General features: G+C 31.0%; 54 protein-coding genes (2 of these 54 cut by a window edge). 25 read left to right on the top strand and 29 right to left on the bottom strand.

Annotated elements, in window-relative coordinates; all coding sequences use genetic code 11:
- Positions 1 to 277 carry the end of an NAD(P)H-dependent oxidoreductase gene (locus tag E5167_RS13360; RefSeq protein ID WP_136844661.1) on the top strand. Its footprint begins 365 nt before the window's first position, so the window shows 277 of its 642 coding nt (coding positions 366-642); its start codon lies beyond the left edge, outside the window; the stop codon is at positions 275 to 277.
- 39 nt (positions 278 to 316) lie between these two features.
- Here the strand turns inward: E5167_RS13360 and E5167_RS13355 are convergent, their stop codons facing one another.
- Positions 317 to 700, bottom strand: a complete 384-nt coding sequence (locus E5167_RS13355) for a hypothetical protein (RefSeq protein ID WP_136844660.1) — start codon at positions 698 to 700, stop codon at positions 317 to 319.
- Positions 701 to 858: 158 nt separating this feature from the next.
- Between E5167_RS13355 and E5167_RS13350 the strand changes: the two genes are divergently transcribed.
- Complete coding sequence (locus tag E5167_RS13350; RefSeq protein ID WP_136844659.1) at positions 859 to 2,055, top strand: DegT/DnrJ/EryC1/StrS family aminotransferase; 1,197 nt, start codon at positions 859 to 861, stop codon at positions 2,053 to 2,055.
- Positions 2,056 to 2,133: 78 nt separating this feature from the next.
- Positions 2,134 to 3,090: a hypothetical protein gene (locus E5167_RS13345; protein ID WP_136844658.1), complete on the top strand. Its 957-nt coding sequence runs from the start codon at positions 2,134 to 2,136 to the stop codon at positions 3,088 to 3,090.
- Here E5167_RS13345 and ribB read toward each other — a convergent pair.
- The 5 genes from ribB to E5167_RS13320 all read right to left on the bottom strand — a co-directional run bounded on the left by ribB (position 3,087) and on the right by E5167_RS13320 (position 9,791).
- Positions 3,087 to 4,241, bottom strand: coding sequence for a 3,4-dihydroxy-2-butanone-4-phosphate synthase (gene ribB / locus E5167_RS13340; RefSeq protein ID WP_136844657.1), 1,155 nt, complete (start codon positions 4,239 to 4,241; stop codon positions 3,087 to 3,089). The two genes, E5167_RS13345 and ribB, sit on opposite strands and share 4 nt — an antisense overlap.
- A 41-nt stretch (positions 4,242 to 4,282) precedes the next feature.
- Positions 4,283 to 6,280, bottom strand: a complete 1,998-nt coding sequence (locus tag E5167_RS13335) for an LptF/LptG family permease (protein WP_136844656.1) — start codon at positions 6,278 to 6,280, stop codon at positions 4,283 to 4,285.
- A gap of 9 nt (positions 6,281 to 6,289) precedes the next feature.
- Positions 6,290 to 6,931 (bottom strand): LolA family protein, encoded by a 642-nt coding sequence (locus E5167_RS13330; protein ID WP_136844655.1) that lies wholly within the window; start codon positions 6,929 to 6,931, stop codon positions 6,290 to 6,292.
- 15 nt (positions 6,932 to 6,946) lie between these two features.
- Positions 6,947 to 9,370, bottom strand: coding sequence for an FtsK/SpoIIIE family DNA translocase (locus E5167_RS13325; protein WP_136844654.1), 2,424 nt, complete (start codon positions 9,368 to 9,370; stop codon positions 6,947 to 6,949).
- 64 nt (positions 9,371 to 9,434) lie between these two features.
- The gene (locus E5167_RS13320; RefSeq protein WP_136844653.1) at positions 9,435 to 9,791 is read right to left on the bottom strand and encodes a diacylglycerol kinase; all 357 of its coding nucleotides are present in this window, start codon (positions 9,789 to 9,791) and stop codon (positions 9,435 to 9,437) included.
- Positions 9,792 to 9,955: 164 nt separating this feature from the next.
- Here E5167_RS13320 and E5167_RS13315 point away from each other — a divergent pair, with 164 nt between their 5' ends.
- Positions 9,956 to 10,477: a fasciclin domain-containing protein gene (locus tag E5167_RS13315; RefSeq protein WP_136844652.1), complete on the top strand. Its 522-nt coding sequence runs from the start codon at positions 9,956 to 9,958 to the stop codon at positions 10,475 to 10,477.
- A 72-nt stretch (positions 10,478 to 10,549) separates the two neighbouring features.
- Here E5167_RS13315 and tpx read toward each other — a convergent pair whose 3' ends face one another.
- Complete coding sequence (gene tpx / locus E5167_RS13310) at positions 10,550 to 11,056, bottom strand: thiol peroxidase (protein ID WP_136844651.1); 507 nt, start codon at positions 11,054 to 11,056, stop codon at positions 10,550 to 10,552.
- A gap of 209 nt (positions 11,057 to 11,265) precedes the next feature.
- On the opposite strand from tpx, the gene katG reads away from it, so the two are divergent.
- Positions 11,266 to 13,425: a catalase/peroxidase HPI gene (gene katG / locus E5167_RS13305; RefSeq protein WP_136844650.1), complete on the top strand. Its 2,160-nt coding sequence runs from the start codon at positions 11,266 to 11,268 to the stop codon at positions 13,423 to 13,425.
- Between the two features lie 65 nt (positions 13,426 to 13,490).
- On the top strand, positions 13,491 to 13,973 hold the full coding sequence (locus E5167_RS13300) for an ankyrin repeat domain-containing protein (RefSeq protein WP_136844649.1): 483 nt from the start codon (positions 13,491 to 13,493) through the stop codon (positions 13,971 to 13,973).
- A 51-nt stretch (positions 13,974 to 14,024) separates the two neighbouring features.
- Here the strand turns inward: E5167_RS13300 and E5167_RS13295 are convergent, their stop codons facing one another.
- Positions 14,025 to 14,663 (bottom strand): peroxiredoxin, encoded by a 639-nt coding sequence (locus E5167_RS13295; RefSeq protein ID WP_136844648.1) that lies wholly within the window; start codon positions 14,661 to 14,663, stop codon positions 14,025 to 14,027.
- Between the two features lie 106 nt (positions 14,664 to 14,769).
- Positions 14,770 to 16,257: a Na+/H+ antiporter NhaC gene (gene nhaC, locus E5167_RS13290; RefSeq protein WP_136844647.1), complete on the bottom strand. Its 1,488-nt coding sequence runs from the start codon at positions 16,255 to 16,257 to the stop codon at positions 14,770 to 14,772.
- 93 nt (positions 16,258 to 16,350) lie between these two features.
- Here nhaC and E5167_RS13285 point away from each other — a divergent pair, with 93 nt between their 5' ends.
- A complete protein-coding gene (locus E5167_RS13285) occupies positions 16,351 to 17,373 on the top strand; it encodes a metal-dependent hydrolase (RefSeq protein WP_136844646.1) in 1,023 nt (340 codons plus the stop codon).
- A 57-nt stretch (positions 17,374 to 17,430) separates the two neighbouring features.
- Here E5167_RS13285 and E5167_RS13280 read toward each other — a convergent pair whose 3' ends face one another.
- Entirely contained in the window at positions 17,431 to 18,654 is a 1,224-nt protein-coding gene (locus tag E5167_RS13280) for an aminotransferase class I/II-fold pyridoxal phosphate-dependent enzyme (protein ID WP_136844645.1), read from the bottom strand.
- A 163-nt stretch (positions 18,655 to 18,817) separates the two neighbouring features.
- Here E5167_RS13280 and E5167_RS13275 point away from each other — a divergent pair, with 163 nt between their 5' ends.
- The gene (locus E5167_RS13275; RefSeq protein WP_136844644.1) at positions 18,818 to 19,276 is read left to right on the top strand and encodes an Lrp/AsnC family transcriptional regulator; all 459 of its coding nucleotides are present in this window, start codon (positions 18,818 to 18,820) and stop codon (positions 19,274 to 19,276) included.
- A gap of 129 nt (positions 19,277 to 19,405) precedes the next feature.
- On the opposite strand, the gene E5167_RS13270 is transcribed toward E5167_RS13275, so the two are convergent.
- Complete coding sequence (locus E5167_RS13270; RefSeq protein ID WP_136844643.1) at positions 19,406 to 19,609, bottom strand: hypothetical protein; 204 nt, start codon at positions 19,607 to 19,609, stop codon at positions 19,406 to 19,408.
- 275 nt (positions 19,610 to 19,884) lie between these two features.
- Between E5167_RS13270 and E5167_RS13265 the strand changes: the two genes are divergently transcribed.
- The 5 genes from E5167_RS13265 to lpdA all read left to right on the top strand — a co-directional run bounded on the left by E5167_RS13265 (position 19,885) and on the right by lpdA (position 27,815).
- On the top strand, positions 19,885 to 20,598 hold the full coding sequence (locus E5167_RS13265) for a hypothetical protein (protein WP_136844642.1): 714 nt from the start codon (positions 19,885 to 19,887) through the stop codon (positions 20,596 to 20,598).
- A gap of 13 nt (positions 20,599 to 20,611) precedes the next feature.
- The gene (locus E5167_RS13260) at positions 20,612 to 23,374 is read left to right on the top strand and encodes a carboxypeptidase-like regulatory domain-containing protein (RefSeq protein ID WP_136844641.1); all 2,763 of its coding nucleotides are present in this window, start codon (positions 20,612 to 20,614) and stop codon (positions 23,372 to 23,374) included.
- A gap of 11 nt (positions 23,375 to 23,385) precedes the next feature.
- A complete protein-coding gene (locus E5167_RS13255) occupies positions 23,386 to 24,579 on the top strand; it encodes a DUF4249 domain-containing protein (RefSeq protein ID WP_136844640.1) in 1,194 nt (397 codons plus the stop codon).
- A 7-nt stretch (positions 24,580 to 24,586) separates the two neighbouring features.
- Positions 24,587 to 26,314: a hypothetical protein gene (locus E5167_RS13250; RefSeq protein ID WP_136844639.1), complete on the top strand. Its 1,728-nt coding sequence runs from the start codon at positions 24,587 to 24,589 to the stop codon at positions 26,312 to 26,314.
- A gap of 100 nt (positions 26,315 to 26,414) precedes the next feature.
- Positions 26,415 to 27,815, top strand: a complete 1,401-nt coding sequence (gene lpdA, locus E5167_RS13245; RefSeq protein WP_136844638.1) for a dihydrolipoyl dehydrogenase — start codon at positions 26,415 to 26,417, stop codon at positions 27,813 to 27,815.
- Positions 27,816 to 27,892: 77 nt separating this feature from the next.
- Here the strand turns inward: lpdA and E5167_RS13240 are convergent, their stop codons facing one another.
- The 3 genes from E5167_RS13240 to E5167_RS13230 all read right to left on the bottom strand — a co-directional run bounded on the left by E5167_RS13240 (position 27,893) and on the right by E5167_RS13230 (position 30,596).
- Positions 27,893 to 28,672: a S1/P1 nuclease gene (locus E5167_RS13240; RefSeq protein ID WP_136844637.1), complete on the bottom strand. Its 780-nt coding sequence runs from the start codon at positions 28,670 to 28,672 to the stop codon at positions 27,893 to 27,895.
- 155 nt (positions 28,673 to 28,827) lie between these two features.
- Positions 28,828 to 29,544 carry a LytR/AlgR family response regulator transcription factor gene (locus E5167_RS13235; protein ID WP_239022004.1) on the bottom strand — a complete coding sequence of 239 codons (717 nt, stop codon included), beginning with the start codon at positions 29,542 to 29,544 and terminating at the stop codon, positions 28,828 to 28,830.
- Positions 29,544 to 30,596, bottom strand: a complete 1,053-nt coding sequence (locus tag E5167_RS13230; protein WP_136844636.1) for a sensor histidine kinase — start codon at positions 30,594 to 30,596, stop codon at positions 29,544 to 29,546. Before E5167_RS13230 ends, E5167_RS13235 begins: the two co-directional genes overlap by 1 nt.
- A 187-nt stretch (positions 30,597 to 30,783) precedes the next feature.
- Between E5167_RS13230 and E5167_RS13225 the strand changes: the two genes are divergently transcribed.
- From E5167_RS13225 to rsgA, 7 genes are all read left to right on the top strand, one after another.
- The gene (locus tag E5167_RS13225) at positions 30,784 to 32,112 is read left to right on the top strand and encodes a serine hydrolase domain-containing protein (RefSeq protein WP_136844635.1); all 1,329 of its coding nucleotides are present in this window, start codon (positions 30,784 to 30,786) and stop codon (positions 32,110 to 32,112) included.
- A gap of 122 nt (positions 32,113 to 32,234) precedes the next feature.
- Complete coding sequence (locus tag E5167_RS13220; RefSeq protein ID WP_136844634.1) at positions 32,235 to 32,624, top strand: MotA/TolQ/ExbB proton channel family protein; 390 nt, start codon at positions 32,235 to 32,237, stop codon at positions 32,622 to 32,624.
- A 33-nt stretch (positions 32,625 to 32,657) separates the two neighbouring features.
- The gene (locus tag E5167_RS13215; RefSeq protein ID WP_136844633.1) at positions 32,658 to 33,899 is read left to right on the top strand and encodes an alpha/beta hydrolase-fold protein; all 1,242 of its coding nucleotides are present in this window, start codon (positions 32,658 to 32,660) and stop codon (positions 33,897 to 33,899) included.
- A 32-nt stretch (positions 33,900 to 33,931) separates the two neighbouring features.
- The gene (locus E5167_RS13210) at positions 33,932 to 34,927 is read left to right on the top strand and encodes an alpha/beta hydrolase (protein ID WP_169301431.1); all 996 of its coding nucleotides are present in this window, start codon (positions 33,932 to 33,934) and stop codon (positions 34,925 to 34,927) included.
- An 81-nt stretch (positions 34,928 to 35,008) separates the two neighbouring features.
- The gene (locus E5167_RS13205) at positions 35,009 to 35,545 is read left to right on the top strand and encodes a TetR/AcrR family transcriptional regulator (RefSeq protein WP_136844631.1); all 537 of its coding nucleotides are present in this window, start codon (positions 35,009 to 35,011) and stop codon (positions 35,543 to 35,545) included.
- The gene (locus tag E5167_RS13200) at positions 35,538 to 36,329 is read left to right on the top strand and encodes a GNAT family N-acetyltransferase (protein WP_239022003.1); all 792 of its coding nucleotides are present in this window, start codon (positions 35,538 to 35,540) and stop codon (positions 36,327 to 36,329) included. Before E5167_RS13205 ends, E5167_RS13200 begins: the two co-directional genes overlap by 8 nt.
- A gap of 6 nt (positions 36,330 to 36,335) precedes the next feature.
- Positions 36,336 to 37,400 (top strand): ribosome small subunit-dependent GTPase A, encoded by a 1,065-nt coding sequence (rsgA, locus tag E5167_RS13195; protein ID WP_136844630.1) that lies wholly within the window; start codon positions 36,336 to 36,338, stop codon positions 37,398 to 37,400.
- Between the two features lie 19 nt (positions 37,401 to 37,419).
- On the opposite strand, the gene E5167_RS13190 is transcribed toward rsgA, so the two are convergent.
- From E5167_RS13190 to E5167_RS13180, 3 genes are read right to left on the bottom strand one after another with little or no spacing between them, the layout of a single operon-like run.
- Positions 37,420 to 38,220, bottom strand: a complete 801-nt coding sequence (locus E5167_RS13190; protein ID WP_136844629.1) for a TerC family protein — start codon at positions 38,218 to 38,220, stop codon at positions 37,420 to 37,422.
- 4 nt (positions 38,221 to 38,224) lie between these two features.
- Entirely contained in the window at positions 38,225 to 38,593 is a 369-nt protein-coding gene (locus E5167_RS13185; RefSeq protein ID WP_136844628.1) for a DNA topoisomerase IV, read from the bottom strand.
- Between the two features lie 37 nt (positions 38,594 to 38,630).
- A complete protein-coding gene (locus tag E5167_RS13180; RefSeq protein ID WP_136844627.1) occupies positions 38,631 to 38,999 on the bottom strand; it encodes a helix-turn-helix domain-containing protein in 369 nt (122 codons plus the stop codon).
- A gap of 289 nt (positions 39,000 to 39,288) precedes the next feature.
- Between E5167_RS13180 and E5167_RS13175 the strand changes: the two genes are divergently transcribed.
- The 3 genes from E5167_RS13175 to E5167_RS13165 all read left to right on the top strand — a co-directional run bounded on the left by E5167_RS13175 (position 39,289) and on the right by E5167_RS13165 (position 41,500).
- Positions 39,289 to 40,443, top strand: coding sequence for a M14 family zinc carboxypeptidase (locus tag E5167_RS13175; protein WP_136844626.1), 1,155 nt, complete (start codon positions 39,289 to 39,291; stop codon positions 40,441 to 40,443).
- Between the two features lie 65 nt (positions 40,444 to 40,508).
- Positions 40,509 to 40,988, top strand: coding sequence for an Lrp/AsnC family transcriptional regulator (locus E5167_RS13170; RefSeq protein WP_136844625.1), 480 nt, complete (start codon positions 40,509 to 40,511; stop codon positions 40,986 to 40,988).
- Complete coding sequence (locus E5167_RS13165) at positions 40,985 to 41,500, top strand: DinB family protein (RefSeq protein WP_136844624.1); 516 nt, start codon at positions 40,985 to 40,987, stop codon at positions 41,498 to 41,500. The genes E5167_RS13170 and E5167_RS13165 overlap by 4 nt, the downstream gene beginning before the upstream one ends.
- Positions 41,501 to 41,502: 2 nt before the next feature.
- Here E5167_RS13165 and aroB read toward each other — a convergent pair whose 3' ends face one another.
- Positions 41,503 to 42,570: a 3-dehydroquinate synthase gene (gene aroB / locus E5167_RS13160; protein WP_136844623.1), complete on the bottom strand. Its 1,068-nt coding sequence runs from the start codon at positions 42,568 to 42,570 to the stop codon at positions 41,503 to 41,505.
- A 99-nt stretch (positions 42,571 to 42,669) separates the two neighbouring features.
- On the opposite strand from aroB, the gene E5167_RS13155 reads away from it, so the two are divergent.
- The gene (locus tag E5167_RS13155; protein ID WP_136844622.1) at positions 42,670 to 43,842 is read left to right on the top strand and encodes a proline dehydrogenase family protein; all 1,173 of its coding nucleotides are present in this window, start codon (positions 42,670 to 42,672) and stop codon (positions 43,840 to 43,842) included.
- 15 nt (positions 43,843 to 43,857) lie between these two features.
- Positions 43,858 to 44,856 carry a GNAT family N-acetyltransferase gene (locus E5167_RS13150; RefSeq protein ID WP_136844621.1) on the top strand — a complete coding sequence of 333 codons (999 nt, stop codon included), beginning with the start codon at positions 43,858 to 43,860 and terminating at the stop codon, positions 44,854 to 44,856.
- Here the strand turns inward: E5167_RS13150 and E5167_RS13145 are convergent.
- The 11 genes from E5167_RS13145 to E5167_RS13095 form a co-directional block, all read right to left on the bottom strand.
- Positions 44,842 to 47,151 carry a GumC family protein gene (locus E5167_RS13145; protein ID WP_136844620.1) on the bottom strand — a complete coding sequence of 770 codons (2,310 nt, stop codon included), beginning with the start codon at positions 47,149 to 47,151 and terminating at the stop codon, positions 44,842 to 44,844. The two genes, E5167_RS13150 and E5167_RS13145, sit on opposite strands and share 15 nt — an antisense overlap.
- A gap of 15 nt (positions 47,152 to 47,166) precedes the next feature.
- A complete protein-coding gene (locus tag E5167_RS13140; protein WP_136844619.1) occupies positions 47,167 to 47,961 on the bottom strand; it encodes a polysaccharide biosynthesis/export family protein in 795 nt (264 codons plus the stop codon).
- 5 nt (positions 47,962 to 47,966) lie between these two features.
- Positions 47,967 to 49,862 carry a polysaccharide biosynthesis protein gene (locus tag E5167_RS13135; RefSeq protein WP_136844618.1) on the bottom strand — a complete coding sequence of 632 codons (1,896 nt, stop codon included), beginning with the start codon at positions 49,860 to 49,862 and terminating at the stop codon, positions 47,967 to 47,969.
- Between the two features lie 349 nt (positions 49,863 to 50,211).
- Entirely contained in the window at positions 50,212 to 51,339 is a 1,128-nt protein-coding gene (locus E5167_RS13130) for a DegT/DnrJ/EryC1/StrS family aminotransferase (RefSeq protein ID WP_136844617.1), read from the bottom strand.
- A gap of 39 nt (positions 51,340 to 51,378) precedes the next feature.
- The gene (locus E5167_RS13125) at positions 51,379 to 52,437 is read right to left on the bottom strand and encodes a polysaccharide deacetylase family protein (RefSeq protein ID WP_136844616.1); all 1,059 of its coding nucleotides are present in this window, start codon (positions 52,435 to 52,437) and stop codon (positions 51,379 to 51,381) included.
- Positions 52,438 to 52,439: 2 nt separating this feature from the next.
- A complete protein-coding gene (locus tag E5167_RS13120) occupies positions 52,440 to 53,456 on the bottom strand; it encodes a peptidoglycan bridge formation glycyltransferase FemA/FemB family protein (protein ID WP_136844615.1) in 1,017 nt (338 codons plus the stop codon).
- Between the two features lie 21 nt (positions 53,457 to 53,477).
- Entirely contained in the window at positions 53,478 to 54,542 is a 1,065-nt protein-coding gene (locus tag E5167_RS13115) for a hypothetical protein (protein ID WP_136844614.1), read from the bottom strand.
- Positions 54,532 to 55,143 carry a sugar transferase gene (locus E5167_RS13110; protein WP_136844613.1) on the bottom strand — a complete coding sequence of 204 codons (612 nt, stop codon included), beginning with the start codon at positions 55,141 to 55,143 and terminating at the stop codon, positions 54,532 to 54,534. The genes E5167_RS13115 and E5167_RS13110 overlap by 11 nt, the downstream gene beginning before the upstream one ends.
- 1 nt (position 55,144) lies before the next feature.
- Positions 55,145 to 56,290 (bottom strand): glycosyltransferase family 4 protein, encoded by a 1,146-nt coding sequence (locus E5167_RS13105; RefSeq protein ID WP_136844612.1) that lies wholly within the window; start codon positions 56,288 to 56,290, stop codon positions 55,145 to 55,147.
- A 10-nt stretch (positions 56,291 to 56,300) separates the two neighbouring features.
- Positions 56,301 to 57,416 carry a hypothetical protein gene (locus E5167_RS13100; protein WP_136844611.1) on the bottom strand — a complete coding sequence of 372 codons (1,116 nt, stop codon included), beginning with the start codon at positions 57,414 to 57,416 and terminating at the stop codon, positions 56,301 to 56,303.
- On the bottom strand, positions 57,417 to 57,671 hold the end of the coding sequence (locus E5167_RS13095; protein WP_169301430.1) for an oligosaccharide flippase family protein. 978 nt of this gene lie beyond the right edge of the window; only the last 255 of its 1,233 coding nucleotides appear in the window; the start codon falls outside the window, past its right edge; the stop codon is at positions 57,417 to 57,419. It lies immediately after the preceding gene.

Genomic DNA, 57,671 nt, shown 5'->3' with positions numbered 1-57,671 from the left:
CATAGAAGAAATAGAGCATTACTGCAATAAACAAGCGTACTTGGCAATGGGGAATTTATTGACTGTTTGTGCGATTGAAGGCGTTGATGCTTGCCCTATGGAAGGCTTTGATCCAAAAGGTTATGATGAGTTTTTATCTTTAAATGAAAAAGGATTGAAATCGGTATTGGTAATGCCTATTGGTTATAGAGCAAAAGATGATATGTTTGCCGATTTTAAAAAAGTTAGAAAAAAAATAACTGATAGTGTTATAGAAATAAAAAAGGGTAGTATTTAAACTATCCTTTTTTATTTTTTTTACCAAAGAGTAGTATGGTTATTGATCGAGTACTTTTTTGCCATCTGCTTTAAAATCGTATCCCATTCCAGATACAAATCCTTTAAACATCATTTCTTGAAAAGTTCCTGTTAAATCAAAGTCCATATCTTGTGTTATAAACGATGCAGATATTTTACTTTCTATAATTTTCACATCCTTTAAATTGATTAATCCCAAATCAGAATTTAAAGTACCAGAATATTCTCCAGCATCATTTTTTAGAATGGTCATCGTAGCCGAAACATTGCCTTGAGGTGTATCTTCAATTAACATGTTCCAAGCTCCAATATAAGGATCTACTTTTGCTGCTTTTTTACTAGAACCACAACTTGTAATAATAAATAATGCTATAAAGCTTAAAAATAAGGTTGGTTTTTTCATAATGAATTTGTTTATCAATGAAAAGTACAAAACTTTCAATTATAATTTGTTATAAGTAAACAAATAATATTTTTATGTAAAATCTTACAAATTGCTTTTGAAGTGTCTAATTTAATTGTAGTTTTGATAAGCAAATTAATAATTTTTCAAAAAAAAGTATGCCTGGATTTGAGTTATTTGGAGATAAAGAGCGTCAAGAACTGAACGACGTTTTAGATAATGGTGTATTAATGCGTTATGGGTTTGATGGTATGCGTAATGGACACTGGAAAGCAAGAGCTCTAGAAAAAGAACTTGAAAACAAATTACAAGTTACCCATGCACAATTAGTGTCTAGTGGTACTGCCGCAGTTTCAGTTGCACTAGCAGCTGCAGGAATAGGAGCAGGTGATGAAGTGATTGTACCAACATTTACATTTGTAGCGAGTTTTGAAGCTATTATGATGCTTGGAGCGGTTCCAATTTTAGTAGATATAGACGATACTCTAACTTTAGATATTGAGGCTACTAAAAACGCTATTACATCTAAGACAAAAGCTATTATGCCTGTACATATGTGTGGCAGTATGGCGAATATGGATGCTCTGGTTGAAATTTGCAATGCACATAATTTAATTTTAATTGAAGATTCTTCGCAAGCTACAGGAGCGACTTATAAAGGGAAACCATTAGGTAGTATAGGTGATTTAGGATGCTTGTCGTTAGATTTTGTAAAGATTATCACTGCAGGTGAAGGAGGAGCAGTATTGACCAATAATGAAAAATTGTATCGTAATGCTGATTATTTTTCAGACCATGGCCATGACCATATTGGAAATGATCGAGGCACTGAAGCCCATCCTTTTTTAGGTTATAATTTTAGAATCTCTGAATTGCATGCTGCAGTAGGTTTAGCACAATTAAGACGCTTAGATGAGTTTGTAACCATACAAAAGAAGAATTATACTGTCATTAGAGAGGCGCTCTCTAATATTCCAGAAGTAACGTTTAGAACGGTTCCTGAAGGAGGCAAAGAGAGTTACTCATTTTTAAGTTTCTTTTTGCCAGATTTAGATGCAGCCAGAAAAGTATCTACAACATTTAAAGAGCAGGGTGTTGATGCTTGTTTTCATTATTATGATAATAATTGGCACTATATTAGAAAATGGGAGCATCTTAAAGATTTAAAAACATTATATCCTTTACCATCTGAAGCCAAGAAAGGCTTATCATATCTTAAAACTAAAACTTTTGAGCAATCAGACCATTATATTGGTAGAAATATCTCTTGTTTAATAAAACTCTCGTGGACAGAAGAAGATGTTAAAAAAAGAGCTTTGAAAATGACTGATATCATTTCAAAGTATTTAAAGTAGCTGGTCAACTTCATATAAAGTATTAAAAATTTTATTATTTTAGACATAAACAACTGATTACCAATCAATACTAAAATCATGAAATTCAAATTATTTTTACTGGCTCTTACAGCAATATTTTTATTTAACTGCAAAAACGAAAAAAAGGATAAGCCTGTTGAAGAAAACATAACAGAAATTGACGGCATTATAAAAGTGCCTGACAATGTTATTGATATTGTAACTCGTAGTATGGAGTTTCAAAGTGTAGATACAATTACATCTGGTTGGAATACCTTTAAATACCAAAACTTATCTAACGAAACACATTTTTTCTTAATGGATAAATACCCAGAAGGGAAGACTGTTGAGAATGCTTTGACAGATGTAGCTCCTGTATTTGAGGAAGGTATGCAACTTATTAACGAAGGTAAGCAAGAAGAAGGGTTTGCGGCCTTTGGAAAACTACCAGAATGGTTTGGCGAGATTGTGTTTTCTGGAGGATCAGGACTCATTGGTCCAAAAGAAACTGCTGTAACCACTATAGATTTAGAATCAGGTTATTATATTATGGAATGTTATGTAAAAATGCCAAATGGTAAATTTCACACATCTATGGGAATGGCTAAACCAATTATTGTAACTTCTGAAGATAGTGGGAATAAACCACCTGAAGCTACAATAAAAATAAGTGTATCAAATGATAAAGGTATTACTTACGATAAACCAATAACCAAGGGAAAACAAGTGTTTTCGGTTTTTTATAAAGAACAAAAACATCACGAAAATTTTATGCAACACGATGTAAATTTGGTTAAATTAGAAGAGAATGCAAGTGAAGATGCTTTAGAAGCTTGGATGAATTGGGCAGACCCTAAAGGACTTATTACACCAGTTCCAGAAGGTGTCACCTTTTTAGGAGGTGTTAATGAAATGCCAGCAGGAAGTACAGGTTATTTTTATGCCGATTTAAAACCTGGTAAATATGCACTTATTTCAGAAGTACCAAATACAAGAAGTAAAGGCCTTTTTAAAGTGTTTGAAGTAAAAGATTAATAATTCACATACTCCATAATCTCAAGACCATAACCAATCATACCAACACGTTTGGTTTGTTGACTATTTGAAATAAGCTTTAGTTTATGAATGTTTAGATCATGTAATATTTGGGCTCCAATACCAAAATCTTTGGAGTCCATTTCTATAGCAGGTGCTTTTATAACATCTCCATCAATTTGTAAGTCTTTTAAAACCGCTAAGCGTTTTAACAAATTCATAGATTGACTTTGTTGATTTATAAACACAATTGCACCTTTATTAGCCTCATTAATGACCTTAAACATACTGTCTAATTTTTGGTCAGCATTATTGGTTAAAGTACCTAGTATATCGTTGTTAACTAATGTAGAATTTACTCTTGTTAATACCGCTTCGTTTGATTTCCACGTTCCTTTTGTTAAAGCTATATGTGTTTGGTTATTAGTTGTTTGTTTATAAGCTCTTAAACGAAAACTTCCAAACCGTGTTTCAATTTGAAAATCTTCCTTTTTTTCAATTAAAGAATCGTGTTCCATACGGTAAGCCACTAAATCTTCGATGGATACAATTTTTAAATCAAACTTTTTGGCAACTTCTATTAATTGCGGTAATCGTGCCATAGTACCATCTTCGTTCATTATCTCAACAATCACACCAGCAGGTTGTAATCCAGCTAATCTTGCAAAATCAATAGCAGCTTCGGTATGACCTGTACGTCTTAATACACCACCTTGTTTTGCTACTAATGGAAATATATGTCCTGGTCTTGCCAATTCAAAAGGCTTAATATTTGAATCTATAAGTGCTTTAATAGTTTTAGCTCTATCGCTTGCAGATATTCCAGTGGTAACACCGTTTCCACGTAAGTCAACAGATACAGTAAATGCCGTCTCCATCGGATCGGTATTATTATTTACCATCATATTTAACTCTAAATCTTCACATCTGTCCTCGGTTAAAGGCGCGCAGATAAGACCACGACCATTCATGGCCATAAAGTTGATCATCTCTGGTGTCACTTTTTCGGCAGCTGCAATAAAATCGCCTTCATTTTCTCTGTTCTCATCATCTACAACAATTATTACTTTGCCTAAACGAATATCGTTTATAGCTTCTTGAATAGTATTAAGTTGTATTTTATTGGTATTTGCAGTATCCACTTGTGTCATGATTGTTCAATAATTATGCAAAGATATGGCTAAAATATAAGTTACCTAATTTGTTTTAGGTCTTCTTTCATTTTCTTTTTGTAAAAATTAAAATAAAGGAAATATAAAGGAATTCCAACAAGTATTAAAATAAATATATTAGACGATATGTTTTTATTAATGAGCTTGTTAAAACTAACCTGACTCATAAAAGATTTTACTAATGTGATTAAAAAAAGAATAGCAGAAAATATACCAATTCCTATTAACACTTTGCCAAATACAGGAAATCCATTATTGTTTAAAACCAAACCTGAAATTAATGGTATTATATAAATAAAGTAGAGTTTATGCGCTAAGCGAGAGTTTTCTATATAAGAGGCTACATAGCGTAGGGCATTTTCGTAATTCTCATTTTTTAAATTGCCTCCAAATCTTAATTCTTCTTTTGTTATACCACGAGATTCTAAAATTTTAATTGATGTATTTCTATAGCTTTCATCCAAATCGTATTGGCGATAGTTTTTTACAATATCTATCAACTTTTTATTAGAATATCCTTTAATGTTTTCATAATCAGACGAGCGTTCATTTAAAAACACATTAGGGTTTAAAGGCGCTATAGCTACTTCCTTGGTTAAAATACTTTTAATTGGTGAAAGAATGCTATCTAAATCAAACAAAGTTCTGTCCTTTGTTGCCCTTGATGTAAGATAAATACTTAGAGGAAACATAATTATAGTAGATAGCCAAGAGGCTAAAATAGGGTCGATACTACTATCTTCAGCACTGTTTTTGGCAAAAATCCCAATAAAATGATAGGTTAAAAATAATACGATAGCAATAACTATTGGCAAGCCAATACCTCCTTTTTTTATAAGCGCACCAAGTGGAGCTCCAATAAAAAACAATATAACACAAACAATGGCCAAGGCAAATTTTTCATAATATGCTATAATATGCTTGTTAAGATTTTTATCATCAATCCCTTTTCGTTTTAGTTTGTTTTCAATTAGATTTAATGATGCATTTGTAGAGTTTAAAGCTAATTCAATTAATTGTGCTTTTTTTGTATTTTCCTGAAATAAGGACATTACATTATCTCCATCAAACTTAGTATCTATACTGTCTTTAACTATGTTTTTATTTAAACCTGCTGCCGAAGTTCTGCCATACAAATCAAAAACAAGCTTATCGTAATTCTTTTTTTTCTCCACCTTTAGAGAGTCTATCGTGTAACCTAACTCTTTAATGTTGAGCATTGAATAACGAGCCGTAACTTCTTTGTTATCAAAATCTACATTATCAATTTGTGCCAAATCTATATAGAAAATATTTTTATCGAAGGTACTTTTTACAAAAGGACGGTTTTTAGTTCGTTGATTATAGTCTTTTGGCTGTAACTCTTCAGCGTAATGGCCATTATATAGAATAAGTTCTAGCACGTCAGAATCATCATGGCTTATTAGCTCTCCTGTTTCAGCAATAATTACAGTATGATTACCATCGTTTTTTGTTTTCTTTTTATGAACAATAACTTCTTCTAAATACTGACCTTTATCACCACTTTTATCTTTTACTTTTATGTTAATTAAATCGCCAATTTGGTTAAATTGCCCTTTAGCAATAGCCATTGCTGGTTTTTTTTTAGCAATGTTTTTTCTAAGGTTGTAAAAATTAAACTCAGCATTGGGAATAACATTATTGGCAAAGAAAAAAGTAATTATTGAAAGACCTAAAATAAAGACTCCTAAACCTCTCATTGCTCTTTGCAGAGAAATACCTGTAGATTTCATTGCTGCGAATTCATAGTTCTCGGCAAAACTACCAAACACCATAATGGATGAGAGTAGAATGGTAAGAGGAAGTACTAAAACTATTATTCGTGGTGATACATATATTAAAAACTTGATAATTATATCTAATTCAAGATCTTTACCAGCAAGCTCGTTTATATATAGCCAAACTGATTGCAAAATAAAAATCAGCATGAGTATCATAAACACGCTGATAAAGGTTTTTAAATACGTAATGAGTATGTATCTGTCTAATATTTTCACTAAAAAAACCTAGTCTAATTTGTTGATATAGTAATCTTTATACTTGTTTTTGTCAAAGGTAAACAAGGTTTTTGATAACGGTTCGTTTGTTTTAAAAGAATTAACAGTAATGGTGGTTTTTGTGTTATTTGTACCTACTTCTATTAAATTATAAATATGCTTCGTCTTTATATCAATACCTAATAATACATTTTTAATCTCTGAATTTGAATCGATAGGAATTAATTTTACGTATTGTATTTTTCTACCGCTTACATTTTGTACAATATCCATTTCGTAATTATATCCTTCCTTGTAGAAGGACAACATTTTGCTAGGTGTTATAGTGCTTTCATCTTCGGTGTTTTCACTAGAAATAGTTACTTCTTCATCTTCCGGACTTATACTATAAAGAGTTTTTCCATCAAAAATTCTTGTAATACCAAAGGCATTTAAAACATATTTATCTCCTTGTAGTATAACATCACCACGCATTTCTTGTTTGATGTTTTCCTCTGTATTGACCAATACAAATTTAAAATCAATAGAAATATTGTCATAACTCATAGCGATGCTGTTTACTTCGTCTAGCAATTTTTTTGCATCAGCACTATTTTGAGCAAACGCAAATGCTTGAGTAATTAAGATGAATGCAATTAATATTTTTTTCATTGTATTATTTTGTTATTACTTATTTTCATTTTCAAGTAGCTGGTCTAGTGCTACTAAATCTGGTACTAAAACTTGTCTAGCTTTACTCCCTTCAAATTGACCAACAATACCTGCCGCTTCTAGTTGATCTATTAGTCGTCCAGCTCTATTATAACCTAGTTTTAGTTTTCTTTGCAACAAAGAGGCAGACCCTTGTTGTGCTGTTACAATCACTTCGGCTGCTTCTCTAAACAACTTATCTCTATCAGAAATATTTACATCAATACTTGTGCCACTTTCTTCGCCTACAAACTCTGGTAATAAGTGTGCATCAGGATAGGCTTTTTGTGATCCAATAAACTCTGTAATACGTTCTACTTCTGGTGTATCAACAAAGGCACATTGCAAGCGAATCATGTCGTTTCCTTGTGTATATAGCATATCACCTCGACCAATTAATTGATCAGCACCAGAGCCGTCTAAAATAGTTCTAGAATCAATTTTTGAAGTTACTCTAAAAGCAATTCTTGCAGGAAAATTAGCTTTAATAATACCAGTAATCACGTTAACAGATGGACGCTGCGTTGCTATAATTAAGTGAATACCAATAGCTCGTGCCAATTGCGCCAAACGTGCAATAGGAGTTTCCACCTCTTTACCAGCAGTCATTATTAAATCGGCAAATTCATCAACAACCAATACGATATAAGGTAAAAACTGATGCCCATCGTTTGGATTTAGTTTACGCGCTCTAAATTTTTCGTTATACTCTTTTAAATTTCTACAAAACGCATTTTTTAAAAGTTCATAACGGTTATCCATTTCAATACACAAAGAGTTTAGCGTGTTAATGACCTTTGTGTTATCTGTTATTATGGCTTCTTCGCTATCTGGTAATTTGGCCAAATAATGACGCTCTATTTTATTGAATAGTGTTAATTCTACCTTTTTAGGGTCAACTAAAACAAACTTTACTTCGGCTGGGTGTTTTTTATAGAGCAAAGAAGTTAATACTGCGTTTAGTCCAACCGATTTCCCTTGACCTGTTGCGCCAGCCATTAACAGGTGAGGCATTTTGGCTAAATCTACCACAAAAGTTTCGTTGCTAATAGTTTTTCCTAATGCTATTGGCAATTCCATTTTAGATTTCTGAAATTTTTGCGATGCAATTACCGAATGCATCGATACAATAGTAGCATTTTTATTAGGCACCTCAATACCAATAGTTCCTTTACCAGGAATTGGTGCAATGATACGAATACCTAATGCTGAAAGCGATAAAGCAATATCGTCTTCAAGATTTTTAATTTTTGAAATACGAACACCAGCTTCAGGGACAATTTCGTAAAGTGTTACAGTTGGTCCAATAGTAGCTTTAATACTTGCAATACCAATTTTATAATTGTTAAGGGTATTTACAATTTTATTTTTGTTTTCTTCTAGCTCTTCTTGATTAATGGTAATACTTTCGGTATCGTATTTTTTAAGAAGCTCTAATGGTGGAAATTTATAATTACCAAGCTCTAGAGTAGGGTCGAAGCGACCAAAATCTTCAACTAACTTGTCTGCAAGATTATCGGTTTCAGATTTTTCTTCTTTAACAGCCTCAACTTTCATTTCCATATCATCAAACACCTCTTCCTCTTGCTTAGCTATTTCTACTTCAAGTTCTTTTTTTGGCTCAACAGCCTTTTTCTTTTTTTCTTCTCTGTTTGAATGATGCTTAATTGTTGGTTCTAAATTTTCCAGAGGTATTTCGAAAGCAGATTTAATATCCGCAGCTTCGGCTGATAAATTATTGTCTATTGGAACAAAATCTGATTCTTCTGGGTCTGAGACATTCTTATCTTGAAAATCTTTTTTAAACTCTTTTTTAGCAGAATTAAAGAATCTTCCAAAGTGTTGTGGTGTTAATTCAAAACGTATGGCTAAATAAGCGATTAGGCATAGCAACAAAAGTAGTATGGCACCTATTTTACCTATATAATCTTGAAGAAAATCGTTTAATTCGTATCCAATTATACCGCCTAAAATAGGCGTTTTACTGGCTGAAAAACCGAATAAAATTGAAATCCAGATAACACTTAAAGTTCCCCAAAACCAATGACGCCATAGTCTGGCTTTTTTTATGTCTAACAATACATAAATACCAGATAAAAAGATTAATCCTGAAAATATAAAGGATGCTACACCAAAGCCTCTGTAAATAAATAAATCACTAACCCAAGCTCCAAACTTACTCATCCAGTTTTTAGCCTCAACCTCTCGAGATGTAAATTGCTCTAATACGCTTTGGTCTGTTTGCCCTGTAAAAAAGAATGACAGAAATGCTAAAAATAAAAGTATGCCGAAAACTAAAAGCAAGCTACCAAAAACTAATTTTTGCTGATTAGTTAATGATAAATTTAGTTTCCTTTGTTTTGCTTTAGTCTTTTTTCTGGTTGATTTTTTCTTTGCCATTAACACGTCCTTACTATGAAACAAAAATACAAATAACTAACGTTAATCCTAATGGTTATAGTATTTAAGTAATCTTAGGTAAATATATTATTAAACCTACAGTTACTGCTACAATTGATGCAATAAATACAGCACCAGCTGCTATGTCTTTTATAAACCCGATTTTTTCGTGTCTCTCAGGATGGATAAAGTCTGCAATAGCCTCAATAGCCGTGTTAATTCCTTCTGCACTCATAACTAAGCCTATAGCTAATGTTTGCATTATCCATTCTATACTAGATATTTCAAAATATAATCCAACAATAGTTATAATAACAACTATTGCTAATTGAACTTTTATACTTGCTTCAGTACTAATTAATAAATATGCACCTTTTGCAGCATAACCAATACTTTTTATCCTTTTGCTTATAAATGACATTTTCTTATTGTAATTAGGTAACAAAATAACAACATATCTATCAACAACTCATATTTATTTGTTGCTAAAACAACATTTTAGTTAAAGTTTTTATAATGTGAATTATTATTGTTTAAGTTATATGTAAATTTGTTAAACAAAATAATTAAAAACATAAAATTGTTATGAAAAAGAAAAATCTATTTAAAACTATTGCATTATCATTTGCTTTATTAGTAGGAGCTAATGTAATGGCACAAGACAAAAATATTGTTGAAACTGCCATCGCTTCAAGTGATCACACAACTCTAGTAGCTGCAGTTAAAGCAGCTGACTTAGTTGATGTTCTGTCTAGTGAAGGCCCATTTACAGTTTTTGCTCCAACGAATGCTGCTTTTGATAAATTACCAGAAGGAACAGTAACAACATTATTGAAAGCAGAAAACAAATCTACTTTACAAGGTGTACTTACTTACCATGTCGTTTCAGGAAAATTTGAAGCTAAAGATGTTATAGCTTTAATCAAAAAAGGAAATGGAAAGGCAGTTATTCCAACTGTTAACGGTGGTAAATTGACTGCTATGATTATGGATGACTCAGTTTATATTACTGATGAAAACGGAAACAAAGCTAAAGTTACTACTGCAGATTTAGACCAGACTAATGGGGTAATTCATGTGATTGATTCGGTAGTATTACCGAAGTAGTGGTTGGTTGATTAGTAGCGAAAAGCCTCTTGAAATGAAGGGGCTTTTTATGTGCGAAATATTTTGTAATTGTTACAAAGATTTTAAAGCTTCAAGTGCTTCTTCATAATTTGGTTCTTGACCAATTTCCGGTACCTGCTGTGTATAGGTAATTTTACCTTCAGTATTAATAATAATGATGCATCTTGAAAGTAATCCATCAAAAATACCATTAGTCATAAGTAATCCATAAGTCTTGCCAAAAATGCCATTTTTAAAATCAGAAAGCATAATAACATTTTCCAACCCTTCTGCAGCACAAAATTGATCTTGTCTAAAAGGCAAGTCTCTTGATATACATACAACCTTTGCGTTCTCAATTTCAGAAGCTATCTTATTAAATGACCTCACTGAAGCAGAACAAACTCCTGTATCAACACTTGGGAAAATATTTAAAACTAAATTAGTGTCGTTAAAATCAGTTAGTGTTTTAGTAGAAAGATCTATGGCTACTAACTCAAAATCAGGAGCAGAAGTACCAATTTCTGGAAGATTACCAATAGTTTCTACTGGATTGCCACCTAAAGTTATTTTACTCATAAGTGTTTGTTTTAATAATTAAATTATTTATGCATTATATCTATAGCAAAAAGTATTTTCATAAGATTTATCAATCGTAATATAGCTTATAAAAATAAGCATAAATTAATATTTTGTATGAGAATCATTAACTTTAGGACAATAATAAAGAAATTACTTTAAGACAAGAAAAACAAATAATACATTTTATAATTTAATCAACACAATTTATGAACAGTTCAAAAACAGGAAAGTGCCCAGTAATGCATGGTGGAAACACTGCTACTGAAAAATCAGTAATGGATTGGTGGCCTAATGCATTAAATTTTGACATTTTGCATCAGCATGACACTAAAACGAATCCATTAGGTCAAAAATTTAATTATCGGGACGAGTTAAAAAAATTAGATGTTAAAGCTCTTAAAAAAGATCTTCATGATTTAATGACAGACAGCCAAGATTGGTGGCCAGCAGATTGGGGACATTACGGAGGTTTATTTATTCGTATGTCTTGGCATGCTGCAGGGACTTATAGAATTTCAGATGGACGAGGAGGTGGAGGTACTGGAAATCAACGATTTGCACCACTTAACTCTTGGCCAGATAATGCAAGTTTAGACAAAGCAAGGCGTTTACTGTGGCCAATCAAGAAAAAGTATGGAAATAAAGTAAGTTGGGCAGATTTAATCATTTTAGCTGGCACCATTGCATATGAAAACATGGGACTTAAAACCTACGGGTTTGCATTTGGTCGAGAAGATGTTTGGCATCCTGAAAAGGATATTTATTGGGGAGCCGAAAAGGAATGGTTAGCTCCAAGTGATGAACGTTATGGAGATGTAGAGAACCCAGAAACAATGGAAAACCCATTAGCAGCTGTACAAATGGGACTAATTTATGTAAATCCAGAAGGCGTAAATGGAAAGCCTGATCCTGTAAAAACAGGAGCTCAAGTACGTGAAACTTTCAAACGTATGGCAATGAATGATGAAGAAACAGTTGCTTTAACTGCTGGAGGACATACTGTTGGAAAAATGCACGGTAATGGAGATGCTAGTATTTTAGGACCAGATCCTGAAGCTGCACCATTAGAAGAACAAGGTTTTGGATGGTCAAATCCTACTAGAAAAGGAAAAGGAGCTGATGCAGTTACAAGTGGTTTAGAAGGTGCTTGGACAAGTGAACCAACAAAATGGGATAATGGCTTTTTTGAAATGTTATTTGGTCATGAATGGGAATCAAAAAAGAGTCCTGCTGGAGCATGGCAATGGGAACCAGTTAGTATTAAAGAAGAAGACAAGCCAGTAGATGTTGAAAATCCTTCAATCAAACACAATCCAGCGATGACTGATGCTGACATGGCAATGAGAATGGATCCAATTTACAAAGAGATTTCGTTAAAATTTAAAGATGATTTTGATGCTTTTTCTAATGCTTTTGCACGTGCTTGGTTTAAATTAACACATCGTGACATGGGACCAAAATCTCGTTATTTTGGACCAGATGTTCCAAAAGAAGATTTAATTTGGCAAGACCCTATTCCTCAAGGTAAGAAAGATTATGATGTAAATGCTGTGAAAGAAAAAATCACAAATTCTGGATTGAGTATTTCAGAGATGGTTTCTACCGCTTGGGATAGTGCAAGAACATTTAGAGGTTCTGATTTTAGAGGAGGAGCCAATGGTGCTCGTATTCGCTTAGCACCGCAAAAAGATTGGAAAGGGAACGAACCAGATAGATTATCAAAAGTATTATCTGTTCTTGAGCCAATAGCAGATGAATTTGGTATTAGTATTGCAGATACTATTGTATTAGCTGGAAATGTTGGTGTTGAAAAAGCAATACAAAATGCAGGAATGAATGTTAGTGTTCCTTTTTCACCTGGAAGAGGTGATGCAACAGATGATATGACCGACGCTGAATCTTTTGAGCCTTTAGAACCTTTAGCTGATGGTTATAGAAACTGGTTGAAAAAAGAGTATATAGTAAGTCCAGAAGAATTAATGCTAGATAGAACTCAACTAATGGGGCTAACAGCTCATGAAATGACAGTGTTAGTAGGAGGTATGCGAGTAATGGGAACTAATTATGGAGGTACAAAACATGGTGTATTGACTGATAATGAAGGTGCCTTAACTAATGATTTCTTTGTAAACCTTACAGATATGGCATACAAATGGAAACCAACTAGAAATGGGCTTTACGATATTTGTAACCGAAATACTGGAGATACAAAATGGACAGCAACGAGAATAGACTTGGTATTTGGATCTAACTCTATTTTAAGAGCATATGCAGAGGTTTATGCACAAGATGATAGTAAAGAAAAATTTGTTAAAGACTTTGTTGCTGCTTGGAATAAAGTTATGAATCTTGATCGATTCAATTAAGAATTAAATTTACAATGAAAGAAATGAGTGTTATAGCACTCATTTCTTTTTGATATAAGAAGCATATGAGAAATGATTTTGAACTTTTTTTTGAGTCTATTCGCTTAGGCAATAAATATAGATTAGAAGCCTTGTTAGGAATTAACCCTAAACTTGTAGATGCGACTGACTCAAGAGGTTTTAAGCCTTTAATATTAACTACTTATTTTGATGACGAAGCAGCCTCAAAAATTTTAATTCAACATAATGCTAATATTGAAGCAAAAGATAGCTTAGGAAATACAGCCTTAATAGGAGTAAGCTTTAAGGGAAATATAAGCTTAGCTTCTTTGCTAATTAAAGAAGGAGCCGATATTAATGCCTCTAATAATGATGGCATAACACCTTTGATTATCGCTTCTCAATATAATAATGAACATATCATTAAATTGTTAATAGAAAAAGGAGCAGATATTTCTATTAAAGATAATTTTGGAAAGACAGCATTTGATTATGCTTTAGAAAATAACTATTCGCATCTTCTGGATATTTTGAAAAATAATTTATAATAAAAAACCACTTCAATCGAAGTGGTTTTTTATTGGTTTAAACATTATTGTTTAATTAACATGTTTTTCTAAAAACTCTGCAACACCTTCATGAGTGGCTTGCATTCCTGTTTTTCCTTTATTCCAGTTAGCTGGACAAACCTCACCATTTTCCTCAACAAACTGCAATGCATCTACCATACGTATGGCTTCATCAACATTTCTACCTAATGGTAAATCGTTTACGATTTGATGACGTACAATTCCATCTTTATCTATAAGGAATAGACCACGATAAGCAATTAATTCGCCTTCGGCTTGCAACATATCATTTTCATCATAAAAATAATCTCCTGCTAACACATCATAGTTTTTTGAAATAGTTTTATTAGTATCGGCAACTAAAGGATAAGTTATTCCTTTGATACCTCCTTTATTTTTTTCCATTTGTAACCATCCAAAATGCGATTGTTCTGTATCTGTAGATACCGCAATTACTTCAGTATTTCTAGATTTAAAATCTTCAAGTTTTTCTTGAAAAGCGTGTAATTCAGTTGGACAAACAAATGTAAAATCTTTTGGATAAAAGAAGAGCACTACGTGTTTTTTACCAATGAATTGATCTAATGAAAAATTCTCTACAAACTCACAGCCATTTACAACTGCTTGTGCATTAAATTGAGGTGCTTTTTTACCTACTAATACAGCCATTTTTTATTTTGTTTTTACGATTAAAATTTAATTTCGACTGCAAAATTAGACATTACTGTTTGAATAACAATATGAAATTATTTTAAAAATCTATAAACGTATAAATTTAATCTAATTGGTTTTTAAGTTGCTTAATTTTAATATTAAAACCTACAAACAACAAAGTCATGAATGGGCTTAACCAGTTGAAAATTGCAAAGAAAAAATAGTCTACTACAGGAACACCTAGTACACCACTTTGGTAAGCACCACAAGTATTCCAAGGAACTAACACAGAGGTTACTGTTCCAGAATCTTCTAGAGTTCTACTTAAGTTTTCAGGTGCAAGACCTTTATCTTCATAGGCTTTTTTAAACATTTTTCCTGGAACTACTAGTGCTAAGTATTGGTCAGATGCTGTAACATTCAATGCTAAGCAACTAACAACTGTACTAGCAAATAACCCAAATGTAGTTGTTGCTAAGCTTAAAAGCACAGCACTAATTCTAGCTAAAGCACCAATAGCATCCATAACGCCTCCAAACACCATGGCACAAATAATTAACCAAATGGTTCCAAGCATTCCAGACATTCCACCCGAGGTGAACAAGTCGTTTAATTCAGCACTTGAGGTTTCTACTGCTGAGTCTACCGTCAATGCGTTCATAATGCCTTTGTAAGCTGATTGAAATGTTAAGCTGTCGGCTTCAGCAATTGACATAACAATATTAGGTTGTGTAATTATAGCTGCAACGCCTCCTAAAAGAGTTCCGAGTAATAAGGCAATTAATGGTGAGGTTTTTTTAATAATCATAACAATTACAGCTATTGGCACTAAAAACAACCAAGGACTTACATTAAAAGCCGATTTAATCGCTGTTAGTTTATCAGAAATATCAGGAGTTCCAGTAGTATCAATACTTAAACCAATAATGATAAATACAATTAAAGTTATAGAAATGGTTGGGACTGTAGTTAATGCCATATATTTTATATGGTCAAACAATTCACCTCCAGCCATTGCAGGTGCTAAATTTGTAGTGTCACTCATTGGAGACATTTTGTCTCCAAAATAGGCTCCAGATAACACAGCTCCAGCTGTCATCCCCATAGATATGCCGAGTGTTTCACCAATTCCTACTAATGCAATACCAACGGTTGCTGATGTAGTCCAACTACTTCCAGTAGCTATTGAAATGATGGCACAAATAATAACACAAGCTGCTAAAAATATAGTTGGATTTAAAATTTGTAACCCATAATAAATCATTGATGGGATAATGCCACTTATTAGCCATGTGCCTGCAAGTGCACCAACCATTAATAATATGAGTATAGCTCCAGTTGTCGATTTTACATTTTCTGCAACTTCTTCAAGCATTTGTTTGTAATTTACTTTATTGTAAAAACCAACAATAGCAGCAACAGCAGCTCCTATTAAAAGTATAAATTGGTTGCTGCCACTTAACGCGTCATCACCATAGACATAAATATTATATGCCAGCATACCAACTAGGGCAAAAACAGGAATTAGGGCTTCCCAAATGTTTAATTCTACATTTTCAACTATATGCTCATCTTGTGGTACTCTGGGTTTTATATCTTGGCTTTCCATAAATGCTTCGTTGTTTTTTGAAACGTAATGTTACGATTTTGTCAAGAGGTTTCCAAATCAATTTTGTTATGTACATTTGCTTATCTCAAAAAAATGGATTCACTTACTCAAATAGTTTTAGGTGCTGCTTGCGGGGAAGTTGCGCTAGGAAAAAAAATTGGCAATAAAACGCTATTATTTGGAGCTATTGGTGGAACAATTCCAGATTTGGATGTGTTTGTTGGTCGATTGCTTTACAATAACGAAATAGATATTATGGCATTTCATAGAGGTTTCATGCACTCTATTGTATTTACTGTTATTGGAGCTTTTGTATTTGGCTGGATAGCCTTTAGGCTATATGATAAGGGCAAGAGAAAAAACACGACTACACTATATAATTGGATATGGTTATTCTTTTTATCTTTATTTACACACCCCATTCTAGATAGTTTTACGCCTTACGGAACTCAATTATTTGCTCCATTTTCAAATTATCGTGTAGCTATAAACAATATTTCGGTTGCAGACCCAACGTACACTATTCCTTTTCTTATTTGTATGATTGTGTTGATGTTTTTTAAGCGACATGCAGCTAAACGTAGATTATGGTTGAAATTAGGTTTGGGAATAAGTTCTGCATACATGTTATTTACGCTGGTAAATAAAGTTTATATAACATCGGTTTATAAAAAATCATTACAATCTGAAGGGATATCTTATTTGCGATTTCAAACACAACCTTCATTTTTTAATAATGTGCTTTGGTATGGTGTAGCTGAAACTGAGACAAATTATTATGTTGGGTTTTATTCTTTATTAGATACATCTTCAAAAGTTGGGGCATGGAGTAAGCTACCTAAAAACCACAACTTAGCGCCTGTTAATTATAATAATGATATTAAAACGTTAGCTTGGTTTAGTAATGGGTATTATAATTTTATTAAAGAACATGATGGTGTTTTAAGGTATAATGACTTGCGTTATCCTTCTTTCGATAAAGAAAATCCTAATAATACTATTTTTAGTTTTACTCTAAAAAAAGAGACTAATCGTTGGGATATTTTGCCATTTGAAGGCAAACCTCCTTCAAGTGAAAATTTATCGTATTTCTGGGAGCGTATTAAAGGTAAATAAATAGCCCTGTCAAAAGTATGACAAGGCTAATAAATAATTTATAATGTTAACCTTTTATTACACTAATTCAGGAGCTTTAGCTTCTAATACATTAAGCTCAACCATACACTCTCTCATTATTTTATAAGTGCGTTTGATATCGGCGTCTAATCCAATAGAAAACCTAATTAAACCATCACTTAATCCCATAGCTTCACGCTCATCATCAGGAATTTCGGATGACGTTGAGCTACCAGGAGCAGAAAATAATGTTTTATAAAACCCTAAGCTCACAGCTAAATACCCTAGATTTCTTTCTTGCATTAACTCCATGAGTTCATTGGCTTTATCGATAGAACCAACATCAATAGTTAACATACCACCATATCCATATTTATCAAGCATCATAGACTTATAAAGCTCATGAGAAGGATGAGATTTAAGTCCTGGATACACAGTTTTTAATCCATCGTTTTCAAATTTTTCTGCAAGATAATTTGCATTAAAACTATGTTGTTGCATTCTAATATGTAAAGTTCTTAAGTTTTTAAGTACAGATGCAGAGCGTAAACTATCCATAGTTGCTCCTAAAAGCATACATGCACCATCATTTACATTTCTTAAGTTATCAATAAATTCTTGAGTCCCACAAATAACACCTGCTACAGTATCAGACGACCCATTAATGAATTTTGTTAAACTATGCACTACAATATCAGCACCAAGTTTTGCAGGTGAAATTGATAATGGCGAAAAAGTATTATCTACAACTAGTTTCAGGTTGTGTTTTTTTGCTATTTCTGCTAGTCCTTTGATGTCTGCAACTTCTAATAATGGATTGCTAACAGACTCACAATAAATAATTTTTGTATCTTTAGTAATAGAGGCTTCAACAACATCTAATTTAGTTATATCTACAAACGATGTTTCGATATTAAATTTAGGACTAAAATTCTTTAAGAAAGCATAAGTACCACCATATATAGTTCTACTAGATATTATATGATCTCCAGCATTACATAGTTGCATAATTACTGGTGTAATAGCACCCATTCCTGAAGCAGTAACTGTGGCTGTTTCTGTGCCTTCCATGGCAGCCAAAGCTTCTCCTAAATATAAATTAGAGGGAGAGGAATGTCGAGAATATAAATAGCAACCATCTGCATTGCCTTCAAAAGTGTCGAACATTGTTTTTGCAGATAAAAACGTATAAGTCGAAGAGTCTGAAACTGAAGGATTAACACCTCCAAACTCACCAAAGTATTGTAAATCCTGTATGTTATTAGCTGGTTTGAATGCCATAATTTAAAATATTTAATGTTTATATAGCAAAGCTCTTACTTTTTAGAACAATAATCAATGAATAATGTGTAGTTTAGAAAATAAAACTGCATTACATCGATTAATTTGATTAATTTTAATTCTTTTGTTTAATATGTTGATTTAAACTGAAAAAACGTCAATTATGAAATTTGATGCTATTGATAAAAACTTATTAGAATTACTTCAAAAGGATAGTAAGCAAACCAATAAAGAACTTTCTAACAAATTAATATTATCTGTAACTGCAGTATATGAGCGTATAAAAAAGCTTGAAAAAGCAGGAGTAATAGAAAAATACGTAGCCTTAGTTGACAAGGAAAAAGTTAATAAGTCTTTTGTGGTATTTTGCAGTATTAAACTCGTACAGCACTCTAAAGATTATGTTGTGAAATTTGAAAGAGAAGTAGCAAAATTAACAGAAGTTGTTGAGTGCTATCATATAAGTGGTGATTATGATTATTTGCTAAAAATTTTAGTAGAAGATATGGAGGCCTATAGAGAATTTATGGTGAAAAAACTTACTACAATAGACCATATTGGTAGTACACACAGTGCATTTATGATTAATGAAGTAAAGCACACGACAGCGATAAACTTATAAGCACTCCGTATAAGTTTTTAATTAAATACAATTTTAATAGCAGCAATTTATACTACTATTAAAATTGTATAAATAAATTGAAACTGTACTTAAAAAAAACAGCTTAAATAAGTGGCTTTGTAGAGATACTTAACCCGCTTTGTTTAGGCTTTTACCATTTTTAAATTCACCAAGTACAATAATATCTTTTGTTTTTTCGTACTCTTTAATGGCAAATTCCATTTGTTTTTTGTTATCTCTTCGAATTTTTATTCCAGTTTTAGATCCTCTATTTCTTATTTCAATATAAAATCCATCTCTTAAATCTAAAGGTTTTGTTGCTGGTCTCCCCATAATAATATAATATATTTTAAAAATTAATTTGATAATAAAGAGAGCTTACTCTCAATAAAAATCAGGGCAATAAATATACGATAACTTTAGACTTATAAAAGAATTGTTGATAACTATTAGCTATTACACTATAGTTTTTATATTCTCTTTTTGATTATTCATGTCATTTATTGGGTATTCACATCATTTATTGAATTGTTTATACCTTTTTTCTAATTTAATAGCCTTGGTTTTCATAATGATGCTATATTTACCAAATAGTTATCCAACTTCTAATGAAAAAACCGCTTTTAGTACTAGTAATTTTTATTTTTCAAGTTTCTACAGTTTTATCGCAAATGAGTAGTTTAGAAAAAGACCTATTAGTTTGGTTTGATAATAAAAACAATCTTACAGGTACGAGTCTTATAAATGGTATTGAAGTTACCGAAACTATCCTTGCGTATAAAGATTCTCATAAATATTACAAATCACCCTATTTTGTTTCTGGCACTTTGCATTATCAAAACCAGGAGTATTATAATGTATTAATGATGTATGATATTTTTGAAGATAATATCATAGTCAAATTCAATGAAGGTAAGAGATCGTCAATTATTCAACTTTTAAGCAATGAAGTTAAAAGTTTTAGTTTGCACGACACACAATTTGAGAGGCTACAGTTTAATGATAAGAGTGGCTTTTTTGAACTAATTGAAACATTCAACTCTTTTAAATTATATAAAGAGCATAGTAAATATACTGTTACTAAAACTAACACAGGAAAATCAGTTAGACATGAATTTGTTAAAGCTAATGAGGATTTTATCATTAAATACAATGATATGTATGCAGTAATAGATACTAAAAGAGACTTGTATAATATGTTTCCAAATATTGAAAGTGAGATAAAAAGTTTATTTAATAAAGATAAAAAAATGCAATTGGCATGGAGAAATAAAGAAATGAAATATGTTTTTAAGCAGATTGAAAATTTACTAGCTAATTAATTTCCTTTTTTGAATGAAGAAACTGTTACTCTCTATGTTGTTTTGTCTATGCATTGTAAATGCCAAAGCACAATCAGATACTATCTCTATAACCTATAGTAATGAAGCCATTGAAGAGGTATTTAGGCGAATAGAAAATCTAACGCCTTATAAATTTTACTTTCACCAAAAATGGACTGAGGATAAAAAGATTTCAGGTAGTTTTACAAATAAGCCTATAGATTTTATTGTTGAAGAAATTCTAAAAACAACAAACTCCAACTACTATATCACAAAAGATAAAAAAATAATTTTAACCGGAAATTTAATAGTTTACAACGCTTTACCTGAAGGGTTTAATGACAAAAAATCTTCAGATAATAAAACAAAAAACACTGACGACATAAGTGACGTGCCCGTGTTTTTTAATGAAAAGAAATCTAATAATTCTACTCAAATTGAAACAGTTAGAGTTGGTAAAGCAAGTAAAACATCAAATAGAAAAGTTTTTAATTTAAGTGGGAAAGTAATAGATTTTGCAACAGGCAATACGCTTTCAAATGTTAGTCTGCGTGTAGTTAATACCAATGAAGGCGTAACAACCAATAATAATGGTTTTTATAGTTTAGAGTTACCTTTAGGAGAACATATTATAGATATAACGTCTTTAGGCTTCCAAAAAATCACAAAAAGAGTCATTATTTATAATGATGGAAGTTTAGATTTTGAATTATTTGAAGATTTAGAAGAATTAGATGAAGTTTTAATAGAGGCAGATATCGACGAAAACACAAGAGAAACAATTACAGGATTAACAAAGTTGGATGTAAAAAACATTAAAACCATTCCACTGGTCTTGGGAGAAAGAGATGTTTTAAAAGTAGCAACTACCTTACCTGGAATTTCTAAGGCAGGTGAAGGCTCTTCAGGATATAATGTAAGAGGAGGTAAAGAAGACCAAAACCTTATATTATTAGATGGTGGTGTAATTTATAATCCGAGTCATTTTTTCGGACTCTTTTCAGCGTTAAACCCTTTTAGCATTGGAGAAGTAAATATTTACAAAGGAAATATTCCTGCAGAATTTGGAGGCAGATTATCTTCAGTATTTGATTTAAAGACAAAAAAGGCTAATAAAACTAAAGTTACTGGTGAAGCATCAGTAGGGCCAGTAACAAGTAACATTTCATTAGAACTTCCGGTTGTAAAAGAAAAATCGTCATTATTAGTAGGAGGTAGAGGCGCATATTCTAATTGGATTTTAAAATTGCTAGACGATAAAGATATAAGTAAAAGTAGCGCGTCTTTTTACGACTTTATAGCTAAATATGATCATGAAATCAACCAAAACAATAATTTAAGTGTTACGGGTTATTATAGTAAAGATAATTTTAGTATTTCATCAGATTCCTTATTTAGCTATGAAAATAGATTGGTTTCTTTAAAATGGGATACAAAAATCAATAAGAAAAATACAGGTAGTGTTCAACTAACAAACAGTAACTATGCTTTTAATATTCTTTATGATGGTGAGGCTATTAACGACTTTGATCTAGGCTATAACTTAAATGAAACAGAGTTGAAGCTAAAAGTAAAGTATTTGCATAATAAGGATTTAAGTTTTGATTATGGTTTGGCTGGTAAAATATACAATATTAATCCAGGAGAGAAAAAGCCTGCAGGGAGTTCCTCAATAGTATCACCAATAGTTTTGCCAAAAGAAAAAGCTTTAGAAAGCGCAGCATTTATTTCGGCTAAATATAATGTAACAGAAGATTTTGCTATAAACGCAGGACTTAGATATGTTAATTATTCTTTTTTAGGAGATATAGCGCAACGTACATACCTACAAGGCGAACCTAAGTCTGCAGCCACAGTTAAAGACACCTTGTATTTTGGGAACAATGAAACTGTAAAAACGTATGGTGGTCCTGAAGCTAGAATTTCTGGGAGGTATTTTATTACTCCAGATGTTTCTGTAAAAGCAAGCTATAGTAATATGTACCAGTTTATACATACATTATCTAATAACACAACAGCGTCTCCAATTGATACATGGAAACTATCTGATTTAAATATTGAGCCTCAAAAATCTCAACAATACTCACTTGGCCTGTTTACGAATTTTAGTGATAATTTATATGAAGTGAGCCTTGAGGGCTATTATAAAACAACCAATAATGTACTGGACTATAAAGTAGGTGCTGAGTTATTATTAAATACAACTCTTGAGACTGAAGTTTTACAAGGTAAAGGAAAATCGTATGGACTAGAATTTTTGCTAAAAAAGAGCAAAGGAAATTTAAATGGCTGGATTGGTTATACCTATTCAAAATCATCAATTAAGCTAGATAGTCCTTTCCCAGAAGAAGTAGTAAATAAAGGGCAATATTTTCCTGCAAATTTTGATAAACCTCACGATTTCAGTCTAGTATCTAACTATAAAATCACCAAACGTTTTAGTGCCTCAATGAATTTTGTATATCAAACAGGGCGTCCAGTTACATATCCTGTTGGAAGTTATTATCAAAACGGACAGGAAATAGTGGTGTATAGTGACCGTAATAAATTTAGAATCCCCGATTATTATAGATTGGATTTAAGCTTCAACGTAGAAGGGAACCACAAAGTAAACAAATTAGCGCATAGTTTTTGGAATGTTTCGGTGTATAATGTCTTAGGCAGAAACAATCCTTACTCAGTGTTTTTTGTCTCCGAAGGAGGAGAAATAAAGGCAAAACAAGCTTCTGTTTTTTCAATTCCAATTCCAACTATTACCTATAACTTAAAATTTTAAATATAAGTTTTATGAAATTTTATAAACACAACATAAAAGCATTAATTCTTATAATGATAGGACTTCTAGGAAGTTGTGTTGAACCTTTTGAATACGATTCTGAAAATTTCGAAAAATTAATCATCATCAATAGTGTAATCACTGATGAAATTAAGCAACAAGAAGTATATATTACCAATACCACACCAATAGACGAGCATTATGTTTCACCAGAAACTAATGCACAAGTAACAGTAAATGATGATTTAGGAAATCAATATGATTTTATTGAAGTTGAGCCTGGAAAATACTTGTCACAAACCTCATTTGGAGCTGTTCAAGGAAGGCATTATACATTGCACATAATAACAAGCAATGGTCGCGAATATTTTTCAAGCGACGTGAGTTTAGTTTCAGGAAAAAAACCTGTAACTATTAATCCTATAAGGCGCGTAAATGATGATGGTATTGTTGGCGTTGATATTTTAGTAAATAGTTTTGATGACTCTAATAATTCAAAGTACTATAAATATGAATATGAGGAGACCTATAAAATTATTGCGCCATTATGGAATTCGTTAGACCTTGTTCCAAGCGGATTTGGATGTGGTAGCCCATTTACCTTAGTTCCAAAGCAAACCGAGCAAAAAACATGCTATAATACTGTTTTGTCCAATACCATCATACAAACCAATACTGTTAATTTAAATGAAGATAGAGTTGGGGATTTTAGTGTTAGGTTTATACCTATATCTAATACAATTATTGCACATAGATATAGCATTTTAGTAAAGCAATACGTTCAGTCTAGAGATGCATATGCGTATTATGAGAAAATAAATAAAAGTATTCAGGAAGGCAATGCACTTTCGCAAGTTCAAACAGGATTTGTACAAGGAAATATGTTTTCTGAAACTAATACTAATGAAAATGTTATTGGCTATTTTGAAGTGTCATCAGTAGTAACTAATAGGGTGTTTTTTAATTTTGAAGACATTTTTCCTGGAGAGGACAAACCCGAAAAAGAATGCGTTTTAATTGCTCCTCCTATTGCTGAAGAAGGAGATTGTACTTTATTACCTTTTTTAGAAGATAATCATTATATGTATGTTGAGGATAATATTACAAATCAATATGGAAGTGGTCCTTATGTAATAACCCAGCCTAATTGTGGAGATTGTACTAGAGAAGGAAGTACAGATATCCCAAGTTTTTGGATAGAATAATTATAATATGAGTATAAAGAAAATAGTTTTATTTATAGGTTTTGTTTTTTTCGCTATTTACTTAAATGGGCAAAATAAATCAATCCTATCATCTACAGATAAAAAGTTTCCAACAGAAAGTGTTTTTATACATTATAACTCGTCATTACTTTTTTCTGGTGAAACCTTATATTATAAGTTTTATTGCTTAAACAACCTGTCTAATAAGCTTTCAAATATTAGTAAAGTAGGCTATGTAGAACTTGTAGGTGAGAATCGTCAAGTAGTATTTAAGCACAAAATAGCTTTAAATAATGGTTTAGGGTATGGCGAGTTTTTATTACCAAGTGATATTCTTTCAGGAAATTACAAACTAATAGGATATACCTTATGGATGAACAATAACCAACAAAATAAGTTTTTTATAGCAGATTTAAAGGTTATTAATCCATATAAAAAAATCAATGAAAAAACTATAAAAAGTGACAGCTTAAATACTCAACCTAGAGTAGGTACAGCAGCAATTCAAACAAAAAACTACGAATTAAAACTAGCAAACAATGTTTATAAACCACGCGAAGAAGTAAGGTTTAGCATTGTTTCCAACAAAGTATTGCAAAGCGATGTTTCAATTTCGGTTCATAAAGTTAATAACATATCTGCGCCATCATTAATCACTAGTTATAAGTCATTAAATAACACTGTTTCTAAAACAATTTCGCAAAGCAATATTGTGACTTTCCCTGAAATTAGAGGAAACATCTTAAAAGGTACACTTAAGAGTGATTCGCTAGAGGTTTCAAATAAGAAAATTGCACTATCAATACCAAGCGCTGGTTTGGTTAATATTGTAAAAACAAACGAGGTTGGTACCTTTAATTTAAACATTAGTGAATATCATAATAACAATGATTTATATGTTCAAGTTTTTGAAAACAATACAGACAATTATAAACTAGACATAGCACCTTCATTTAAAGCAGACTACAAAGACTTGAATTTTAATAAATTTGAAATTTTTGAAAGTGAAGTCTCAAAAATTCTTGATAGAAGTATTTTAAATCAAATAGATAATGCCTATTTATTTACTAAAACAGATTCAATATTAGTACAAGAATCTAAGTTGCCATTTAGTACTTCCTACGATTTAGAATATAATTTAGACGATTATAACAGATTCTCAGAGATGAAAGAAGTATTTGTTGAAATTATAAACCAAGCACAAATTTATGAGGTCTCTAACGATAATTTTCAGTTTGCTGTTTTAAATCAAAATGGATCTTACGATAAAAGCATTCCGCCTTTACTAGTTATCGATGGCATAATTGTTAAAGACGCCAATCTTTTAGTAAATTATAATGCAAAGAGTATTAAAACAATAAGCATAATTAAGAATAAATATTATTTGGGATCAGATATTTTTAATGGTGTCATAGCATTTCAAACAATTAATAACGATTTTAATAGAAAAGTTGGAGATTTTGTATTTAACAAATTTCAATTGTATGATTTAGAAAAAATCAAACACTACAAAAATGTATCTTACAAAGGAAAATTACTAACTCAAAACAGCCGAATACCAGATTATAGAAAACAGCTATTTTGGAATCCAAGTATAAAATTAAACCATCAAACAAGCAATTTTTCTTTTTTCACTTCAGATAATACTGGGCAATATGAACTGAGAATTGAAGGATTTACAGAGCAGGGTGAGCCCATTTCATTATCAAAAACATTTAAAGTTACCGACGAGTAGTTTATGGAAGAATTCAATAAAACTACCTCATTTTATGCATTGTCATTAATAGATATGTTTGTACTTTTGTAGTTAAATAATTTTTTAGAAAGCAAACTTTATGAATTCATACGATGTAGCCATTATAGGCTCTGGCCCTGGAGGTTATGTAGCAGCCATACGTTGCGCACAATTAGGAATGAAAACTGCAATTATTGAAAAATACTCGACACTTGGAGGCACGTGTTTAAACGTTGGTTGCATACCAAGCAAAGCGCTTTTAGATTCTTCTCATCACTATGAAGATGCTGTAAAACATTTTGAAGCACATGGAATTGAAATTCCTGGTGAAGTAAAAGTGAATTTAGAGCAAATGATTGCTAGAAAGCAATCGGTTGTAGATCAAACTACAGGAGGTATTGATTTCTTAATGAAGAAGAATAAAATTGATGTTTATCAAGGCTTAGGAAGCTTTAAAGACGCTACGCATATTACAATATCTGGAGAGGAAACTACCGAAATTGAAGCTAAAAATACCATTATAGCTACGGGTTCAAAGCCATCAAGCCTTCCTTTTATCAACATAGACAAAGAGCGTATTATTACCTCTACAGAAGCTTTAAAACTTAAAGAAATTCCAAAGCATTTAATAGTTATTGGTGGTGGTGTAATAGGTATTGAACTAGGTCAGGTTTACAAACGTTTAGGAGCCGAAGTTACTGTAGTTGAATATATGGATCGAATTATTCCAACGATGGATTCTGGGTTGTCTAAAGAGCTTAATAAAGTACTTAAAAAGCAAAAATTTAAAATAAATGCATCCCATAAGGTAAAATCTGTTGAGAGAGTAGGAGATGAAGTGATTGTAAAAGCAGATAATAAAAAAGGACAAGAAATAGAATTTAAAGGCGATTATTGTTTAGTGTCAGTTGGTCGTCGTCCTTATACTGATGGTTTAAACGCCGAAGCTGCTGGAGTAAAATTAAATGATAGAGGACAAGTGGAAGTAAATGAGCATTTACAAACCAATGTTTCTAATATTTACGCTATTGGTGATGTAGTTAAAGGCGCTATGTTAGCACATAAAGCGGAAGAAGAAGGTGTGTTTGTAGCTGAAATTATTGCAGGACAAAAACCACACATAGATTATAATTTAATTCCAGGTGTTGTTTATACCTGGCCAGAAGTTGCTGCTGTTGGGAAAACAGAAGAGCAACTAAAAGAAGCTGGAGTAGATTATAAAGTTGGTCAGTTTCCAATGCGTGCTTTAGGGCGTAGTAGAGCAAGTATGGATTTAGACGGTTTTGTAAAAATTCTTGCAGATAAAAATACCGATGAAATTTTAGGTGTGCACATGGTTGGCGCTAGAGCAGCCGATATGATTGCTGAAGCAGTAGTAGCTATGGAATATAGAGCATCTGCTGAAGACGTATCTCGTATGTCACATGCGCATCCAACATTTACTGAAGCCATTAAAGAAGCAGCTTTAGCTGCGACTGATGATAGGGCTTTACATGTATAAATAAAATTATACATAACAAACAAAAACAGCAGCCTATAATAATAAGCTGCTGTTTTATTTTGCACTTATTTTATTCCTTAAAACAAATCGTTTAATACTTTGGCTAATCTAACACCAGCAATTTGAAGCTGATCCCTAACAGTGTTAAGGTTGTTATATGAGTAGCGATACCTAAGGTTATCATCATGATTTACAGATGCATATACTTTTTTGGTTAACTGGTGGGTTTCGTTTACCCAATCTATTACAGTTCCTTCTTGTATTTGTTTAACTTCAGCTTTTGTTAAAACATCAGCATTTTTGGCGAGTTCTATATAACCCATATCATAGGTGTCAATCATTTCTGAGTCCCAAACACGATGAAGGTTAGAATCTTTATAATGCCATTGTACTTTAAAATCATTACCGCCCTTATCTTCTAGCAACCCAATATGCATTGGCTGGTGCAGATCGCCAATTAAATGAACTAATAGTTTTAAATAGAAAACTTTATCGTCGGTGGTAGCATTCTTGTCGCTTATAATGCTCGTACAATAATTTATTCCAGACACTAAATCGCCTTTCGGATTTTTTTCAGACGCTTCGTAATCACTTTCTAATGGCATATTAATAAAGTGCCAAGTATAAAATTTACCGTAACGACTATCAGACTTTATTTCATCGGCAAATGTAGAAACAAAGGCCAAGGATTTTTGCTGTAATAGTTTTTTTAATTGTCGTTTAGTGTTCGGTTTTAAATGTTTTTGAGCTATTTCCCCAACAACACGATGTCCTGTTTGTCCCCAAAAATCTGGAGTATTCTTAGAGGATGATAACAGTAATGGCAAAACAAGTAACGCTATAAATTTTAATTTCAAAACAGGATTTTTTATGGATTTATATGAGCTTCAAATTAATGAAATATTAAAATAACAGACTAATTATATATTTAATTAATCATTAAATTTTTTAATTATCATAGGGTATCTATGGTGTTAATTTATTGATAAGCTGCTATAGTGTATGTTTCTTATTAGTATTTACTTAATATTTCCAACACCTCATTTTTATAGCTTCTGCTAATGGTAAGTGATTTGTTTTTAACAACTATTTGTTCATTGGTAAATGATGCTATTTTATTTAGAGCAACAATATAAGATCTATGGATTCTAAGAAATTTATCCCTTGGAAGTTTTGCTTCTATAGCACTAATAGTTTCTCGCGTAACAATGGTTTTATTTTCTAAATGAATTTTAATGTAATCGCTATAACTTTCTATATAATAAATGTCAATAAAGTCAATTTTAATCATTTGTCTGTTAGCGCGAACAAACATAAAGTCATTATTCTCACTAAGGTTTTGAGGATTTTTATTTGGTTTACTATAAACTTCAAAATAGGTGTTCACAGCTTTTAACAAACGGTCAAACGAAATTGGTTTTAGCAAATAATCAACAGCTTGTAACTCAAAACCTTCAACTGCATAATCCCGATAAGCTGTTGTGAAAATAATTTTAATGTCTTTGTTTATTGATTTAGCAAACGAAATCCCTGAAATTTCTGGCATATTAATGTCTAAAAACACTAAGTCAATTTTGTTGTTACTAATAATATTAAACGCTTCCATTGCATTGCTGCAACTTGCTATTACTTTAATATTATCTATTTTAGAAAGATGCGTTGTTATAATATCCCTGGCGATAGACTCATCATCTACAATAATGGACAATATGTTTTTTGCAGATTTCACTATTTGATTTTTAGTTTTAAGCGAACTTTAAAATGATTAGTGTCAGCATCAATATCTAAGTTGTAGTTATTCTTATAAAGCAATTCCAATCGTTTCTGTATATTTTGCAAACCAATACCTTTATTGAGGTCTTCAGATTTGTTATGCGTATTTTCAATAAAAAAATCAATGCCATCTTTAGTACTCGATAAGTTAATGTTTATTATTAATATACCATTTTTTAAGCTACCATGCTTAAAACTGTTTTCAATAAAGGGCAATAATAGCATTGGTGCTATCGTCATAGTTTCTACTGTATTTTTGCATTTAAAATTAACATTTAGCGTGTCATTAAAACGCATACGTTCCAACTCTATGTAGTCTTTAATATGGCTTATTTCTTCTGATAGGAGCACAAAAGGTTTATCTTCTTGATAAAGTAAATAGTCCAATAAGTTAGAAAGCTTTAATATCATTTCTGGAGTTTCATCGGCTTTTTTTAAGGCAAATCCATACATCGTATTTAAGGTATTAAACAAGAAGTGTGGATGTATTTGCATTTTTAAATAGTTTAGCTCTTGTTCTTTTAATTTTAATTGTGTTTCTAATATTTGTGTTACAAGTATTTTAGTCTTTTCAGCGTGTTTTAAATTTAGTTTTAATAGCTTAAAAGCACTTACTACAATAACGACTAGATATACTGCAATCATAACAAAAAACAGATTTTTGTTTAATTGATTTGCATTATTGTATTTAAATTCAGATAGATAACCTAATCCAAAAAATACCGAAACCAATATTAAGTAACCCGAAATAATGAGCGTGTACAAACTGTAAAGACCAAATAAAAAATACCTCTTATTAATTAAATAATCTGGGATTAACTTATAAATTGAAACGTAAGTTGTAGCTATTGTTATTGGCATTAAAAAGAATGAAAACGTCATAATATACGCATCATCATTACTCTCAAACCCAAAAAAGTAAGTGAAAAATAAAAGTACACCACACCAAAAAACTATGTGCAGTAATACTTGAACTACTTTTTTTAAAACGACTTCTTTTGTAAACATTCTATATATTAAGTTACAATAATACTATAATTATTAAGTCAATTGTAGTTTTGTAGATGAACGACGGATTTAGGACTTGTTTTAGCATTTAGGTAGTAACTATTATTAATTATGTTATCTATCGCATTTTAATTTTTAATTGACGGTTGTGAAATATGTTTGTTTCAAATTATATAAAAATAAAATCATGAAACAATTATTCATTATTCTACTAAGCATCAGTACGTTTAGTTTTGCTCAAACACCAAACTTTGAAAAACTAGATCAGTTTTTAGATTTATTATTAAAAAATAACAAATTAATGGGTAGTCTGGAAATCTCTAAAAACAGGCAGTCAATTTATCAAAAATCTGTAGGCTATCAATACTTAAACTATGCCAAAAAAGGAGAAGCCACTGCTTCATCAAAATATAAAATAGGTTCTATAACAAAAACCTTTACTGCAACCATGATTTTTCAGCTTATCGAAGAAGGTAAGCTTTCCTTAAACACAAAGCTATCTGTGCATTTTCCTCGGGTTAAAAATGCCTCAAAAATTACAATCGAGCATTTACTAACGCATAGTAGTGGCTTGTATAACCTTACTAATGCAGCGGAGTTTGGTACTTGGAAAAGTAAACCAACAACACCTATAGAGATGCTTTCTAGAATTAAAAAATTCGACACTATGTTCCAACCAGGTGAAAAGTATGAATATAGTAATACCAATTATTTATTATTAGGCTATATAATAGAACGCTTAGATAATAAAACATATGCCGATGCCTTAAACACTAGAATAGTGAACAAATTGGGATTAACAAACACTTATTATGGCAGCGACATTAATATTAATAATAAAGAATGTCATTCGTACACATACGCTAATGAGCTTTGGCAACAATCTCCTGAAACACATATGAGTTTACCTGGAGGCGCTGGAGGTATTGTGTCTAATACAACCGATCTTATAGCATTTATGGAAGCGTTATTTAACAATGAAATTATTAGTAGAGAGAGTTTAAAAGCGATGACTACACCAGCTAATGAAGACTTTTGCAAAGGTATTTTTAAATCTAATGTGCAGGGACAAACCCTTTTTGGACATGAAGGAGGTATTGATGGGTTTCAATCCATGTTGGTATATGTCCCTGAGTTTAAAACAACCATAGCGTTTACAGCTAATGCTTTAAATTACAGCAAAATGCAAATTATGTTAAATGCATTTCAAGCAAGTTTAGGCATGGATATTATGCTGCCAACGTTTAATAAGATTGAGTTAACCGAAGATGAAGTAAAACAATATACAGGAGTTTACGAAAGTACTGAAACACCATATGATCTTGTTTTTGAAGCAAACGGAACGATATTAAAAGGCGCTCCTGAAGGCAGTGACTTAAAAGACTTAGTTCCTACAAAAAAACATGAATTTGCATTTGAAGCTTTGCAGATAAAACTAAACTTTAATCTTAGCGAACAATCAGTTATGTTTAAACAAGCAGATAAGAAAGCTATAAAATTCACTAGAAAAAAGTAAAACCTCTTTATTAATGTTTTTAATGCATGTTAAATAAGTTGTTAAACTTGTTATTCGTCGCATTATTGTTGTTAAGAACAGCAAATAAACTATGTTTGATTAATCTTTTTAAACCATTATATATGAAATTCTTATTTATACTCGTTGCAAATATTTTTACTGAAGGCGGAACACTCATGATGTCGTTAATCCTTATTTGTTTATTGCTATCCATTTTCTTTTTGATTAAAGGATTTGCAAATTTAAACAAGAGCATTACTACCTCTAAAAAAATGCTCAAACTAGCTATAGATAGTAGTCTTTTAGGTTTGGTTATTGGTTTTTTTGCATCAATTTTAGGACTGATTTCAGCTTTCGATTCGGTTGAAGCCATGGGAAATCCAGATCCAGCCATTTTTGCAAGCGGACTTAAAGTGTCGCTATTAACAGCTATGTTTGGCTTATTCACTTTTATCATTGCCAGGATCGGAATATTAATATTAAAAGCTTTGCAAAAAGAAGAATCAAATTAAGAAATATACATTCAAATATCAATCATCAAAAAAATGCGAACATTTTTAAAACTTATAATCTTTGTATTATGCTATAGCTCTGTAAACGGACAGCAAAGCAATTCAGTTCAGCCAATAAGAATTATAGATAGTCTTTATTCTAATACTCTAAACGAAACAAGAGAGTTTTGGGTGTCACTGCCTGAAAACTGTAATCCAAATAGTAATGAAACATATCCCGTAGTATATTTGTTAGATGGATTTTCTCTAGAGAACACCTTAAAAACAGTCTATGATAATTACTTAGGACATTATTTGCCTCATATGATTCTTGTAGGCATTTCTAACAAGGAGAATAGAACAAGAGATTTAACCATTTCTAAAATAGAGGAAAGAAGAGGAAGTACTATGAATGTTGAAACTGGAGGCGCTGATAACTTCAGACAGTTCATAGAGAATGAACTAATTCCACATATTGATAAAACATATCCTACTACAAATTACAAAACCTTAATAGGGCATTCTTATGCTGGTTTATTTACTCTAGACATGCTGATTAATAGTGGCGATGTATTTAAAAACTACATAGCCATTGACCCTAGTATTGAATGGGATAACCAAAAATTATTAAAGCAAGCTCAAGAGAAATTAAAAACTCACAACTACAAAGGGAAGTCTCTCTATGTATCCCTTGCGGCCGAACAATTACATATGTGGGATGAAAAAATTACTATTGATAATGTTATGGACGATACTTCAGGATTTACGCTGTTTGCACGTTCAATTATTGAGTTTTCAAACTTGGCTAGTTCCCAAAAGCAAAACGAACTGAACTTTTCATGGAAAATATATCCTGAAGATCTTCATGGTACTGTGCCTTTGCCAAGTATAAGGGATGGCTTAATTTTTTGCTTTAAATGGTTTCAGTTTCAATCACCTCAAAAATACAATAACCCAGAAACTACAGTGCAAGAATTGCAAGAACTGTTAAAACAACAAGAAGTTATTTATACCAATCAATTTGGGTATTCTGTGCCGCCTATGATTGAAGAGTTATTTATTGGTTATGGTTATATGAATATGCAAATGGAACAACCAGAAAAGGCATTGCTATTTTTTGAATTGGCTATTAAGTATTACCCTGACAGTGCCAATGCGTATGATGCTATGGCAGATTATTATGCTTCACAACAAGACTATGCTAATGCTTTAAAATGTGTTACTAAAGCTTATAATATTAATGCTGATAATTATTATAAGCAACGCATAGAAGAGTTTAAAGTGAAAAGTAATTAAGAAATATGGTTATAAAATCAATAACTATTTTTTTGGCACTAGTTTCTTCCACAAAATTGACCAGCCAAAACATAAAAGCTATAAACATAGAATCAAAAGCACTGAAAGAAAACAGGGATGTGTTGATTCGTCTTCCAGATGATTATTCTGAGAACGTATTAAAAAGTTATCCTGTTTTAATTACGCTAAATGATAAGGATAATTTTTATTGGGCGAGTAGTATCGTTGATATTCAAGCGTCTAGATATGGTGTAGAAGATATGATAGTTGTAGGGCTTCCTCACGCAGGTAACTACAGCGATGATAATTTTCCATTTAAAGAAGATGCTGGCTTAGAACTAAATCCACAGGCTCAAAAGTATTCAGAATTTATACGAGAAGAAGCTCTTACATATATTGAAGACAATTATCGAACTAATAATGGAAGATTTATAATTGGTCATTCATTGTCAGGGTTATTTGTTTTGCAATTATTTCTGCAACATCCAGAATCTTTTTCTTCCTATATTGTGCTAAGTCCATCTGTTCACTACGCTCCTCAATTGTCAACAGCATTAAGCGACTTTTTGGCTAAAAATAAAAAATTGCCCAATCAATTGTTTATTTCCTTAGGTGAAATGGAACACTCCCTTATTAAAACTGAATTCAAAGTTCTTTCGCAGGCTTTCGAAAAACATGCTCCTAGAGGTTTAAATTGGAAAGTGACGTATTTGGATAATACTGACCATCTTTTATCTGCTTATAAAGGTACTTATGATGGTTTGGCGTGGATTTATAAAGACTGGTATATTAATGAATCAAAGATGCTTAAATTTAATAAAGATAACTATATAGCCCATTATAAATCCTTCGAGCAGAAGTTAGGTTATAACATAAAACCAAGAAAAAATCATTTATTAGGATTTAGTTGGTTTGCCGAAGAGAAACTGAAGAATAAAGAAGCAGCTATTGAAGCTATAAAGACAGCAATTTATTTCTATCCTAAATCAGGTGAACTTAAAAATAGATTAACAGAATTAGAGAAATAATTCTATGTTTTTTTATTGTTGCTTGGCTAACTATTAATGCATATATTTGCTAACCGACTAAACGGTCAGTTATGCGTTATTATGGATAAGAGAAAACAAATTATAGATGTTGCAACCAACTTATTCTCTAAAAAAGGGTATGAAAACACACCTCTTTCTGCAGTTTGTGAAGTTGCTAAAGTTTCAAAAGGGCTTATTTTTCATCATTTTAAATCAAAAAATGATTTATTGAGAGAGATATTTCATAATACTACAAAATTAATGGTTGATATTAATCAATGTAGTAATGTCAATCAATCTCCAAATGAAAGACTTCATGCTATTATTGAATCTGTTTTTAAGCAATTAGAAACTGATAAAATGTTGTTTCAACTAAACTTAAATCTTATGCTTCAACCAAGCACTAGAGACACATTAAAAGATTTGATTAATGAAAGGTCAAACCTTATCCTTAATGCTACCAAGAAATTATTTAATGAAATTGATTCAAATAATGCGGACGTATTAAGCTATATATTTATTGCAGAATTAGATGGAATAGCTCTTAACTATTTATGCATTTTTGATGATTATCCTTTAGCGAAAATAAAAAAACAAATATTGAGTAAATATGCATAAAATACATTTTTTAAAAACAGATAGTAATAGCATAAGCCAGTTAAGGACACAATTATATAAAAGCTTTGTAGCGCCTTTAGACTCCATGTGGCAAGACCTTTACATAGCATCTTCACAAGCATATACAATAGAAAAAGATAGTCAAAACATAGGTTATTGTTGTGTTGACGATAAAAGCGCTTTATTGCAGTTATTTTTAAATAGTAATAATAGACACTTAATGAGAGTAGTTGTTAAAAATTTAATTGATTTAAAGCTAATTATTTCCGCAAGCTTAAGCTCCATAGAACCAGTATCTTTTAATGCATGTTTATTCCATTCAAAATCAATTACAACTAATACATTGTGTTACGAACATTCTAATAAGATTATTAACGATAAAAACATGCTACATGTTGAATTGGTTACTCCAGAATATTCAAGCGCAATTAGAAGCTACTATAAAGAACATGTTGGTTTTGACGACACCTTTGGTTATGTAGATAATCTGGTATCAAGAAAGGAGTTATATATGATTTTAGAAAATGATACGATTGTGGTAACTGGTGAATGCAGGTTGAGTGACACACAAATAAATTTTTCAGATATTGGCGTTGCTGTAAATAAAGATTTTAGAAAACAAGGGCTGGCTACTAGAATGCTAAAGGAATTAGCTAAAAAAGCTATTGAACAAAACCGAAACCCTATATGCTCTACCACAATCGATAATATTGGCTCTCAAAAAGCTATTGAAAAAGCTGGATTTTATTGCTCTAATATCATCTTTGATATAAATTTTAATTAAAGAGCTATGACGCTTCAAGACTTAGGATATAACGAAAGTTTAGAAACTTATAAAATTGAAAACGGGCTAGATGCTTTTGAAGTTGGTCGCATTAGTCTTGAACATAAAGAACGCTATGTTATAAAGACACCAGATGCGGAATTTGACGCCGAACTTATTGGAAATATAAAATTTACAGCCAAAAGTAGATATGATTTCCCAGCAGTAGGCGACTGGGTAGCTTTTATAGAATATGACAAAGGCAAGGCACTTATCCATAACGTACTTCCAAGGCATTCTATTTTGGAGCGTCAAGCGGTTGGTAAATCTGGACAAGTACAAATTATCGCCACCAATATTAATTATGCCCTAATTGTACAAGCAGTAGATAGAGATTTTAATCTAAATCGATTAGAACGCTATCTTGCTATTTGCAATGCTTCCAAAGTAGAACCCATAATTATATTAAGTAAAATAGATTTAATTACTAAAGCCGAATTAAAAGAACGATTAAATCAAATTAATGACAGACTCAAAAATGTAAAGATAATACCTGTTAGTAGCCTTCCAAATGGATATACGGATTTAGAAAACTTTATTGAAAAAGGAAAAACTTACTGTTTATTGGGTTCGTCTGGAGTAGGGAAATCCACATTGCTTAATGGTTTATCTGGTAAAGAGCTGATGAAAACTTCGCACATTAGTACAAGTGTTAATAAAGGAAGACACACCACGACACATAGAGAATTAATCGTTTTAAAAAGTGGAGGAATTTTGATTGATAATCCTGGAATGCGTGAAATTGGTGTTACTGATATTTCTGGAGGTTTAGAAACTACTTTCGATATTATTTTGGAGTATGCTAAACAATGCAAGTTTAAGGATTGCTCGCACGAACATGAAATAGGATGTGCAGTACAAGAAGCACTTAAGAATGGTGATATTGATACAGCGTCATTCTTCAATTTTAAAAAAATAAAAAGAGAAAAAGATCATTTTGAATCGGATACTTTAGAGCGTAAAAAGAAAGATAAAAACCTAGGTAAATTGATTAAAAACGTTCAGAAACAACGAAGAAATACAAAGTATTAAGACAAAATTTATTAGTTTTTTAATTATGTTTACTTTTCTTGTTTTTGTCAATTCTATAATTCAAAAACTCTACAAATAACGAAAAGGCAATAGCAAAATATAAATACCCTTTTGGTATAGCACCAACCTCATTTTCAAATACCGAAGTGTGCGATAAATGTGCCGCTTCAGTGATTAACATAAATCCAATTAATATTAAAAAAGCTAATCCAAGCATTTGAATACTAGGGTGAGCATCTATAAACTTACGTATTGGATTGGCAAAGGCTATCATAATTATAATAGAAATCACCACAGCTATTATCATTAGGACCAAATTGTAATTATGATTAACAGATAAGCCATTAGTCATACCAACTGCTGTCAGGATAGAGTCTATAGAGAAAATAAAATCAATAACCATAATTTGTATTATGGCTTGAGACAATGACTTAATTTTTTTGCCTTTTACTGTGTTTTCATCATGCAATGGTGTTTCGACTTTTTCACGAATTTCTGAAGTACTTTTATAAAGCAAAAACAAACCTCCAGAAAATAAAATAATACTTTGCCAACTTAACGCTAAGTATAGCCAACTATTTTCAATTATGTAAAAAGGTTCACTTAAACCAATTAAGAACGACACAAAAAACAACAACACAACACGCTGAATCATAGCTAGTAAAAGCCCTACATTTGTGGCTTTACTTCGCTGTTGCTCTGGTAATTTGTTTGCTGCTATAGAAATAAAAACAATGTTATCTATTCCTAGAATTATTTCTAAAAAAGTAAGTGTTAGTAACGCCATAATGGCGTCGCTTGAAAGCAGAAATTCCAACATAATATTACTCTATTTTTGTAGCTACTCCTTTTTGTTTTAATGTTTCACCTACATATGAGTATTCAAACGTATAGGTAGAATCGGTTGTTGTTAGTATTTTTAAATGAATATCTTTTCGTTCAGCCATATTCTTCGGGTTTATAGTTTTAAACACTACTTCGCAGTCATTAATCCATCGCACACTAGCTGAATCTGTTTTGCTTTCAAAGGTTTCAATTTGCAGCTCTTCTGTTCTTGTAAATGTTGAAACATAACTAACATCATCAATAACAATGGTACTCTTGTAAGTGCCTGTTTTATAGTCTAAACAATTACGCTCTACTTGATAACAGCTAGTTAATAGTAATAATAGAAAGAGGTAGAAAAGTCTCATAGAAAAAATTTAACTACAAATTTAAGAAACAAAATATTTAATTTGAGTAATTTTTAAAACTTCCATCTTTAAAAAAAATAATGATTCTATCAATGTCTGAAGCAGCGACAGTATCTAATATATTTTCCTCATTCTTTTGTTGTAAGCTAATGGCATGTTTCTGTTTTGAACTTATTTCAGTTTTTGGAAATATTCCCTTGCCATTTAGTAACCAATACAGATCTACTTCAGGAAAGGAGGAAAGAACCTTCATAACAAAATCTAAACTCGGCTTATTTCTTCCTGATAGTATATGAGAAATACTAGAACGCTGCACACCAATTTTATCAGCAAAAGAAGAGGCAGATAGATTATAATAATCTATAATTTCCTGGAGTCTTTTGGTTAAATCTTTTGTGTTTATCATTGTAAACAAATATACTTATATTATAACATTTTTACAACAAACTTTATTGTTTTTTTTCATAAAACATATGTTTAAAACATTAAATATATATAAACTATTAATTAATATAAAATAGCATAATAAACTGATATAAAATAATATAAAGTATTATTTATTATTTTAATTGATTTTTTAGGGTAGTCATTAACAAATGTGAAATTATGATATACAATTGTTAACAGAAATGTGTATGTCATATGTTTACAAATATAAAATTTAGTTTATTTACATTTGTAACTTATCAAAAGTTATGTCTAAGTATTCGTTATTACATTCCGGTTATAAGCAATATAAAAATGCGTCAATTTCACATCGCTATATAACAAACAGTCAGATAGAGCCTTTGCTTAAAAGTTTGAGTAAAAAATGTCAGGTTACAAGTATTGGCAATTCGGTTAACGGTTTACCTATTTATGGTATTCAAATTGGCCATGGTAAAAAGCGTGTATTAATGTGGTCGCAAATGCACGGAAATGAATCTACAACTACCAAGGCGTGTTTTGATATGCTAAACTTTCTAACGGAGAACCCTCATATTTTAGAGCATTGCACTTTATATATCATTCCCATTTTAAATCCAGATGGAGCAAAGGCCTACACTCGTGTTAATGCAAATAATGTTGACTTGAATAGGGATGCACAAAATTTAACACAGCCAGAAAGTCTTGTTTTAAAATCAACGTTTGAATCTTTCAAGCCTGATTTTTGCTTTAATTTGCATGGACAACGTACTATTTTTAGTGCTGGAAAGAAAAACAAATCTGCCATCATAAGTTTTTTGGCTCCAGCTCAAGATGAAAAATGCTCGATTACACCTAATAGACGCGTTGCCATGGAGCTTATTACCTCAATGAATACCATGCTACAAGGCTTTATACCTAATTGTGTAGGCATTTATGACGATGCTTTTAATATTAACTGTGTTGGTGATACATTTCAGAGTAAAAATGTGCCAACCATATTATTTGAAGCAGGCCATTATAAAAATGATTATGCTAGGGAAGAGGTAAGACAGTTAATATTTATGTCGTTAGTTACTGCACTTGACACAATTGCTACAAACAATAGTTTGGGAGATAATTACGAATCATATTTTTACATTCCTCAAAATCAAAAATTATTCTACGATATTATTATTAGAAATGCTAAAATTTTAAATAACAATAAGTTAGAGATTTTAGATGTAGCAGTGCAATACCAAGAAGTACTGCATAATAATAAAGTGAATTTTATACCAAAAATTAAAGATTTTGGAGATTTGTCTCAATTTTTTGGTCACAAAGAGGTAGATGCGATACAGCAACATGTAGTTTTAGGTGAAGCAAATGATTTAAGTTTAGAAAGCGCTATCGATTTCATAATTATAAATAATGAATTATTCTCATTAAAACCGATTAATAGTTAGCAAACAATACGTTATTTTTATAAAAATTATATTAATTTTGATTTTTATTTAATAAAAATTGAAAAATGGCAAAGTTTAAATTAGACGAAATCGATCATCAAATTCTTGACATGTTAATAGATAACACAAGGGTTCCCTTTACAGATATTGCAAAAAAATTACTGATTTCGGCTGGAACTGTTCATGTAAGAGTGAAAAAAATGGAAGATGCTGGCATTATAAAAGGCTCTTCATTAACACTAGATTATAAAAAACTTGGCTATTCTTTTATTGCCTATGTTGGTGTGTTTCTCCAAAATACATCACAGACAAAATTTGTATTAGAACGCATAAATGAAATCCCTCATGTTACTGTAGCTCATATTACTACTGGAAAATTTAATATTTTCTGTAAAATACGTGCAAAAGATACTTCACATGCTAAAGAAGTTATTTTTAAATTGGACGATATTGATGGTGTATATAGAACCGAAACTATGATTTCGCTAGAGGAGAGTATCAATGATAAAAAGCGTTTAATGCACTCTATTTTTAATGAATTATGATAGCAGATACTTTAAGCTCTAAAGAATTTAATAGTTATTATAAACCATATATCAACTTAGTAAATGAGTCTGACATAGTTTTATCATTACAGCAAAGTTTTGATGAAACAATTACTTTTTTAAGTTCTATTCCTGATGATAAATGGCTTTATTCGTATGCTAAAGGCAAATGGACTATCAAAGAAATTATTCAGCACATATTAGATACCGAACGTGTTTTTGCATACAGAGCCATGTGTTTTTCTAGAAAAGAAAGTATAGCACTTCCAGGTTTTGACCAAGATATGTATTTAGAAAACTCTAATGCTAATACTAGGACAAAAGATGGCTTAATAGAAGAATATAAGGCTATTAGAAATGCCTCCATTACTTTATACAAAAGCTTTACTAAGCAAATGCTATTACATGTTGGAATTGCAAGCGACAACCCTTTATCTGTAAGGGCTGCTGGTTATATTATTGTAGGTCACGAAAAGCACCATTGCAATATTATAAAAGCGCGTTATTTATAACTTCAGGATTTATAATACTCAAAAGATTCTAAAATAAGTACATTATCTACTTGGCAATCAATTTCTGGTTGACCTATGTCGCTTAGCAAAACAAAATTTATATTTCCATGAGTGTTTTTCTTGTCAAACTTTAAGAGTTCTATTATTTCTAAATAGTCCTCTTTTGTTAACTCAACAAGGCCATACACATTACGAATAGTATTCTTGATATACTCTAATTTCTCTTTTGGAAAGCCTAATTGTTTGTGAGAGATATAAGTTGCTAAAACCATTCCAACAGCTATGGCTTCACCATGTAAAAGTGTTTTCTTTTCTATATTACTTAAGCAATATGATTCAATAGCGTGTCCGATTGTGTGTCCGTAATTGAGTGTTTTTCTTAATCCGTTTTCATTTGGATCTTGGGTAACAACATTCTTTTTTATAAGTATGGATTCATATATTAATGCATCAAGATCATCAAGCGTAAACTTTGATAAGTCACTCATTTTATGCCAATAAGCTTCATCTTGTATTAATCCATGTTTAAGCATTTCTGCTAAACCAGATCGCATTTCATTTTGAGGCAAGGTTTCTAAAAATTTAGTATCCACAAGCACCATTTCACTAAAATTAATTACACCTATTTGGTTTTTTAAAGTGCCTAAGTCCACACCAGTTTTGCCTCCAATAGAAGCATCAACCATCGCTAATAATGATGTTGGCGCATTAATAAATTTTATACCTCGTTTAAAACACGAAGCTACAAAACCACCAAGGTCTGTAACAACACCACCTCCTAGATTAATTAAGAGTGATTTTCTGTCACCATCTAAATCAGATAATGTATCCCAAACCCCAACACAAGTATCAATGGTTTTGTTAATCTCTCCGGCTTCAATTTCAATAACTTCGATGTGTATTGAACTATTTATTTGAGCTAAAAAATAGCTTAAACAATATTGATGAGTGTTTGTATCAACAAGAACAAATATTTTTGAAAAATTAGACTTACCAATAAAATCATTTAACTCATCATAACAAGTTGAATTAAAATGTATTGCGTACTCTTTTGTTGAAATTGATTGCATGTTAATGTGCCATATAATTTGAGGGTTAAAATAAGTAGAAATTTATTAAAAAAGTATCTTAGTAATAAATATATTTGCTTAGTATCTAATTTGTAATTTATGTCAACTCAAAGAATTTTTGACAACACCGAAATTGCTTTTCAGTTAAAAAGCGATTCTGAACTCGAGAGAGCTTACTTTTTGTTTAAAATGATATCTGTGCAGCCATTAGTAAAGATAGGAACTGCTGCCACAAATTTTGCTCTAAAAGCACATTTACCTGTAGAAGGATTGATTAGATCAACTGTTTTTGATCATTTTTGTGGTGGAATTAATGAGCATGATTGTCAAGATGTAATAGATAATATGTATGATAAAGGTGTATCGTGCGTGTTAGACTATTCGGTAGAAGGTAAAGAAGAAGAAGCGCAATTTGACGCTGTTATGAATAAAACCTGTGAGTTAATTGAGTTTGCTCATTCTAAAGACGCTATGCCAATTGCAGTATTTAAACCAACAGGTTTGGGACGTTTTCTAATTTATCAAAAAAAGACTGAAGGTGTAGCATTAACAACTTCCGAGGAAGCCGAGTGGAATAGAATAGTAGCGCGTTATCATAAAATTTGCAAATTAGGTAAAGAGCGTGATGTCGAAATTTTAATTGATGCCGAAGAAAGTTGGATGCAAGATGCAGCCGACGACTTATTGGAAGAATTAATGAAAACCTATAATACTGAGGTGCCTATTGTTTATAATACGTTACAATTATATAGATGGGATAGGTTAGATTATTTAAAAGAGCTTCATGAACGTGCAAAGAATGGTGGTTATAAGCTAGGGTTTAAAATTGTTCGAGGTGCTTATATGGAAAAAGAAAGAGAGCGTGCTGAGAAAAAAGGATATGAATCTCCAATTTGTGCCGATAAAGTTTCAACAGATAAAAATTTTGATGAAACACTTAAATATATTTTAGATAATTTAGATGATATTTCAGTGTTTATTGGTACTCATAATGAAGAAAGCTCTTATTTGGCTATGGATTTAATGAAGGAAAAGCACATTACAAAGAACGATAATCGTGTTTGGTTTGGTCAATTATATGGCATGAGCGACCATATTAGTTATAACTTGGCGCACCTAGGTTATAATGTCGCAAAATATGTGCCTTTTGGGCCAGTTAAAGACGTGATGCCTTATTTAATTAGAAGAGCTGAGGAGAACACTTCGGTTGCAGGACAAACTAACAGAGAGCTTAATTTACTTAAACAGGAACGTAAACGCCGAAAACTCTAACCAAAACCTAGCTTAATGATAAACAATCCTTTTACGTCCCAAACCTATGTATCTATTTGGACAAAATATTTTTCTGCTGAAAATAAAGTAAAATCTTTTGATGCAATTAAAGGCGTAAGGTTTGTTAAAGACAAGCGTTTTCCTTTTTATGTTAATGTTGGTAAAAATAAAACCAACGGAATGACCTATCATTTAGATGGTGCAGTAACCAACTTTAAAAATAAAACATTGTTAATACATGATGTTTTAGACTATTTACAACCAGAAGTTAATACCAAAGACAGTCGTATTAAGGTTAAAAAAATACCACAGTACAAAGGGCTTTATACAGATTTATCTAATATTAATAGTATTGAAGATATTTTGCAAAGCAACTTTAGTTCTAAAAGCAGAAGTAGATTTAGAGGTAGAATACGACAAATAGAGTCTAATTTTGACATTTCACAAAAAGTCTATTTTGGTGAAATAGATAAAGACGATTATCTAAAAAAAATGGATACACTAAAGGAGTTTATTGTAAGCAGATTTGAACAACGAAATGTCCATAATAACGTGATTCCTATTTGGGATTTCTTTGTAGAGCTAGTATATCCTTTGGTTTTAGATAAAAAGGTAGTCTTTAATGTAATTAATGATGGCGATATACCAATAGCTATGTCTATTAACTTTCTTTATAGCGACATGTTAGCTATTGCTATTAGATCGTTTGATATTGCTCATTTTAAATACAATATTGGAAACCTTGAGATTTACAAGCTTATAGAATGGTGTATCGAAAACAACATTAAAATCTTAGACTTTTCGAAAGGAAAGGCAGACTATAAAGATAGATGGTCTAACCAGTCTTACGGATTTGACTGCCATGTTATATACGACTCAAAATCAATTACATCAACTATTACCGCGAATATGCTTAGTTTCTTTTATGGTACTAAACAATACCTTAGAGATAAAAACATTAATTTGTGGTACACCAAAGTAAAATTCAAGTTTAAAAAATTACTTGGAAAATAGTTTTCGTTTCTTTTTTGGTGACTCTCCATAGCCGTAACCATAACCCTTTTTATGTATAACACCATTTAAAAGTGTTACCATATTTGGAAGTCTTTTCTCGTCAAACATTGTTTGAGCAACATGTAATTGCCTTTTATCTAAATAATTAGCTCTAACCACATAAATAACCATATCGGCAAACTTGCTAATAAGCAATGTGTCGGTTACTAAGCCTACAGCTGCAGTATCTACAATAATGTAATCGTATTTGTTTTTAACAGCATTAAATAAAACTTCCATTTTGTCATCCATTAATAACTCAGCTGGATTAGGCGGAATTGTTCCTGAGCTAATCATATCTAAATTATCGTCAACTTTATTAATAATATCATTAAAGTTAATTTTATCATCAATTATATAGTTTGTTAATCCTAAACCTGTTTTATTCTCAACACCCATATACTTGTTGAGTTTAGGAACTCTAATATCTGTTTCTATAATTAGCACTTTTTTATTTGAAAAAGATAAAGATCTAGCTAAGTTGAGCGATGTGTGCGATTTTCCTTCTTTACTCGTAGTGGAGGTCACAAAAATGGTTTTACCCTTACTTTTAGTAACATTAGAAAGCATAAAGTCTATATTGGTACGTATTAACCTGAATGATTCCGCTTTAGGCGAATAATCGTGTCTGTCTATAAATACTTGTTTTGTGCTAGATTTTGGTACATCTCCAATAAACGGAATGGATAATTCTTTAGTTAATCCAGCTTTGGTTCTAACTTTATTATCTAATAAATCCAATAAGTAAATGGTTGTTAAAGGAATTAATAAACCTAAAACAAATGCACCTAAAAATAGAATTTCTTTTTTAGGCCAAATAGGTAAGGTACTTGCGTATGCACTGTCAACGATTATTGCATTTGGCGATGACACACCATGTGAAACCGCAGACTCCTCACGTTTTTGTAATAAGTAAACATAAACAGATTCTTTAATACCTTTTTGGCGCTCTAAGTCACGAAATATTCTTTGCTTTTTTGGTGCAGAATAAATTTGAGAGGAAATTCTATTTTCTTCTTTATTTAAATTTTCAAGTTTAATTTGATTTGATGAAATTAAGTTATCTAAACTAGCAGATAAGTTTTGTTTTAACTTTTCTATTTGCGCATCCAATCTAACTACAACAGGGTTTTTTTCACTAGAATTTTCTAGATACCTGTTACGCTGCATCACCAAGTCATTGTGTTTTTGAATTAAACTAGTCGTAGAATTATCTTGAAAAGACATGTTGCTAGGAATTATTTCACCATTACCACTGTTTTCATCAAGGTAATCTGATAAATACTCAACCACCTGAAGCTCAGTACTTGTAGCAATTTGTTGATTTTCTATATCTCTTTCTGTTTGAAGGAAAATACTTGACTGAGAGGATAAATCGGTTAACCTGTTACTTTGTTGAATGGTTTCAGATGATTGAGTAACCTCAGATAGTTCCTGTTGAACTATTGCTAATCTGTTATTAATATAATCTGATGTGGCTTTAACAACTGCATTTTTATTTTCAATAGCTATTTTATTATACTGCTCTATCAATTCATTAAGAATATCGACGCCTTTTTCAGTAACTGGTTCTTCAAGAGTTAGGTTAATAATACTTGAATTAACATCAGTTGAAGTTATTTTAATTTTTTCGTTATAATGTGATGCCACCTTTTTTATTGGTCTAATTTTCACAGTAATGCTTTTACCTACTTTTAGTTCAGGTTGGACAAAATTTGGTGTAAATACTAGGTTGCCAAATGGCATACTTATATTATCTCCAAAATTTAATGTACGATCACTATTTTTAAAGGTAAATTGAGATTTTGAAATTACATTAAGCGTAATAGATGTATCTACATATTTTAAAATACTATCGTTTTCAAGAAAATTAATTGTTAACGGTGGGTTTTTATATATTTCTAGCTCCTTAATTGATCCTTGTATAAAACATTGAATGTTTAAGTTCAATTCTTCTACAACACTTGTAATTATTGATCGTGATCCAATAACTTGTATTTCATCTAAAACACTATTTTGCTCTCGTTTAAACAATCCGTAATCATTAACCGTATTAGCTTCTCTATTTATATTTTGCTTATTACTATCTGCAATTTTAATAGTGGCTGCTACCTTATAAGTATCAGTGGCATACCTTAAATAAATGAATGCTACAGTAAAACAAATAAATAGGCTTAAAGTAAACCATTTCCAATTCGTGAAATATTTATCTAACTGTTCTCTTAAACTTGAAGTGTTTTTGGATTGAGGTGTCATTAATATAATATGTTATTATTTTATTAAAATGGCAACAATAGTTGCTAGTGTTCCTACGGCAGAAATGATAACACCGTTATTTTGATTGTAACTTGATGCTCTAACTCTTGCATTGTTTGGCTCAACGTATAATACGTCATTTTGAGTTAAATAATAGTTAGCGGAGTTTAAAACATTTACTGAGGTTAAATCAATTTTAGAATATTTTTTTTGACCATCAACTTCTCTAATTAACAATACATTATCTCTTTTACCATAAATTGTTAAATCTCCAGCTAATCCTAAAGCTTCTGATATTGATATTTTTTCATCCTGAATAGTATATGAACCAGGGTTTTTTACTTCACCTAAAACGGTTACTGTAAAATTGGCAAGCCTAATATTTACAATAGGGTTTTTAATATATTCTTTAAGCCTATCTTTTAATAAATTATTAGCTTCACTTCTAGTTAAGCCACCAATTTTAATAGAACCTAATCCAGGGAATTCAATATCCCCTTGACTATCTATTAAATAAGTTTGCATTTTTAAACTTCCTTGAGCGTCAATAACTGATGTGGTTGTGGATGCAGCTTGTAAGTTATAAGGCTGAGCCACTACAGGATCATCGGCAGAGACAATGATTGTTAGTAAATCGTCAGTTTTATATCTAAGCTCAAAATTTGCATTTTGATTTTCAATTGCTTCAGAAATTGGTTCGTCTTGAAAGTAAACTACTTCTTGGCGAGAAGCACATGAGTTTAGTGCTAAAAGTGCTACTAATAGTAATAATTTATTTACTATCTCCGATAAATTGATTTTTGACTTCATATGTATTAATTTTTGGCTTTATCTAAAACTTCAAACTTTGAGTTATTTGAAATGTATTCAGGTACAATATTTTTAAGTTTTGAAACAATCTCAATACTTTGGCTGTTTAGATTAGAGTTATTTAGTTCAATTATTTTTTCTTGAATGTCTTCAACGCTTATTTTTTTACTTTTAGCTATCATAATTTTTTCATGATAGGTTTGCTTTGTGTTTTCTCCGTCAGCTAAAAGCTCTTCATATATTTTTTCTCCTGGTCTTAATCCTACAATTTTTATATCTATATCTTCAGGATATTTTAAGCCAGATAGCTTAATCATATTTATTGCAAGATCAAATATTTTAACCGACTGTCCCATATCAAATACAAAAATTTCTCCTCCATTACCCATGGCTGCTGCTTCTAAAACTAAGGAGCATGCTTCAGGAATGGTCATAAAATATCTTGTAATGTCTCTATGAGTCACGGTTAATGGACCACCATTTTCAATCTGCTTTTTAAATAAAGGAATTACAGATCCATTAGATCCAAGTACATTTCCAAATCTGGTAGTAATGAATTTAGTTTTGCCTTTTCCTTTTAGACAACTTATATATAGTTCTGCCACACGTTTTGTAGCACCCATAACGTTTGTTGGGTTTACAGCTTTGTCGGTAGATATCATTACAAACTTATCTACACCATGTTTAACTGCTAAATTTGATATGTTTATTGTGCCTCCAATATTTATACTTACCGCTTCTTGCGGATTATTTTCCATTAAAGGAACGTGCTTATATGCCGCAGCATGGAAAATGATTTCTGGTCTGTAATCTGATAAAATTTTATCCATCCTAATTTGGCATCGAACATCTGTTACTAAGGCAACATAGTTTTTTATGTCTTTTTGCACAAATTCTTGCTGAATATCGTAGAGAGCAGATTCAGCCATATCAACTAGAATTAATTTTTTAAAATTGAAGTTACATAAATTTCTAGCTATTTCACTTCCTATAGATCCTGCAGCACCAGAAATTAAAATTACTTTGTTATCGTATTCTTCAACTAAAACAGGGTTTTCAAAACTAATAGGTTCTCTACCGAGTAAATCTTCAATTTTAACTTCCTTAATTTGTGATGCTTGTAAATCTCCATCAATCCATTGTTGCACTGGAGGTACAATTTTAACTTTTATTGATTTTTCAAGAAATATACTAGAAATTTCTAATAAGCGATGGTAACTAATACTTTGAATAGATATTATCACTTCGTGAACTTTGTGTTTTTCTATAAAATTATCGTTAATTTCATTAGAGCCATAAACTTTAAGTAAGTTTATTTTTTTACCTATTTTTCTCTCATCATCATCTATAAAGCCAATTACTTCGTAATCACTGTTTGCGTCATTTATAATGGCGTCGTACGTTAAGTTACCAGAATTACCAGCACCATAAATAAGTACGTTTACTTTAGATTTGAATCCAGAAATGATAGCCTTATAACTCGCTTTAATAAAAAACTTGCTAGAAATTAATAATAGTATATTAAGTAGTAAGTGAATGTAAATAATTGATCCTGGAATATCATAGGAAATAAAAAAATCGAATTGTCTTGTTAAAAAAGTGACTACTAGTAATATGGTTGCAAGTATATTAACGCCAATAATTACATTTATAACGTCCTTAATACCAATGAACCTAACAACACTTTTGTGGGTACCTACGATTAAAAAACTAATAATTGCATTTAATGCAACAAATGGAATTTCTCCAAAAAACTTTTTAATTTCAAAGTCTAACCTAAAGTTGTAGCGTATTAAATAAGCGAGAAAGAACGTGAATAACACGATGCATACATCAAATAGCAATACTAGCCATTTAGACGCATATCTTTGCGAGATATTATATAATCCGTTCTTAAACATAACTCAAAATAGGCAATTTTACATTAACCGTTATTTAGACCTAATTTAAAATTTTAAATTAGACCTAATATAATTGCTATGTAATCAAATTCAATTTTAATAAAGACTAGCTTTATTAATTAGGGGGAATTATGAAATAGCAGTTATTTATTCATTTAAATAGCATATAAATAGAAAAATAATCTATTCAAAAAATAACTAGCAGCATAATTAAAGTAAATATCATTGTTTATTAGGTATTCGTCAAATAAAAACGATAAATAACAAATTTCACCGATTTGAAAAAAATAAAACTTTCGACTAATATTTGCGTATTAATAAAAACTTAAAAAGTTAGATGTTTTTAAGTTTAATTTAAATCAAAAAATACTTTTAGCACTTTGTAGATTCTGTTTAATTCTTCGTCTAATAAATTTGAGCCACTAGGTAAGCACAAGCCTCTTTCAAATAAATCATCTGAAACTCCATTAAGATATGTTTTGCAATCGCTAAATATAGGTTGTTGGTGCATTGGCTTCCATAATGGTCTGGTTTCTATGTTTTCTTTTTCAAACTCTAACCTCAGTAATTCTTTAGTTTTGTAACTATCTAACAATATGCAAGATAACCATCTGTTTGAGTGAAAATCTTTAGGTTCATTTAGTAACTCAACAGCATCTTGATTGCTCAATAAATTTGAATAAAACTCATAGTTTTTTCTTCTAAGCTCCACATGTTTGTCTAGCACTGTCATTTGTCCTCTTCCTATTCCAGCAACTATATTAGACATTCTGTAATTGTATCCTATATGAGAATGTAAATACGCTACCGATTTGTCTCTAGCTTGTGTAGATAAGAATATAGCTTGGTCTTTTATTTCCTTTATCTTACTGACTAAGGCACCACCACCAGACGTAGTGATTATTTTATTTCCGTTAAAAGATAATATTGATATATCTCCAAAAGTGCCACACTTTTTTCCTTTATAAGTACTCCCGAATGCTTCGGCACTATCTTCTAAAACAGGAATATCATAAGCTTTAGCAATCGTATGAATTTCATCAACCTTATAAGGCATGCCATATAAATGAACCGCAATAATAGCTTTAGGTCTTTTTCCTTTAGCAATTTGATCTTTAATGGCTATTTCTAGCTGAATAGGACACATATTCCAGGTGTCTTTTTCACTATCAATAAAAACTGGTGTTGCACCTTGATATACTATTGGATTTGCTGAAGCCGAAAATGTTTTGCTTTGGCAAAGAACCACATCGTCTTTTGATGTACCTAAAAGTATTAAACCTAAGTGTATGGCTGCTGTACCAGAACTTAATGCTGCTACGTGAGTATCTTCATTTAAATAACTTTGAATATCGTTTTCAAAGCCAGTTACGTTTGGACCCAAAGGAGCAATCCAATTGGTATCGAAAGCCTCATTTATAAACTTTTGTTCGTTACCACTCATATGTGGAGAAGATAGCCAAATTTTTGATTTCATATTTACAAATATCTAAAGGTAAATATCAATCTAAATTATTTATGAGGCAAAATAAACAGATAAAAGTTCAAATTCTCTTGTTAAACTAATAAAGTTAGATATTACTAAAGAGGACGTTATTTTTTTTGCTAATGACGTCATTGTTACACTTGAAAAATTGTACTTGGAGTTTAATTTTTTGTAGTCCACAAATACTTTTTCTAAGTTCTCTATATTTTTATCTATATCATTTCCAAAATTATGAGGGTGCCACCATAAATGAAACAATTCATTATTTTTAGCGGCATGTTTCATGCTTTTTCGAATTCTTCTAAGCTTTAACCATTCAAAAGCCTTTAATTTTGGACTAAATGGTCTTAAAAACCTACTAGACGGTATATTGATGGTGTGGTCTTTTTTATTAATGTTTTTTACATTGTAAGTATTGTGTCCTGTTATATTTAAATAACCATCAACTACCCTCAAAATTCTAAACAATTGCCATTTGTAAAAAATTGATTTAGGATCAATATTATATATATATGCCTTTTCTGTACCTCTATAGGAAGTAATACCATTTTTATAACACAGCTCTAGATATTCTTTATTAATCATATTCCTTGGAAATATGATACTTTCTATTTCTATATCAATATTTTTGGCAATGTTTTTAGCGGCTGTAATATCTTCTTGAAATTGTTGAATTGTTTGCCCTTTCTCATTGCAATAATAGTGGCAATACGTATGAGTGCTTATTTCATGATTGCCACTTTCTTTAATTTTTTTTAAAATAGAGTTACCAAAGTGGTAAGGGTCATCCATTTCATTATTGCCAATACTGTCTAGTAAAAGGTAAGGGTTAAGTTTATTATTTTTATAACTTGGTTTATCTTTTGGTGCATGAGTTACTAGGTCATTTTTATCTTTGGCAAACAAAAAACCTACCGTAGCAAAAGTTAGCTTTATGTTATACTTATCGCTGAGTGCCAAAAGCTTTTCAATGACTTCTCTAGTATTCTTTAAGTTTTTTTCATAACTGGCTACACTACACTTATCGAAAACGCCCCAATGCAATTCGTAGTCTAGTGAAATAACAAAATGTCCATTTTTATCACTCATACTCAATTTGCTCTATACAATGGAAAATAATCTATGTTTTTGCTATTAACACCATTGCTTAGATTATCATAAATTTTTTGATTTACAATATGCTTCCAAACTTTAAATATGCGAAAATCTTTTGAAAATGACGATTTGAATTCAAATAAAGAATCTTCTTTGCTTCCTAGTCCACCTCCTAAATTAAAATACTTGTAACCATTGTTAGAAGCTTCAATTCTCATTTCATCAAGAAAAAGTTTTGAAGGTTTTAATCTTAAAAAATCTGTTCTTGTTCCTGATAAATGAAATTGAACAAATCCATTGGTTTTTACAAACATAGAGCCAGCAATAATTTTTTTTGATTCAATTTCTTCAACTAAAAGTATATCAGTATTAAAGTCTGTTTGCCCTAAAAAATTAAAAAAATAGCTACGTTCAAAAAAATACTCTTTTTTAGCGTTTAAACGCGTCATGTTTTCGTAGTAAATGTCTATAAACTCATGAATATCTTCTTTGGTTTCAGCTTTTCTAACTGTGCAAGTACGACGTAATTTATTTACCTGATTTTTTAAAGATTTTTGGTATGCTCTCCGAGAGTCTTCAATAGGTAATGTCACATCTATATTCACCACTTTACCAAGAGGTGTTAGCTCTCCAAAGGAAGACATAATAGCATCTTGTTCTTTGATATAAGGATGAAGCCTTGAAAACACCGATACTATTTGCTTTTCTATAAAATAATTAGTTAATTCATTTTGAAAATGAATAGTATCAAAGGATGCATTTATGTTTTTCACAATAGGGCCTCCATATCCATAAATAGATGTAAAATCGAAAAATTTTGTATTATCTATTTTTCTTAGTAATAGAGGTAATGCAACAAGAACATCGTTGTATGTATAAGTGATTAAAATTGGTGTTTCCTTGCTTGGGTCACATGAAATGTGATGATAATCATACGTATGATAAAAATCGTAAGTATCTGTCTTACTTAATACTAACTGCCATTCAGTTTTAGATGTAATTTCTTTAATCATGGAAAAAATCTGGTTGCACAATTATACATTGTTTTTAATCCAAATATTAATTTTTTCGACTAAGTAGCTAATATCTTCTATATTGTATCTAAAATCTATATGCAAGTTAAAAAGATACTTCCATTCAGACTCCGTTTTGGTATTTGGCCATAAATGTGCTGGATAGATATTATTAGAAATTAACCAGTTTTTAAATGATATGAATAGCTTTTCACTCTTGAATAATAGCAGTAATCCAAATGGTGTAAAACCTTCTCTTTTAAGTATTTTAAACTTATGGGTTTTATTAATACTTCCAATTATTTGATTAAAGTTGTTTGCTTTGACTATGTTAGGGTTGAAAGCTAAATATTTGTTGATTTGATCCAATAACTCATTATTAGGTTTATTATAGCTATTAGATTCACACAATATAGATTCACCATTGTTGAGTAAATCTAGATATTCATCTTTAGTGTTTTTATCTTTTTTAATAAATGCTCGCTTTAGCTTCATTGAGTTATTAAAGCTCAAATATGCTTTAATGATTGCTGTATCTTTTGCGTCTTTATATGGTGTTTGTTTTGAATTACTATTCGGCATCCATGTTATAGCACCTAAAGGAATAGGGTATGTTTTACGTAAAGAGCAAATACAATAATCTGCATTACTATTTAGACTTTGCTTAGATAACCAACCATGTGTATGATCTTCAATAATTATAGGTTTCTCCTTAATATTCGAATAATCTTTAAAAGTGGACAATCCCCAAAAATTATTTAATATTACTATATCGTCTTTACTAGCAAACTCTGTAACATCTATGTCACTTTCAAAATGAAAAGGATCTATATTATAATATGCTACATTTTTAAAGTTACTGTTGATTAGATTAACAACTGTATCACAATAATAGGAGGGAAGCCAAATTTTATTAATGGTAGTCTTGCTTTCAATATCATTAAATACAGCTAAAAAGGCATTTCTACCAGAATAATAAAACGCAAACGAGTGTTTTAGTTGAACTACGTTTTGAGTAAGTGCTTTATATTCTGGATCGCCAGGTTTTAACTCATAAAAACAGGATCCTATATCTTTATTCGACATCTGCATTTTTAAAAGCTGGCATATTTGTATTCTCTGAGCTATTTATATCTTTTTTCTTTATGACTTTATAAAATGTAAGCCATAAAATTTTTAAATCTAGCATAAAAGATTGGTTGTCAACGTACCAAACATCGTATTCAAATTTTTGCTCCCACGATATGGTATTTCTTCCATTTACTTGAGCCCAACCAGTTATACCAACCATAACATCGTGTCTTCTGGCTTGTTCCTTATTGTAGAGAGGTAGGTATTCAGGGTGTAAAGGTCTTGGACCAATCAAGCTCATATCACCTTTTAATATATTGATTAATTGCGGAATTTCATCTAGAGAGTATTTTCTAATAAATGTGCCTATTTTAGTTACTCTTTGGTCGTAAGGCAATAATTTTCCATGCTGATCTTTTTTATCATTCATGGTTTTTAGTTTAATGATTTTGAATATTCTTCCATTTTTCCCTGCTCGTCTTTGAAAAAAGAAAGGCTTTCCGCTGTTTGTAATCAATAGTAATAGTATTAGCAATAAAAACACAGGAGAAATAAGCACTAAACCAATAATTGCAGCTAGTAAATCTAATATAGGTTTTAGTATTTTTGTGTACATATTATTGGGTTTCTAGGTTTTTATATTCGTTTAATAGTGCGTTCCATATTACTTCTCGTTTGTAATTATCGCAAATTGTTTTTCGAGAAACCTTTGCTAAAGATTGTCTTTTTTCTGGATTGTCAATTAATTCAAGCATAGCATCAAAAAGTTTATCTTCATTTTTTGGTGGTATAATCAATCCATTTACACCATGATGAATTATTTCGTTGCAACCATTAATATTGGTTACAATACATGGCAAATGCAATGCTCCAGCTTGCATTACTACATTTGGAAAACCCTCTCTATAGCTAGGAAACGCCAAAACATGCGATATTGCAAAATAAGGTCTTACATCGGTTTGCCAACCAACAGACATGATGTTTTTGTTATTCTCAATCTCATCTATAGTTAATTTATTTAAAGGATCTAATTCATGTTCATAGGTTCCTACTAACAATAGTTTAACATGCTTCTTTTTTATTCTCTTAAAAGCAGAAATTAACTCATTAATACCTTTATCTTTTACTAACCGACCAACAAAAACAAATACAATATCTTCGTTTGAGATATTTAATTTAGTTTTTAATTCTGTTAGAGTATCTGTATTGAGCTTTTCAAGTGAAAAATGATTTACATCAATGCCATTAGAACTACCTTTACCTATAACCTTAAGTTTTGAAGGGTTTGTGTAACCATTTTCAATAATTATATCTTTCAAACCTAAGGAGTTTGGATATATTTTTGTAGCACACTTATAAGTGATTGTTTCTACTAAATCGAGTAGTTTACGTTTTAAACCTGTAGCTTCAAGTAAGGGTAAGCCTGCTATGGTATGCAACCTATTTGGCACTCTAGCTAGTTTTGCCGCAATCATACCTAAAGTTCCAGCCTTTGGCGTGTGTGAATGCACAATAAATGGTTTTTCTTTTCTTAATAATTTAATAAGTTTAATTAAGGATGCAAGATCTTTAAAAGGCGTGATAGAACGTGTCATTTCTACTTCTATCACTCTAATGCCTTCGTCTGCAATAATGTCAATAATTTCATCTCCTGAACTTGTAACACCAACAATTTCATAATATTGACTCATGAATTTTGGTTGCCCCTTTAGTAAGTTCTTTAGGGAAATTGGCACTGTAGTTATCCTTATAATTTTTTTCATAATTAAAACTTTAAGGATGTGTTAAAAATTCTCGATTATCTATGTCTAAGTTATTTTTATACTTATGTAAATACACTATAAATAGGCAAGTCATCCAAAAAAACGGAACTCGTAATGACATATGTACCATAGCAAAAACAGCTAAAGCTAAAAATAATATAATGACAATTTTGGTTAACTTGTTTTTCAGTAAGGATGAAAAAGCAAAAATGAACATGGAAAACCCAATAATACCATAGCTAAAAAGTACATTTGCAAAAATTGAGTGTAGCTCTATGGTTTCGTTAAACCTTTCATACAGACCTTCACCTGCACCAAAAAACAAATATTGTGGATAATTAACTATTCTATCATAACCTCTGCCTCCAAGGCTTCTGTTACTGCTAATACTTTCACTTTGCAGACGCTCAATATTATATTCTAAAGCAGTAAAATTGCTTAAGTTTAAATCATAATTATAACCAATAAATATACTCCCTATAACGACAATCGTTATAAATAAAATTAAGTACTTTCTAGATTTTATTATGTAAAACATCCAGAACAATAAACAACCAGCTAAAGCAGCTCTTGATGCAGAAATTATTATTAGGAATGAAGCTATAATTAAAGGAATTAGTGAATGCAGTAGTTTTGGCTTAATAATTTCAGTAATTACACTGGTAATAATTAGCAAACATAGTGCCCAAAGACCTAGCTGATTAGGATTATTAAAGAACATTTGATTTCTAACACCTTCTGATTCTACAAAAGGCCATAAAACTAATTGAAGTATTAGTGCAACTGTAATAGCTTTAAACGTAAACTTTAAAAAAGAGACGTCTTCAATTTTCCCTACTAAAAAGAGTACCATTAAAAAGCTATAAAAATAGAAAATACTATTCTTTATAATTTCAAACTCACCCAAAATTAGCATCCAAACAGCATTTACTATAAAGGTATATACAACAAATAGAAACAAACTTTTTGTAAACCTATTGGTCTTTATATTTTTTAAAATTTCACTTATATGCCCAAATATTAAAATTGCACCAAATGCATCAGCAATTTGTGGATTTCCAGATTCAAAAGCATAAAAAGGAAATACAATTAAATAAATAGCCCATATATAATCTTTAAACCTCATTTACCTATTTTGAAGTTGCTTAATAGTTTTTACCGAGTAAAAGCATGAAAAAATAGCTTTAACAGATGTTGCTGAAATAATCGCTATGGCACCACCAATATAATAGTACTTAGGTATAAATATTAAACCAACCATTAACCCTATAACCGATCCAATAACTATAATTTTAGAGTATAATTTATCCTTTTTCATAATCATTAATCCATTAATACCATATGCCGAAATAATTGACGAAAGCAGTGGGCCAGGGCTTAA

It is taken from the genome of Pontimicrobium aquaticum (assembly GCF_005047595.1).
GTDB lineage: Bacteria > Bacteroidota > Bacteroidia > Flavobacteriales > Flavobacteriaceae > Pontimicrobium > Pontimicrobium aquaticum.
The sequence above is the reverse complement of the archived record's forward strand: the minus strand, read 5'-3'. Positions and strand labels throughout refer to the sequence as shown.

Coding starts and splice junctions, on each gene's coding strand:
- lpdA (WP_136844638.1), top strand. CDS start 26,415: ATGAATTCATACGATGTAGCCATTATAGGCTCTGGCCCTGGAGGTTAT.
- E5167_RS13345 (WP_136844658.1), top strand. CDS start 2,134: ATGAAATTCAAATTATTTTTACTGGCTCTTACAGCAATATTTTTATTT.
- E5167_RS13120 (WP_136844615.1), bottom strand. CDS start 53,456: ATGATTAAAGAAATTACATCTAAAACTGAATGGCAGTTAGTATTAAGT.
- E5167_RS13200 (WP_239022003.1), top strand. CDS start 35,538: ATGCATAAAATACATTTTTTAAAAACAGATAGTAATAGCATAAGCCAG.
- E5167_RS13265 (WP_136844642.1), top strand. CDS start 19,885: ATGAAAAAACCGCTTTTAGTACTAGTAATTTTTATTTTTCAAGTTTCT.
- E5167_RS13355 (WP_136844660.1), bottom strand. CDS start 700: ATGAAAAAACCAACCTTATTTTTAAGCTTTATAGCATTATTTATTATT.
- E5167_RS13115 (WP_136844614.1), bottom strand. CDS start 54,542: ATGTCGAATAAAGATATAGGATCCTGTTTTTATGAGTTAAAACCTGGC.
- aroB (WP_136844623.1), bottom strand. CDS start 42,570: ATGCAATCAATTTCAACAAAAGAGTACGCAATACATTTTAATTCAACT.
- E5167_RS13250 (WP_136844639.1), top strand. CDS start 24,587: ATGAGTATAAAGAAAATAGTTTTATTTATAGGTTTTGTTTTTTTCGCT.
- E5167_RS13140 (WP_136844619.1), bottom strand. CDS start 47,961: ATGAAGTCAAAAATCAATTTATCGGAGATAGTAAATAAATTATTACTA.
- E5167_RS13145 (WP_136844620.1), bottom strand. CDS start 47,151: ATGACACCTCAATCCAAAAACACTTCAAGTTTAAGAGAACAGTTAGAT.
- E5167_RS13230 (WP_136844636.1), bottom strand. CDS start 30,596: ATGTTTACAAAAGAAGTCGTTTTAAAAAAAGTAGTTCAAGTATTACTG.
- E5167_RS13285 (WP_136844646.1), top strand. CDS start 16,351: ATGGATTCACTTACTCAAATAGTTTTAGGTGCTGCTTGCGGGGAAGTT.
- katG (WP_136844650.1), top strand. CDS start 11,266: ATGAACAGTTCAAAAACAGGAAAGTGCCCAGTAATGCATGGTGGAAAC.
- E5167_RS13190 (WP_136844629.1), bottom strand. CDS start 38,220: ATGTTGGAATTTCTGCTTTCAAGCGACGCCATTATGGCGTTACTAACA.
- E5167_RS13155 (WP_136844622.1), top strand. CDS start 42,670: ATGTCAACTCAAAGAATTTTTGACAACACCGAAATTGCTTTTCAGTTA.
- E5167_RS13170 (WP_136844625.1), top strand. CDS start 40,509: ATGGCAAAGTTTAAATTAGACGAAATCGATCATCAAATTCTTGACATG.
- tpx (WP_136844651.1), bottom strand. CDS start 11,056: ATGAGTAAAATAACTTTAGGTGGCAATCCAGTAGAAACTATTGGTAAT.
- E5167_RS13315 (WP_136844652.1), top strand. CDS start 9,956: ATGAAAAAGAAAAATCTATTTAAAACTATTGCATTATCATTTGCTTTA.
- E5167_RS13185 (WP_136844628.1), bottom strand. CDS start 38,593: ATGAGACTTTTCTACCTCTTTCTATTATTACTATTAACTAGCTGTTAT.
- E5167_RS13135 (WP_136844618.1), bottom strand. CDS start 49,862: ATGTTTAAGAACGGATTATATAATATCTCGCAAAGATATGCGTCTAAA.
- E5167_RS13220 (WP_136844634.1), top strand. CDS start 32,235: ATGAAATTCTTATTTATACTCGTTGCAAATATTTTTACTGAAGGCGGA.
- E5167_RS13295 (WP_136844648.1), bottom strand. CDS start 14,663: ATGGCTGTATTAGTAGGTAAAAAAGCACCTCAATTTAATGCACAAGCA.
- E5167_RS13125 (WP_136844616.1), bottom strand. CDS start 52,437: ATGAGTGATAAAAATGGACATTTTGTTATTTCACTAGACTACGAATTG.
- E5167_RS13180 (WP_136844627.1), bottom strand. CDS start 38,999: ATGATAAACACAAAAGATTTAACCAAAAGACTCCAGGAAATTATAGAT.
- E5167_RS13280 (WP_136844645.1), bottom strand. CDS start 18,654: ATGGCATTCAAACCAGCTAATAACATACAGGATTTACAATACTTTGGT.
- E5167_RS13225 (WP_136844635.1), top strand. CDS start 30,784: ATGAAACAATTATTCATTATTCTACTAAGCATCAGTACGTTTAGTTTT.
- E5167_RS13110 (WP_136844613.1), bottom strand. CDS start 55,143: ATGTACACAAAAATACTAAAACCTATATTAGATTTACTAGCTGCAATT.
- E5167_RS13100 (WP_136844611.1), bottom strand. CDS start 57,416: ATGAGGTTTAAAGATTATATATGGGCTATTTATTTAATTGTATTTCCT.
- E5167_RS13320 (WP_136844653.1), bottom strand. CDS start 9,791: ATGTCATTTATAAGCAAAAGGATAAAAAGTATTGGTTATGCTGCAAAA.
- E5167_RS13150 (WP_136844621.1), top strand. CDS start 43,858: ATGATAAACAATCCTTTTACGTCCCAAACCTATGTATCTATTTGGACA.
- E5167_RS13300 (WP_136844649.1), top strand. CDS start 13,491: ATGAGAAATGATTTTGAACTTTTTTTTGAGTCTATTCGCTTAGGCAAT.
- E5167_RS13130 (WP_136844617.1), bottom strand. CDS start 51,339: ATGAAATCAAAAATTTGGCTATCTTCTCCACATATGAGTGGTAACGAA.
- E5167_RS13105 (WP_136844612.1), bottom strand. CDS start 56,290: ATGAAAAAAATTATAAGGATAACTACAGTGCCAATTTCCCTAAAGAAC.
- ribB (WP_136844657.1), bottom strand. CDS start 4,241: ATGACACAAGTGGATACTGCAAATACCAATAAAATACAACTTAATACT.
- E5167_RS13330 (WP_136844655.1), bottom strand. CDS start 6,931: ATGAAAAAAATATTAATTGCATTCATCTTAATTACTCAAGCATTTGCG.
- E5167_RS13260 (WP_136844641.1), top strand. CDS start 20,612: ATGAAGAAACTGTTACTCTCTATGTTGTTTTGTCTATGCATTGTAAAT.
- nhaC (WP_136844647.1), bottom strand. CDS start 16,257: ATGGAAAGCCAAGATATAAAACCCAGAGTACCACAAGATGAGCATATA.
- E5167_RS13270 (WP_136844643.1), bottom strand. CDS start 19,609: ATGGGGAGACCAGCAACAAAACCTTTAGATTTAAGAGATGGATTTTAT.
- E5167_RS13255 (WP_136844640.1), top strand. CDS start 23,386: ATGAAATTTTATAAACACAACATAAAAGCATTAATTCTTATAATGATA.
- E5167_RS13275 (WP_136844644.1), top strand. CDS start 18,818: ATGAAATTTGATGCTATTGATAAAAACTTATTAGAATTACTTCAAAAG.
- E5167_RS13215 (WP_136844633.1), top strand. CDS start 32,658: ATGCGAACATTTTTAAAACTTATAATCTTTGTATTATGCTATAGCTCT.
- E5167_RS13165 (WP_136844624.1), top strand. CDS start 40,985: ATGATAGCAGATACTTTAAGCTCTAAAGAATTTAATAGTTATTATAAA.
- E5167_RS13325 (WP_136844654.1), bottom strand. CDS start 9,370: ATGGCAAAGAAAAAATCAACCAGAAAAAAGACTAAAGCAAAACAAAGG.
- rsgA (WP_136844630.1), top strand. CDS start 36,336: ATGACGCTTCAAGACTTAGGATATAACGAAAGTTTAGAAACTTATAAA.
- E5167_RS13205 (WP_136844631.1), top strand. CDS start 35,009: ATGGATAAGAGAAAACAAATTATAGATGTTGCAACCAACTTATTCTCT.
- E5167_RS13350 (WP_136844659.1), top strand. CDS start 859: ATGCCTGGATTTGAGTTATTTGGAGATAAAGAGCGTCAAGAACTGAAC.
- E5167_RS13175 (WP_136844626.1), top strand. CDS start 39,289: ATGTCTAAGTATTCGTTATTACATTCCGGTTATAAGCAATATAAAAAT.